Genomic DNA, 55,838 nt, shown 5'->3' with positions numbered 1-55,838 from the left:
GGCGGTGCCCAGACAGCAAATCAGGATTACGTCCGGAACGCAATGCGTACTTATGCAATTGCCTATGCTCTCGCCGATCCCGATGAGATTCGCGATACGTGCAGAGCAAATTTTCTCGTACTTGGAGTATTGGGAGGAATTGACGACCTAAAGATCAACGCGTTCTGCTCAAGTGCGACAGATATCACCTCGCAGTAGAACGGCAATTTGAGTTAACTGGCCGTCCGCGTTTGCCGCGCGACGGCGCCGTCGCAAGTTCTGTGGTGGCGCCGTCGCGCTCCTGCTTCTATAGGGCGTGTATTCCAATGCCCTACAAACTATGTTCCCTCACACCTACCGTTAGATACACACAGAAGAAGAGGAAGGGGGACCATCGTGATTGAGCAATTTGTTGTATCGAAGCAGGACTGTGAAAAGCTGAGGGTTTGGGCGGACATTACGGACGGACCGGCACTGCTAATACAGTTATCTCAGCATGGGGACATCGGTGAGGACGCATTGATTGCCAAGCTTGCCGCCTCAGTTTACGAAAAAAACGTTAGAAATGGGATTCATCGGGCGGATTCCCATCGAAGGCACTTTGCGCATAGAAATTTCCCATATGCAGGGAGCCCCTCCGATGTTGAGCGCTTCAGAGATGAGCTCGAGGATAGTGCAGAGATCACGAACGAATTCTATGGTGTCGATTGTATCGACCTCACCGGGTGGGTCGGAGCGGACCCCTCCAAGGGAGGTTGGGATACGTTGGTGCATCATGTCCAGGCGCACCCCCACGTAGACTTCGTGTTCACAGCTCGTTGCTCCGAGAAGCGCCTCGCAGACCGGCTCGCGAATCTTATTAGCGTGTCCAGCGGAATTCCGGTCGAAGTGATTGCCCTACTTCCACCAAAACCCGTAATGCTTACAGAGGTCATCTTTCGTGGAGAGGGTACAGGCCCCGGCTTCGATGTCTTTGTCTCTTGGTTTGAAAATCTAGATGCGAGCTCCTTGGAGGTTAGCTATGCCATCTCGCGCGGCATCGCATCAAAGGCCCGTATGCTCGGAACCGACATCAATGACCCGAAAAGCGTCGAGGAGCTTCTTGACGAGTACGGCAACGCCGTCGTGGGGCTGTACAAGACGAGCAAGTTCGGGTTCTAGCGAGGTGATTGAGTTGACCGGAAACAGATTCGCGTCCGAGGGAGACATCGCAAGGAACAGCGTTTGCTGCAACGTAAGTGATGCCATCGAGCTTCTTGAAAGGAAAGGAGGATATGCAAGCCTCGTTGAGAATGAGGCAGACAAGCGTAGACTCGAGGGTCTCTGTCCCGACGGAGGGCTCGTCGTTGGCTCTCGCGCAAACGGATCCGTGCAGGTTGCGTCCGGGGACAGCCACTCGCTCATTGTCGGCTGCAGCGGAAGGGGAAAGACCCGGAGGGGAATCATCCCCATGGTCGAGACAATGATCCTCGCGGGACACAACCTCGTCGTCAACGATATGAAGGGCGAAATCGTCGAAGCCCTAGCCGGACTCCTGAAACTCATGGACTACAGCGTCTTTGTTGTCGACCTGCGCCACCCAGCATGCTCTCCCGACAAGTACAACCCTCTTTCCGCAGCGTGGAAGTCCTGGAACTCCGGGGATCGAGACGCCGCATCTCGAATGATTCGGAACCTCGCCTTCACCATCTTCTCCAATTCGGCTGAAGCCCACGGAGTCGATCCTTTCTGGGAAAACTCTGCCCAAGATTACTTCACTTCACTCTCTCTTGGCATGCTTGAGGCGAAGTGCGATCTCGAGGAGTTCACTCTTGAATCCGTTGCGGCAATGGATCGCGACTCGATGGGGTATTCGAGGGGCAGGGGGCCTCTGGACAAGTTCTTCTCCCACATGAAGGGAACTATTGCGTCGGCGGCGGCGGCTGGCACCCTCGGCGCCCCGGAGGAAACGAAGGCATCCATCCTCTCAGTATGGCGCCAAGACATGAGCATCTACAGCTCCCAAGAGGGCCTCATGAGCGTACTCTCTTACTCGAACTTCGATGCTTCCGTTCTTGCTGAGAAGCGAACGGCAATATTCTTGATCTCCCCTGACGAGCATTCAGAAATTGCACCAATCGCGGTAGCGATTCTGGGCCAGCTTATGACTCAGGCGATCGCGCTTGCCGAGGCAAGTGACGAGGCTCGTCGGCAACCCGTCGACTTTGTCCTCGATGAGTTTGGCAATCTCTCCAAGCGCATACCGAGTTTTGGAGAGGTTATCTCTGCCTGCCGCAGTCGTGGGATTAAGCTGCACCTCTGCGTGCAATCGGACGCCCAGCTTGAACACGTTTACGGAAGGGAGCTCAAAGGCGTCATCGTCGGAAACATATACAACCAAATGTTTCTTGGAACAAGGGACCCGGAATACCTCAAGCAGTTCAGCGAGCAACTCGGCGAGTACGTCTCCCCAGGTGGTAAGACGATGCCCAGGATGACGCGCGGCCAGCTGCAGCGCCTGGAGAAGCGCGCCAACGAAACTGAGGCCGTTGTCCTCATGGAGAACCTTGTCCCTTTCGTTGCAACTCTTCCCGACTACGAGTCAATCTGTCCGCTTTCCTCAAAGGTCGGCTGTGAGACGAAAAACGCGAAGGCAAGCCGTCTCCCCCCGATCCCTCGGCGCGTGTTCGACATGAAGTCTCATGTCGAATCTTGGGAGAGCGAGAAGATGAAGCAGCTCGCGGAAACATGCATCCAAGAAAGGAAGGCCGCCAGGAACAGGGAGTCCGCGAAATCAGTCGAGGAGCTCCTTCAGTCCATTGGCATAGATTTGGACGACAGCAACGAAGAGTGAGCGGGAGGAACATCATGACACTCCAAAACGGCACCGCCATAGATGTAGCTAGCGCTTTCCTTCGGGAGCGAGTCATTTTTCTGGCAGGAGCAATCGACGACTCTCTCGCAAACAAGGTTGTTTCCCAGATTCTTCTGCTCGCAGCGGACTCGGACTCGGACATCACTGTTTACATCAATTCCCCCGGCGGTAGCGTCTCCGCAGGACTGGCGGTCTTCGACACGATTCAGCACGTGCCGTGTGACGTCAGGACCATCGGTATCGGCATGTGTGCCAGCATGGGGGCATTTCTTCTCTGCTCCGGCACTCCAGGGAAGCGAGCCGTCCTCCCGAACACCCAAGTCCTGATTCACCAGCCCATCGGAGGAGCGTCGGGACAGGCTACCGACATCGCGATAGCGGCCCAGCACATCCTCGAGGCCCGCGAACGCATCAACAGAATCATGGCGGAGAGGACGGGAAACTCGCAAGAGACGATCTCGAGAGACATGGAGCGCGACCACTGGATGTGGGGTGCCGAAGCGGTTGAATATGGAGTCGCGGATAGGGTAATCGAGCCGGATCGCCTATGCTGAGAGGCGAAATCAAAACAGTTCGTCCGCAATCGCCAATCCACAGTAAACACTTCTCCGACAAGATTCGAAAGGTGATGACATTATGGAATCGATTCATGAGGGAGCGACTGGATTCTCCGCGATTTCAGAAGACGGCGAAATCCTGCAGTGCACTCCCATGTTCCGCTGCGGCAAGCCCTGGACAAGCGGGGACGTCATAGTCTACACAGACGGATCGCTTGACGACGAGGGAAATACGAGGGTATTTGCATCGAAATTCAATCCCGACGAACTTGTGGGGGATGCCGAGTATGCCGCCCTCTCCCTAGAGCCCCTGGAGGAGCAGGACTGGGAGGCCGTTGAGCTTATCTTGGATTTGATGCAAAGTCTTACTCTCACCGGTATGGAGAAGGACGAGATGAGCGGCGTTATCGCTGGAATCATGAGTCGCGGACCAGAGTTCGTCAGGAAGACGATTCGCTCCTTATCAGATGATACGGATGACCGAGGCACTGTAGGATAAGAATCAGAGAAATGCACTTGTGACACGCCCGTACCCTGATCGAGACGTCAGGGTGCGGGCTTTCCTCTTGCCCGCCTTACTGGAAGGACGGGCAGATGGATGGCTTGCAGGACGAGACGAAGCAGGTCAACGAGGGCGCGGCGCAGCAGGCGCAGGGCGCGCCGGCGCAGGTGAGCGGGGACGATGGCGCCGCCGCGACCCCCAAGGTCGACGACGGCGCCGCCAAGGCGCGCGAGGACTACGAGGCGGCGCTCAAGGAGCGTGACGCGCGGATCGCGGAGCTCGAGGGCGAGATCGCGGAGGCCGCGAAGACCGCCGAGGGCGCGGAGGCCCTGCGCAAGGAGATGGACGAGCTCCGCCGCAGGGGCGACGAGGAGCGCGTCGGATTCGAGCTGCAGCTCGCGGGCGCGCGCAACGTCAAGGCCGCCCGCGCGCTTCTCGCCGACCACGACAACGACATCGAGAAGCTCAAGGCCGCGGAGCCCTGGCTCTTCTCGGCGCCCGCCGCCCCGGCGCCGGCCGGCGCGACGGGGCTGCCGAGCGCGGGCGCCGCCGGGGCCGACGAGTCCACGCAGATGAGCCGCTGGCGCAGGATCGCCGGCCTTCCCGAGAGCGAGGAGTAGCAGATGGCAAACAGCATCGCCTACACCAAGAACTACACCGCCGTCCTGGACGAGGTCTACAAGAGGGCCGCGTGCTCGACGTGCCTGAACTCTCCGCGTCGCATGGCGCGCGCCGGGCGCAACGCCAAGGAGATTATGGTCCCGAAGATCGAGGTCACGGGCTTCGGCGACTACACCCGCAACGTGGGGTACAAGACCGGCTCGATCGCCTGCGAGTCTGAGACCAAGACGTTCAACTACGAGCGCGGCATCAAGCTGCTTGCGGACGTGATGGACGTCGAGGAAGCGAGCATGCTCGACTGCTTCTCCTCCAACGCGGAGGATACACTTTCTTGTTGAGTTATCGCGGACGGCATAGTATGAATGTATCGACCATGCAGCAAGAGGGGACAGCATGACTTTCTCCGAGGTACAACAAGAGGCCTTGGCGTTTCGAGACGCCCGAGATTGGCTGCAGTTTCACAACCCCAAAGATCTCGCTCTTTCGATTTCTCTCGAGGCGGCGGAGCTCCTCGAGTGCTTCCAGTGGAGTGGGGACAATCTCAGCCCCGAGGGCTCTAGGGCTCGAGTGTGCGAAGAGCTTGCAGACGTGATGATGTACTGTATCTACCTTGCCGATGTCGAGGGGATTGACATACCTTCGGCACTCCACGACAAGATAAGGCGTAATGCCGAACACTATCCCGTCGAAAAGTCGGTAGGCTCACCTAAGAAGTACACCGAGCTTTAGGCTTCAAATTGAAAGTACTTCCTCAGTCGATTGCGCAGCACGGGATTCTTCACGTAGATGTGGGTGCCATAGATGCCGCGGGTTAGCAGTACGTAGTAGATGTTTTTGATGTACTGATCCAGCTCGCTATCCGATGCGGTATTCTTCCCATTTCGATCGTAGTAGCTGTTCTTGTTGGCTCCGATCTCTTTCGACTGAGAGTCATAGTAGAGGTCATCGCCGATGAGAACATAGGTATAGCTAAGATCGTATCCCTGGATCGAGTGGATGCAACCAACCTCGTGAGCGGCCGAATCATCCGTCATTCCTATGCCGACCCAATTGTCATAGGTGCGATTCCACCGGAGCCGCACTTCATCGATCTCGATGTCATATGCGTTGGCATCATTCTTAGAAAGCCACTTCCATGCATAGCCGGCGACCATTCGGCTGAGCTCGTGCTCGTGATATGTTGACTCAAAACTGCTGTAGAAGCTCTCAATCGTGTCGTGAAATACCAGCTCGTAGCCCTCAAACCGTGTTGGTGTGGGGTTGTGGTTCATAAGGATGTCCGCGATGTAGTCGAGATATGCCTTCCCGCCCTTGACGCGCATCTGCGTGTCCAGTCTTATGGGGTTCTTCATTGCTGGTCCCAAGGCGGCCCGTATGTCGTTCTCCAGAACGCAGGACGGCCCAACGGTCTGCAGAGGATCATAGAAGAAAATCGGCAGCTTAGTTACATTTAGCAGCCACTCCACTTGGTTTGTCTCTTTGGGAAGACCGAGAATCTGACTGGTTTTGTCGAAATTCCCGTATTGGGTTCCGAGGTTTACCCGGCGCTTCAGTCGATGGGCCTCGTCTACGAGCACGATGTCAAAGCTCTTCTCGCCGTTCGAAGAATAGCCGTACTTTGATTTTACGAGGTCAAGTGGTCCGACGACATCATCTTCCGAGAGCCCACTCACCGTTTTTAGGGCGCTCCGAAGCGTGTTTCTCAGAGATGTGACCGGCTCAAGGAGGCGGATGTTCATTCCCTTGTAATCGGGGTTGTCCTTGAGTTGCTTGAGGAGGTAGATTGCAAGAATGGTCTTTCCTGTGCCGGGCATGCCCTCCACCACTACGGGACGCGCGTTCTCAAGCCCTGCCTCGATTGCCATCTGAATCTCGTCAATTGCGACTCGCTGGTCTGGGGTCAGCCCCTTGAATGGCGAGTACTTGAAGACCTCTGACTCCTCAATCTCATCGATGGTGTGCTGCGCTAGTTCAACTTTTCGGAGCTCCTCCCAAAGGTCCTTGAACATCTCCGCGTATTGGGACTTGCAGAAGTAGTTCGTATCGGTCATTCCGTCGTTCTTGTTGGTGAGGCGGTACTTGCCATCTGCGTGCATGAGGCCAATGAGCCTGTGCTCGTAGTCGGTGATGACGGAGCTATTGAACTCAGCGTTGTAGATCAAGTTGATGGTCGTGAAGTCCTTCCGCTCCTCGTTTGCCCCGTGTTGGTTCATCCTGTTGGCGGCACTGGTTGTCTGCCCAACATAGGCGGTGGTCTCATTTGCCAAGATGTAGACGAGGGGCCAGTTGGTGATTACGCCTTCCTTGAAGTCAACATCGACAAGCTCTTGGTGTTGTCCGTAGACAAAGTCGGTGCTCGAGATGTAGAAGGGGGAACCTTTGGGCTTCTCTGCAGAGATATGAGTGGGAACTTCAATCATGTTGGTTCCGTCCCTTGCGGTTGTCCAACGGGCTGCTTGCGAGCTCAGTACAGCTATTCTATCCGTTACCCTAGAGGTATTGAATTCTCTACTGCATGCCTTATTCGCAACTTCGGGCCCATAGGTCTTCCCATGGACAAGCGGGAGGACCTCTACGCCAACTACTGGCGCAAGATCGAGGAGACGCTCGGGGCGGACAGCTACGACGAGGTCATGCACAACTGGCTCACGGTCGTCAATGCCCCTGCCAGCATCGCCGCTTGAGACGTTTATCCTCTCTTCAAGCGTAACATCGCGGACAACGGCTACGACAAGCCTAAACAGATGGCGGACCTTCTCAAGGAGCTCCACATTCAAGTGGGGCCTCTGCTTGCTTTCCACGCTCGAGAACAGCTGGCACGTGAAAGATCCGCTGGACTTCTCGGGCGGGACCTTCACCAATGCGCCCACCCTCTTCGTTGCCGGTCATCACACGTTTATCGCCAGCGGTCCGGGATATAGGCGTTTCGATTCTTCCAGAGGAGACTCGTGCGTTAGCATGCTGTGGAATGGGCGGGATTGCCTCGGCGGCAGATTGAGATAGTCCACCGCTTCGTGGCGTCTCCAACATTTTCCGGAATGCATGGAACGCGTTGATGCGCGACGAATAAAGGAGCCGGGTCATGATCAATCGAGCTCGTCTAAATGAAGTGCTCGTAGAGTACAAGAGGAACTTTGTTGCCCGCCAGTGGGGCGAGGAGAAGTACAAGTGGGAGGCCGTGAAGCACTTCCAGGACAACTGGGACGTGAATGCCGACGACTTCGCGGGCATGCTCGAGCGCTCCCTCGCAAAGACCTACAACCTTCTCGCTTCCATGAACAACTTTCCGGCAAGGATGCTCGTGTACTTTGCGAAAGCCGCTCCAGAGGAGGTTCGCTCCCTGTTCATCGCTCTGTTTGATGAGAGCGGTGACTACTACGGGCGCATCAATGCGTTCAAACAGGGCTTCGCAACTCTGCTCGAGAGGTACGGCAATGGTGCTGGCCAGCATTATCAGACTGAGAACGCTATCACCACATACCTCTGGTTGCGCTATCCAGATAGGTACTACATCTACAAGTTTGGCGAGGTGAAGAATGCGGCGGTAGAGCTTGAGGCAAGCTATAGCTTCAAGAAGGGTGCCTATGCAGATAACATTCGAAATCACCTGGCGTTTTACGATGAGGTGTGCGTTGAGCTCAAGAAGGACGATGAGCTCGTAAGGCTGCTGGGCTCCCAGATTACACCCGAATGCTACCCAGATCCCGAGCTGCGTACGCTCACTATCGACGTGTGCTTCTACATCAGCCGGTACATCTCCGGCAAGCAGGGGATTGCTGCAAGCGATTGGTTCCCCGCAATGGCCGAGTACGATCCAGGGCTATCCGCAGAAGACTGGCTGTCGCTGCTGGGGGACGAAACGGTCTTCACCGAGAGTAGTCTGGAGATAGTGAAGCGCCTCAAGGACTATGGTGGGGCCGCGACCTGCACCCAGCTTGCGGTGAAGTACGGAGGCACCAAGAACTTCTATAACTCAGGTTCCTCGGCGCTTGCAAAGAGGGTGGCGGAGAAAGCTGGTTGCCCAGTTATTGGGCGAGATGCGGGTAGCCCTATGTGGTGGCCTGTCCTCTACGTTGGTCGCCCGGCGGGCAAGGATGAAGACGGGTCCAATACATGGAAGCTGCGCGACGAGTTGTCGGATGCAATTGACCGCTTTGATATGTCTCACGTGGCGCTCTACGCGTCAGACTCTGATGGCGAGGACTCCCATGGCTACTGGTGGCTCAACGCCAACCCCAAGATCTGGAGCTTCTCCGACATTGCCGTCGGCGAGGTCCAGTCATACACCCTCTACAACGAGAACGGCAACAAGCGTCGCATTTTCCAGAACTTCCTTGACGCAAAAGCCGGAGACATGGTCATTGGCTACGAGTCAAACCCCGTGAAGCAGATCGTTGCCATTGCCAAGATAACCTCAGAACAAGACGGCGAGCGGCTCTGCTTCGAGAAGGTCGAGGGGCTTGCTACGCCCATTGACTACCAGACGCTGCGCGAATGCCCCGAACTCGAGAAGATGGAGTACTTTGTCAGCCCGCAGGGAAGCCTCTTCAAACTGACTCCTGGCGAGTATGACTTCATTCTCGACCTCATCCGAGAGGAGAATCCTCTTTCTGAGGAGAGGGCGGCTGAGCGCTACGGTCGGGAGGACTTCCTCAAGGACGTCTATATGACCGAGGAACGATACGACAGGCTCTCCTCGGTGCTTCGCAACAAGAAGAACGTCATCCTGCAGGGCGCCCCCGGCGTGGGGAAGACCTTTGCTGCCACCCGACTCGCCTGGTCGCTTATGGGCGAAAAGGACAATGGTCGCATCGAGTTCGTCCAGTTCCACCAGAACTACTCCTACGAGGACTTCATGATGGGCTATAAGCCCCAGGGTGATACCTTCGAGCTGAAGTACGGCGTGTTCTACCGCTTCTGCCAGAAGGCGGCCAATCAGCCCGACAAGGAGTTCCTCTTCATCATCGACGAGATCAATCGCGGCAATATGTCAAAGATATTCGGCGAGCTTTTGATGCTCATAGAACGGGACTATCGTGGACATAAGGTGACGCTCGCATACAACGGACTGCCTTTCAGCGTGCCTCCCAACCTCTATATCATTGGCATGATGAACACAGCCGATCGCTCGCTGGCGATGATTGATTATGCCCTTCGCCGTAGGTTCAGCTTCTTCGAGATGGAACCGGGATTCGACTCTAGGGGCTTCATTGCGTATCAAAAGTCGCTCAAGAGCGACACGCTCGATGAGCTAGTGGCGAAGGTCAAGGAGCTGAACGCTGAGATAGCCCGCGATAAGTCGCTCGGACGAGGCTTCTGCATCGGGCACAGCTATTTCTGCGGGCGCGATAGCGCTTCTGACGAGTGGCTTCGCGAGGTTGTTGACTATGACATCCTCCCGATGCTATCCGAGTACTGGTTCGATGACGAGGCCAAGGTTACGCGCTGGGAGAACGTCCTCCACGGGGTATTCCAGCAATGATCAAGGACAAGAGCATTTTCATCAAGAACATCTACTACATGCTCTCCTATGCGTTCCAGGATCTACGCCCCGATCGCGAGGATGACGTTGCGGGCGAAGACTTCGAGCGGATCCACGACCTGTTCTCCTCGATATTAGCGAAGGGCATCGCACGCCAGCTCAAGCAGGGCTTGCATCGCGAGTACCTGAGCCGGACTGAGGACCTCATGGCGCTGCGGGGGAAGATTGACCTGCCGGGTACGATGAGGAGCCGCCTCGCTCGCAGGCAGGCCGTCTCGTGTGAGTATGACGAGCTGTCCGAAGACAACCTGATGAACCGAGTCCTCAAGACGACGGCAATGATGCTGTTGCGTCACGGGGATGTGAGCACGGCTCATCGTGACGAGCTGAAAAGACCCATGCCGTTCCTTGCCGGCGTGGAGGAGATTGATCCTGCCGATATTCGATGGTCGTCCATTCGCTATACGCGTAATACGCAGAGCTATCGCATGTTGATGTCGGTGTGTCAGCTGGTACTCCAAGGAATGCTGCTCACGAACGAGCGCGGCGAGATGCGGCTTATGACCTATATCAAGCCCGAGTATATGGAACGGCTCTACGAGAAGTTCATTCTTGAGTATTACGCCGCCGAGTGTCGCGTAGCCAAGGCCAGCTCTCCGCAGATTAAATGGGCGTTGGACGATGGCTTTGGAACGATGCTTCCTGTGATGCAAAGCGACATCGTGCTTAGCCGGGATAGCCGTGTCCTCATCATCGATGCAAAGTACTACACGCACTCGATGCATGTAAACTGGGATGTTCGTCGCATCCATTCGGGCAATTTGTATCAGATCTTCACCTACGTGAAGAACAAGGAGGCAGAGCTTGCCCGCACGGGGGCGTCGCATAAGGTCTCCGGGATGCTGCTCTATGCCAAGACCGACGAGGATATCCAGCCTGACGGAACTTACCAGATGAGCGGAAACCAGATAAGCGTGAAGACGCTTGACCTCAATCAGCCGTTCGATGTCATTCGGGCCCAGCTCGACGCTATTGCCGAAGAGCATTTCCTCTAGGGGGTGTATCGGACCATGGATAAGATGCGTGAGCTGACAGCCATCATCAACGAGCTCTACGCGCTGACGGCCAGGCTCGAGAAGATGTATCCTGGCAGGCACTTCACGCCGGACGGTCATTTGGTGGGGAGTATCGGTGAGGTGTTTGCCGCCGAACGATACGGCATCAGTCTGTTTACCGCTGGGTGCGAGACTCATGACGGCAAAGCTCCCGATGGCCGCCTTGTGCAGATAAAGGCGACTCAGCGGCGTTCGGTTGGGATCTACGAGGAGCCTGAGTATCTTCTAGTGTTCAGCATCGATGCCGAGGGATGCCTGAGTGAGGTCTACAACGGTCCTGGAAAGCCGGTCTGGCAGCTCTTTGCCGGCAAGAAGCGTTCGAAGACCGGACAGTATCAAGTTTCTCTTGCTAGGTTGAGGGAGCTCAACGAGAGGGTGTCGCCCAGGAACAGGATTCCAATCCTATAGAGCTTGCACTCGCATCATTCCATAGGGAGATTTGGGCTGGTGAGAGCTTGAGAGCATAGGGCATGGAGAGGTTCATCCATCAGCTTGAGAATTCGAATGGAGCGGATGGCTTTCTGGCGTTGTGACATTGCACGTGGAGTAGGAGGCGGCGAGTGAAGATGCGGCGGCTGTCTCCGCTTATACTGCGGAACAGCCGCCGCGCTTGTCAGTCGTGCGACCTGGCTACTTCGTCAGATATGCCAGCGTCACTGCGTTCTCGGCGGAGGTGTAGCTGAAGGCGCCCTTGCCTACCTTCTGCGGGTCATAGTCGGACTGTTGAATGACGCCGCAGTACTGGACGACGGCAGACTTGAACGCGTCGGTCTCGATGAAGCAATACGGATCGGTCTTCCAAACTACCTCGTCGGTCTTCTCGTCAACTTCGATGAGGGCCCTGAGTCCGTAGATAAGCGGGTAGATGAAGCCATCGGGTACGGGCTTGTCAGCCTTGCGACCGAAGAACGGGGTCTTGTAGTCGTTGTTCTTGTTCATGAGGCTCTTGACGGCGCTGATCTTCCCGAAGGATCCGATGGTGTTGTAGCAGTCGGGGAAGATCTGGTAGATGCGGTCGAAAAGGGCGGGCAGATCCGTTGCCACTCTGAGAGCGCTGGCGACCTGGGAATCCCTCAGCTCGCGCTTCTGACCAAAAGACCTTGAGATCTTGTCGTTCCTGAGAAGCGTGAGGTACTTCTCCAGGCACTTCTCCTTGCCACTGTAGGTGAGAACTGCAGAGGGGGCGTCCAGAATCTTGTCGGGGCCATCCTGCACATATGTGGTCTTTGAGAGTGCGATCCAGGCAAGGGCAACGAGGCTACGGCTCTGGATGCTTCCGCCATCGTTGGTCTTCCAGCTGATCTGGCTCGCGAACTCCGGGTTCTTCTCGGCGAACAGCGCCTTGAAGGAGTCGAAGAGGCCCTCCTGGTTACCTTTCGTTCCCTGCGTGAGCTGTGCGTTGTTGTTTCGCGCGTCGCAAATCTCAAGGAGGGAGGAGCGGAAGCTGTCGACGCAAAGCTCGTCGTTGGGATTTGCCGGAAGGATGAGCTCGACGGGGATGAGGAAGTCGAGGAGGCCGACGCCCTGCTCGGCGAGCCCGTCCGCATCGTCGTGGATCGCCTTGATGTAGGACTCGATCTCATCACGACGATCCACCCAGACGTGCTTGAAGTCGTCCCAGATTGCCATGTCGCGTCGAGAGGGTGCTGGCGTTCCCGCAAACTTGGCCGCCTGGGAAAGGATGTACGCCCCGATGGCAAGCGTGTTGTGACCGCCGTCGAGGATGCCCTCGGTGCTGCGGTCGACGAACTCTAGGCGATAGCGGTTCCTGTCGAGCGCCTCGTACCACGAGGCTGCGACGAGGATACCCTTGGACTTGATGGGGAAGAGCTTGGACTTCTTTCCGACGCCCTCGTCCTTCTCGATGGACTCCTGGATGGCGCTCGTGACGCTCCCGAGACGGGAGTTCCTGGGGTTGGCGTCGAGGTCGAGCTGGTCGATCAGTCCGACGAGAAACTTGGGTGACATGAGCCCGATGACACGGGTGATGAGGCCGATTTGCTGCTCGAAACTCTGGGAAAGCCTGATGATGGTCGTGTTGCCGCTCTTCATGATGAACCCTTTCTGCGTTTGACTATCCAGCAAACGGTGCGAGGGTTGGAGAACTTCCCCGAGAGAAGAGAAAAGCCGGTCTCCCGGCCTCAGACAAATGGAATATACCTCACTCATGGCGTATTCTCGCTATGTCTGAGGATCTCCGATCCTCCACGCTCCGGCCACCCGTCCGGGTAGGCGAGGCTAGGATCTCTCGAAGTCGGGAGAAGATCAAGATCTGTCATAGAATTCACGGCGAACGATCCATGAGTGGAGTCGTCTTGTCCGCGAGCGTGTATAGCTACCCTTCTTGCGTGTCATGACTGTCCGTTGGTCGTATATGACAATTACGGCATGCCTTCGACCTCACGCCGCATTTTCTACCTCATCTCGAGACTATCGCGCTAGTCTAGCTTGCAAATGAACTGCAGATTAGCCAACTGAATTGAGTGCTCAAAGAGGAGTCCACATGGGAATCTTTGATGATTTCGTCAGAAATGCGGCTGAGGTAGCCAACAGCGCTGCTGGAGCGATAAGCCATGCCGCCGATGATGCCGGCAAAGCGCTTAAGGAGAAGGCGGACGAGGTCGGTGGGGCAGTCTCCGATGCCGCAAACGCGGCAGGAGAGGCGATTGGTGCTGCGGCGAACGATGCGGGAAACGCCGTGGCGGACTATGCTGGCGTCGCACAAGAGGCGGTGTTGGCAACGGCAGGCTCAGCCGCAGCGGCCGTCTCGGAAGCCGCGGGCGCCGCCGTCTCGATGGGCGCCGGGGCAGCGGGCGCTGTTGCGGACACCGTGGGTGCGGCAGCGACGATTGTTGGTAGCGCAGTATCGGGTGCCGCGTCTGCGGTCGAGACGTCTATGCGCGAGATGAGGGAGAAGGAAATCGCCTCCTATCATCAAAAAGTTCTGTCTGAGCTGGGCATGGGGGCTTCGCATTGGATGCTCGCCTTGGAGAAGGCGTTCGGCCCCTCCCCGACGGAGCTTACGGATTCTACGGCCGCTCAGGCAAAAGAGGCCTTCCCAATACCTCGGGAACAGCACGTGCTCTGGCTCGATGCAGAGTTTGACCTGCGGCCGAGCGGCATTGCGCTTACCGAATGCGGGGTCTTTATCAGGTCTGATGTCGACCCCCTCCAACTCGATGCGCTTGTTGGAGGGAAACAGCCTGAGGTTGCATCTCTGAGGTATGTGCGGTGGGAATACTTTGATCCTCGAGAGTTCTCATCAGAGACTGAGGACAGCATCGTTCTTCGCGTTGCGGAGGGGCATTTCGAGGCGTTTGTCCGTGCTTGCGACGAGCTTTCGGATGGTCAGGGCTATGCCGAAGGAGAGTCAGGAAATATAACTACCTTCATAGCAGGGGATGCATCTGCACCTGTGGTGGATGCCGGAATCGCTCTTGCCGAGCGACTCTCTGCTGACGAAGCGGTCCTTCTGGAGAAGAAGGCTGCTGTCAACCTTGAGGCAGGCCACGGGGAGATGGCGGAGAAGGCGAATCATGTTGCCGACCTTCTCCACGGGAAGCGAGCTGAGTGGTGCGGTCCAAAAAACGAAAAGAATGGTCCGGACCGAGTAATTCACCAGAAGGGTGGCGACGTCCTAATTCAGACGAAGTACTACAGCAAATGGAGAGGGGCGCTCGAGTCCGGGTTCGACCCCAAGACGGGCCAGTACCGCTACATGCATGACGGAGCTCCGATGCAGCTCGAAGTTCCCAGCGATCAGTACGATCAGGTGCTGGAGGGGTTTCGCATCAAGATTCGCCAGGGTAAGGTGCCCGGAGTCTCCGACCCAAACGATGCTGAGAAGATCGTGCGAAAGGGCCGTCTTACGTATGCCCAGGCGAAGAATCTCACGAAAGCAGGCAACATCGATTCGCTCAAGTACGATGCCTCGACGGGCGTCATCACCTGCTCTTGCGCAATGGGCATCACCTTTGTGACAACTGCCTTCCTTACGTGGAGCCAGACGAAGGATGTGGGGCGCGCGGTTCAGTCAGGCGTGGCGGCTGGTGTCCAGGTCTTCGGACTTGCCTTTGCCCAGCATATGCTCATCTCTCAGATTGCGCGGACAAGCTTTGCCAAGTCCCTTGCCGCTCCGAGCGAGCAACTGGTCGGGAGACTCAGCTCGTCAGCAACGCGGACCATCGCCAATGGGCTTCGGGCGATTTCAGGTCAGAGTACGCAAATTGCCGGCGCTGCTGCCACGAAGAGTTTGGCGCGCATGGCGAGGAGCAACGCACTTTCTGCGGCAGTTACCATGGCGGTCTTCTCGGTCCCCGAGACGTACAGGCTTGTTTCTCGGAAGATTTCTGGTGCACAGTACACAAAGAACATCGCCTCCTTGGCGGGATCAGTTGCGGGAGGAATCGGAGGGACCGTTGCCGCCGGCGTGGCCGCAGCAAAGGTGGGCGGAGCCATTGGTACGCCGGTTGCACCGGGAGTGGGGACTGCTGTCGGCATAGTTGGCGGGTTTGTGGGTGGTGCCGTAGGATCCCTTGCCGTTGGAACGGTGGGCGGGATTCTTCACGAGGACGATGCGGAGACCATGGGTCGTCTGCTTAATGCCGTTGTTTCCTGCTTGGCGGTGGAGTATATGCTGAGCGAGTCTGAGATTGACCTGCTGGTGGAGAAGCTCAACGAGGTTCCTCAGGACGACCTGAAGACGGTGTTTGAGGACGCGATGGGTGCTGACCAACAGGAGGACGTACTCCGCGCGTTCCTCGGTCCGATCTTTGATGAGATAGTGGCAAAGCGACCGTGTTTCATTCTTCCTTCGTACGAGGAGATTTTCAAGACCTTGGCTGTTGTCTCTGCTTCGGAGGACGGAAATGACGGAGACGCCGTAATGATGACCTCGTGATGACTTGCTGAAAGGCGACGAGCAATGGGGGAAGGACGCGCGCATACGAATCAGCGCCCAGCGCAGATCGTCGAGCCGACCGACGACGAGAAGGCTGCTGCAATTGCCGCCCGGACGTTCTGGCGCTGCTTCTCCAAGGACAGCACTGCTCTCGGGGCTCGAATGCCTCCCATTTCTTGGACACGGAAATAGAAGCCCGAGAGATGGGAGGCCTTCCATGTCCATCGACCTGCGATGCAGGCACGACCGATCACTCAGGGGGGCTGGCCGCCTGGATGTTCGACGCGGGCCGGGGGGCGGACCGCTGCTCTCCGAGGTCAGGGCGGGGTGCCTGGCCAAGGTGGAGAATCCCGACCTGAGGTCGCTCTTCTGGGACGGGTTCTACGAGTACTGCGGCGAGCGGCAGGACTTTGTAAACGCGTATTCCGATCCGTCGAACAGGGCTGAGAACAGAAGCTGGTATGCGACGTTTGGCCTGGGCATTCGAGATGTCCACTCCACGGCGTACTTCGCCCAGCGAGATGGTTGGGTTGGGGTGAACCTTTGGATCACCGACGTGGCGCTGTATGAGGGGCTGCTTGCGCGCCGCGATAAGGTCGAGGCGATGCTCGGCAGTCTTGGCGGCTCAATTCTCTGGCGAGAGCCGAGCGAGAAGAACCGTGAGCTTGTGGTACGGCTGGACACCGATCTTGCGTCGGAGCACTGGGACGAGCTATACGCGTGGCTCGTGGCGGGGCTGCTGAGGATGCGTGCGGTGGCGGGGCTGCTACGGGATTCCGGAAGCCTCTGAGCACAAGAAAGGCCCGACTCATCGGGCCGCTCAGCGCTCCGGCTCCGACGCGAGCGCGATGTTGCTGCGGTCCGCGAGTCCGGCGAACCCCGGTCCCAGCCAGGCGCCCGACTCCCCGGGTCCGAGCACGAGCGGCATGCGGTTGTGCACCAGAGCGACGCTGGCGTTGGGCGCGGTGGTGACGACGGAGAACCGGTCGCCTTCGTGTACGGCGGCGAGCAGAAACGCCCTGGCGCCGGGGAGGCGGAACAGGTACTGCCGCTTCACGGGCCTGCCGGTCTTCTCGCTGGTGACCTTCTCCGTGGCGTGCGACTCGTGGAACGCCCGGATGGGCACGAGGCAGCGACCCTCCGCTATCGCCTTTGTCCACATGCCGCGCCCGTTCGGGCGCAGCTGCTCCAGGGCGGACTCGATGCGCGTATTGAAGACAGCGTTCGGCTTGCCATTGAGCTCGAAGCCCCACGTGAGCTGTGCGACGGCGAGGCCGCCGTCCTTTGGGATGTACACGGGCACGAGGCTGCCGGGCCGGGCGTCGAGCGTGGGGTCCGGGCGATCGACATAGCGAATGGCGTGGGTACCGGGAGTCGCGCGGGCGTCCAGCACGGCCTGCGCCTCCTCGGCGGTGAGCGGGCACATCCTCACGCACATCTCGGCCTCCCTTTGTCTTCGTTTTTCTCAGCATATCCACAGCGGGGGCGTTTTGTGCACTCCTTGTAGTGACAATACTTGCTTAACGGTGATAATATTAGCACTGTTAAGCTCAGCGAATAGGGAGGCCGCATGGTCTACGTCTGGGAGTTTGAGTTCTTTCCTGATGAGAGCGGAAATGGCATCAACGCATTTCCCTGTGGGGACTTTGGTTATGGGGCAACGTGTGGTGATGACCTTGTTGATGCGGTCGAGTACGCGGCCGATTTCCTAGGCTGCGCGGTTGAGGATCATCTCATCAGGGGCATTGAGCTGCCTCCGATGGAGTTCGGTCACAAGCCCGAGCACGGCGGGCAGATCATCGCGATCGCGGTGGAGCGTACCCTCGAGGACATCCCTGCCATGACGGCGGCTGACGCAGCGCGGGAGCTGGGCGTCTCTCGAGCGCGCGTTGCCCAGCTCTGCAAGGCGGGGCTGCTTGAGTCCTGGATGAGCGGGACTAATCGCATGGTTACGAGGGCCTCGGTCAATGCGCGACTGGTAGATGGGATTGCGAATCAGGTTGCCAAGATGCTCGGAGACGACGCCAAGAGCTACTACCTGCACGAGATTGCCGACGTTCTCTTCTCTAGGGGTATTCGCGATGTTTCCGATGCTGATTCCGACGAGGTCTGGACCGTCACCCAAGAGAACGTTGTGGGGGAGTGACGGGCGTTTGTGGCTTGGACGAGACGTTCTTCTCGGCAAGAAGCGAGGTGAGCCGTCTGACATAGTGGCACCATATCCTGTACAGGATTGGAGGACCGCATACAGGGCGTCTCCTACAGTGCGTTTCGCCGCGATCTGAGGGCGCATCTCGACAAGACCCGAGATGACACCGAGCCCGTCATGGTGACGAGCAAAGATCCGGACGCCAACGTCGTGGTCTTGAACGCTCGAGACTACGACAACCTCATCGAGAACCTCTACATCGCGCAGAACCGCTACCTCAGCGACAAGCTCATGAAGAGCCGTGATCAGTTCGCGTGCGGCGGCGTCTCCGTGCACGAGCTGATCGATGACGGGCAGGACGATGATTAAGGCCTGGTCGGAGCTTGCCTAAGAGGACTACCTCTGGTGGCAGGCCCATGACCGGAAGATGTTCAAACGCATCAACCAGCTCGTCAGGGACATCGAGCAAGACCCGTTCTCTGGCATCGGCAAGCCCGAGCCGCTTCGAGGGAATCTCTCCGGCATGTGGTCGAGGCGAATCGATCATACAAACCGCCTCGTCTACGAGGTTTCGGGTGATACGCTGATGCTTCACTCGGCAAAGGACCACTACGAGTGAGCGGTGCCTTCGGGCTACGTCCGAGCGCGAATTAAGGAGTCCCACCATGCCAACACTTCGCGACTGCGTTTACGGCCAGGCGGCGGCCGACGCGTTGGGCGTGCCGTACGAGTTTCGTCCGCGGGGCTCATTATGCTGCACGGACATGGTCGGCCACGGTAGCCACGACCAGCCGGCGGGCACGTGGAGTGACGACACGTCGATGGCGCTCGCAATCTGCGACAGCTACCGTGAGCTGGGGCGCATTGATGTCGACGACATCCGCGAGCGCTTCGTGCGGTGGTATCGCGAGGGTGCTTACACGGTCGACGGGCTCTTCGACATCGGCAACGCCACGCGCGAGGCGCTCGAGCGCGGGTGCGGCCTTGCGGGGGAGTGGGACAACGGCAACGGCTCGCTCATGCGCACGGTCCCGCTCGCGTTCACCGACGCCACCGACGACGAGGTGCGCGCCGTCTCCGCGATCACGCACGCGCACCCGACCTCGACGGAGGCGTGCGTCGCCATGGTGCATATCGCGCGGGACCTCATCGCCGGCGCGAGCCCGGCGGACGTGGCGGGCGACGTCGCCTGGCGTCCCGTGGACGAGATCGGCTCCGGCGGCTTCGTGCGCGACACGTTCGACGCCGCGCTCTGGTGCCTCGCCACCACGTCGAGCTACGCCGAGTGCGCGCTCGCCGCGGTGAACCTCGGGGACGACACGGACACCACGGCCGCCGTCGCCGGCGCGCTCGCCGGCATCGTCTACGGCATCGAGGGGATCCCGGCCGAGTGGCTCGATACGCTACGGGGCACAGACGTCATCGAGGGCTGCCTGTTCTGAGGCGGAGCTTTAGAGGCTCACGTCGGGCGCCTCAAGCCGCAGCGTCCTTCTCGCCGCGCACGGGTACACTTTTCTCATCGCGGTCGCGTTGTCTCGTCGTGCGAAAGGTCTGCCATGGGCTGTCTGAGCGTGCTGTTCAACCTCATCTGGATCCTCACGGGCGGCTGGGTGACGGCGCTCGGCTTTCTCATCGTCGGCGTGATCTGCCACGTCACGATCGTGGGCATCCCCATCGGGCGGCAGGCGTTCAAGATGGCGAGCCTCACCCTGGCGCCGTTTGGCAAGGAGATCGTCTACGGCGGAGGCGCGCCCTCGGTGGCGGCCAACGTCGTCTGGCTGCTCCTGGGCGGCTGGTGGTCAGCCCTGTGCTACCTCATCGAGGGCGCTATCTACTGCGTGACCGTCATCGGCATCCCATTTGGCCTGCAGCTCTTCAAGATGGCCAAGCTCACGCTGTGGCCGTTTGGCGCCGAGGTGCGGTAGGGCGAGGCCGGGGCGCAGCCCTGCATCCCGCGCTCGCCGAGTGACGTCGCGCCCTACGCCGAGCGACGCCAAGCCCCCGCGTTCTTCTCGCCCTGTGCTGGGTAGGGTAGGGGCAACCCATATTCGTATCAGCACAGAAGGGAACGCCATGCTGCTCAAGGGAAAGACCGCCGTCGTCACCGGAGGCTCGCGCGGGATCGGCCTCGCCATCGTCAAGCGCTTCCTGGAGGAGGGTGCCAACGTGGCACTCTGCGGGAGCCGCGAGGAGACCGCGCAGAAGGCCCTCGACGGAATCCTTGCCGAGAACCCGGACGCCCCCGTGATGGCCATCTGGCCGAGCGTCGCCGACGAGGCGGAGCTCGAGGCCGCCTTCCGCCAGGTGGCGGAGCGCTTTGGAGGGCTCGACGTCGTGTGCAACAACGCCGGCATCTCCCAGTCCACGCCGCTCGACGCCTACACGCCCGAGGAGTTCGACAAGATCATCGACATCAACGTCAAGGGCGTGCTCAACGGCTGCCAGGCGGCGTCGCGCGTGCTCGGCGAGGGCGGCGTCATCATCAACACGAGCTCCATGGTGAGCAAGATGGGCCAGCCCTCCGGCGTGGCCTATCCCATGTCCAAGTTCGCGGTGAACGGCATCACGATCTCGCTCGCGCGCGAGCTGGGGCCGCGCGGCATCCGCGTGAACGCCGTCGCGCCGGGCGTCACGGCCACGGACATGGTGGCGAGCCTGCCCGAGGAGATGATCGCCCCGATTGCAGCCGGCATCCCGCTGCGTCGCGTGGGCCAGCCCGAGGACGTGGCCAACGCCTTCGTCTACCTGGCGAGCGACCTCGCGTCCTACGTGACGGGCGAGGTCCTGGCCGTCGATGGTGGCATGACGGTGTAGGCGCCGGCCGACAGGGCGCGCTGGCCTCGGGGGCTCGGGGCCGGCGCGCCACGGCCTACTCGTACATCTCCTCCAGCCCGATAAGCACTGTCCGCTTGTCGCCGACCGACTCAAACCCAGAGCGCGAGAAGAACCCGTACCGGTGGCACAGAAGCCCCGTCCGCTGCACCTGCTTGATCTCCTCGTCGATCATTCGCTGAGTGACGGGTGTGGAGCGGAACTTCGCCTCGTAGAACGTGTAGCCCATCGGGTCTCTGGTGACCACGACGAACTCTCCGTTTGTCCTCGTTGCCGGGTCGTCGTAGGAGTACGTGCCAATCAGGTCGAAGGGCGGCTCGATGTTGCCCGCACGGTTCTGCCTCACGAGGTGCTGGCGGCACACCTCCTCGAAGGCATGCGGGACAAACTGCTGCTCAAAGTCATCGTTCACGTAGCGGTCGTAGAAGGTTCCGGGGTCGAGCACGCTGCGCTGCGAGAGATACCGGAAGACGTAGCGATAGTAGAACCTCGTGAGCCCGTCGCAAATGACGTAGGATGTTCGCTTCTTGTTCGTTGGGTCGTTGATGGGCGCGCGCCGGTCGACGAGCTGCATCTCAATCAGCTTGTTGAGCACGTTCACGAGCGTGGCGCCGCTTGAGATGTGGGACTGGCTGAGGATGTCCTTGTAGCGCGTGTGTCCATCTGCAAGGGCGAGAAAGACCTCGTGCGCGTTGCTGATCTTGGAGACCTCGGAGAGCAGGTAGGCGGGAACCTCGTCCTCGAGGCGCGCGTCTGGCTGGAGAACGAGGTTGATGAGGTTCTCGCGCACGGATCTGCCGCGCTCGATGAGGCGGTTGTAGTACGGAATCCCTCCGAACACGCTGTACAGCCGCACTTTGTCCGCGCACGGGCTCTCGGGGTAGAACTGCGAAGACTCTAGGTAGTCCATCGGTTGAAGGTTGATCTTGAGGTCGACGCGCCCATAGAGGGGGTTATCCTGCTCGAGCAGGGACTTCATGACCTCGACGCATGAGCCGCAGAGCACGAGGGAGAGTTTCGAGCGGTCTCGATACTCATCGAGAAGAACCTGCAGGATGCTATCCATCCCCCTCACGACGTCGTGCAGGTAGGGGTACTCGTCGATGGCGAGTACGATCTTCTCGCTAAGCGCGCGTTCGAGGACGAACCGAAGCGCCGCCTCTATGCTGGCGAAGGCGAGCGGGGGCATGTCGAAGGTGCTGCCGATGACCTCGGACAGACTGCTCGCGTTGTTCTCTGCCGTGGTCTGGCGGCACTCGTAATAGATGGTTCGCGTGCCAGCGGTCTGAGCCTGGCGCATCGTGTGGAGGATGAGCTCGCTCTTGCCGACGCGGCGCCTGCCGTAGATGAGCGTTGCGTTTTGGGCGGGGGAGGAGAACTGCTTGATGAGCTTTGCCTGCTCGCGCTCGCGTCCGATGAACTCCATTTCGCTCACCTCATTTTACTCAAAAAAGTTGAGTCAAAAAAACTGAGTAAAGTGTAGCAGTTTGGGGAGCGCAAGAGGTGATCCGAATGCGTTTAGGTGTACTGGCTCATGGGGACCAGCGTATGTCGCACCCTACACGGGGTGCGTGGGCGAGGTCGGCAATGAGCGCGTGAAGCCAACACAGCCGAGGGGCTCTTCCTGGTGAGTGGGGCGGCGATCGATGGCCTTGGCCTCCATTTGCAATCATCCAACATGTCGAGGGTGGACATGTCACTGCTCCTGTCGAAAGCCGCATCTTCCCGTTCTTCTCGACGTGTTTGCGGGAGGTTGAGGCAGGAGAGGTGCAGCGCCATATCGCGGCGAGCTGGCCTGCCTCACGCCACGCCCGCCCCGCCGACGCCGCGCAGGTCCTTGAGCGCCGGCCCGCATACGAAGGCGTCCAGCTCCCGCCAGCGATCCCGTGCCTCGTCCGAGAGCGCAAGGTCGCCAAAGCCGATGAGCCTCCGCAAGTGCCCGTGTGCCCGCGCCAGCGCGTAGTCGCGCGCCTTGTAGCTCACGTTGCCGCTGCGCAGGACCTGGCATGCCTGTCCGATGACCGCGGCGGCCTCGGCCGATCCCCTCGATGCCGGCTCCCGTGCGATCGCCTCCTCGAACCCAGCCATCAACTCGCACGCGCGCATGCTCTTGCAGCGGTCCATGTTCCCTCCTCGTTTCGATTGAGGTGAGTATGCCCGCTCGTCTCAGCTCGCATGTGGCTGTGACGGTTCTGTAAGTCACTTCCGACAAACCCTGCACCCGCGCGTTCTTCTCGCCCGCGCATCACCATGCTTCCCCGGACAAAGCCCGCCCCTCATCATGGCGCCACTTTGTCCGGGGAAACACGGTGAACACGGCCGAAGCCGTGTCCCGCGCCCGCGCTTCTCGCTACAATGGCTGGGCCGAATACGAAAACAGATGCGAAGGGGCACCCCTTCGAATCACCGCACGACACGAAAGAAGACCCATGCCCAGCGCCAGCCTTGCCGAACAGATCGCCTCGCGCCGCACGTTTGCCATCATCTCGCACCCGGACGCGGGCAAGACCACGCTCACCGAGAAGCTCCTGCTCTACACCGGCACCATCCAGAGCGCCGGCTCGGTCAAGGGCAAGTCGAGCGCCAAGCACGCGGTCTCCGACTGGATGGACATCGAGAAGGCGCGCGGCATCTCCGTCACCTCCTCGGTCCTGCAGTTCACCTACGGCGGCTGCTGCGTGAACATCCTCGACACCCCCGGTCACCAGGACTTCTCCGAGGACACCTACCGCACGCTCATGGCGGCCGACTCCGCGGTCATGGTCATCGACGGCGCCAAGGGCGTCGAGGCCCAGACCGTCAAGCTCTTCAAGGTCTGCGCGCTGCGCGGCATCCCCATCTTCACCTTCGTGAACAAGCTCGACCACGAGACGCGCGACCCCTTTGACCTCATGGAGGAGATCGAGAGCGTGCTCGGCATCGGCACCTACCCCATGAACTGGCCCATCGGCAACGGCCGCACGTTCCGCGGCGTCTTCGACCGTGCGAGCCGACACGTCCTCGCCTTCGAGGGAGACGGCCGCGCCAACGCCACCAAGCGCGTGAACGAGGTCGAGGCCGAGCTCGGCGACGCCGCCCTCGACGAGCTCATCGGCGAGGAGAACCACCGCAACCTCATGGACGACATCGAGCTGCTCGACGGCGCGGACCACGAGTTCGACCTCGAGGCCGTGCGCACGGGCAAGCTCAGCCCCGTCTTCTTTGGCTCGGCGCTCACCAACTTTGGCGTGGAGCCGTTCCTGCGCGACTTCCTGCGCCTGGCGCCTGCGCCGTCGGCCCACGTCGACGCCGAGACGGGCGAGCCGGTGGAGGCCGCGGACCCGGACTTCTCCGGCTTCGTCTTTAAGATCCAGGCCAACATGGACAAGAACCACCGCGACCGCATCGCCTTCCTGCGCATCTGCTCGGGAAAGTTCGAGCGCGGGATGGACGCCTGGCACGTCCAGGGTGGCCGCAAGATCAAGCTCGCCACCGGCACGGCGATGATGGCCGACGACCGCGCCACCGTGGACGAGGCGTATGCCGGCGACATCGTGGGCCTCTTCGACCCGGGCATCTTCTCCATCGGCGACACGCTGTGCAAGGTGGGCGGTCACGTCCGCTACGCCGGAATCCCCACCTTCGCGCCCGAGCACTTCGCGCGCATCGAGCAGGTTGACACGCTCAAGCGCAAGCAGTTCGTCAAGGGCATGGAGGAGCTCGCGCAGGAGGGCGCCATCCAGATCTTCCGCGAGTATGGAGCCGGCATGGAGCGCGTGATCGTGGGCGTGGTCGGCGTGCTGCAGTTCGAGGTGCTCGAGCAGCGCCTCAAGAGCGAGTACCACGTCGAGGTCTACCGCTCGCCGCTGCCCTACAGCCTGATTCGTTGGATCGACGAGTCTGAAGGCGAGGTGGACATTCGCTCGCTCAACCTCACGAGGGAGACGCTTCGCGTGGAGGACATGCGCGGGGGCAAGCTGCTGCTCTTCACGAGCCAGTGGAACCTCGACTGGGCGATTGAGCACAACCCCGACCTGCGTCTCTCCGAGTTTGGCAACGTGACCTTCTAGGGACGGGCGTTCGGCGGGCGGCGCGGCCGGCAACAATTGAGGAATCGCCTTGTCGGGCGCCCCTATGGGGCGCCCGACCGTGCAAAAACGCCCTTCGATCCATTTTGCCGGGCTCCAGAAAACAAAAGTCGCCTTCAATCCATGCGATTTTTGGCCAGCGACGATGGTCTGCTTTAGAAAACTTAAATAAATACAATCAATAGTGAATCCATTCGAGAGAGTCGAAGCAAATACAGCTCATTTCGCATGGATCGAAGGCGACTTTTGTTCGTGGGAGCCGCGAAAAATGGATCGAAGGGCCAAATTGCAGAGCGAAGGCTTCTCCGGCACCCGATTTCGCGTGCGGATTGCACTCGCACACCATTCCGAAGTTACATCAGCTGGCCCGCGTTTGGCCGTGTGCTGGTTGTGAAGTGGCACGCACGGCCGACACCGCTCGCCGATGCAAACGCGACGCTCACCGCGCAGAAAAAAATCCCCTTGCAACACCCTTGAAATGTGGGAATATATGGGCTAACAAACTTTCTGTTTGGTAAGCAGACAAAAAGTTGGCACGCACGCAGGCGAAGCAAGGAGGAAGCGTGAGCGAGAAGATCAAGTGGGTTGTCAACAAGATGCCCAAGAGCGACGATGCGCACCTGGGCATCATGTCCCTTGAGAACGTGGAGGCAGCCCGAAGCTTCCACCGGAGCTTCCCGCAGTACGACGTCACGCCCCTCGCCAAGCTCGACGCGCTGGCGGGGGAGCTTGGCCTCGCGAACCTCGCCGTCAAGGACGAGTCCTGCCGCTTTGGCCTCAACGCCTTCAAGGTGCTCGGCGGCTCCTTCGCCATGGCCAACTACATCGCCCAGAAGATCGGCCGCCCGGTCTCCGAGATGACCTACGACTACCTCACGAGCGACGAGCTCGCCCGCGACTTCGGCCAGGCCACCTTCTTCACCGCCACGGACGGCAACCACGGCCGCGGCGTGGCCTGGGCCGCCAACAAGCTCGGCCAGAAGGCCGTCGTGCACATGCCCAAGGGCAGCGTGAAGAGCCGCTTTGACAACATCGCCGCCGAGGGCGCCGAGGTCACAATCGAGGACGTCAACTACGACGAGTGCGTCCGCATGGCCGCCGCCGAGGCCGAGGCCTGCGAGAACGGCGTCATCGTGCAGGACACCGCCTGGGAGGGCTACGAGGAGATTCCGTCCTGGATCATGGAGGGCTACGGCACCATGGCCTCCGAGGCGGCCGAGCAGCTGCGCGCTGCCGGCGTCGAGCGCCCGACGCACGTCTTCGTTCAGGCCGGCGTGGGCTCCCTTGCCGGCGGCGTCGTGGGCTACTTCACCAACCTCTTCCCGGAGAACCCGCCCATCTTCGTGGTGATGGAGGCCGACACCGCGGCCTGCCTCTACAAGGGCGCCCTGGCCGGCGACGGCGAGCCTCGCATCGTGGACGGCGACATGCCCACGATCATGGCGGGCCTCGCGTGCGGCGAGCCCAACACCCTGGGCTGGGACATCCTGCGCAACCACGTGAGCGTCTTCGTGAGCTGCCCCAACTGGGTCGCCGCCAAGGGCATGCGCGTCCTCGGCGCCCCCAAGAAGGGCGATCCGCGCGTCATCTCCGGCGAGTCCGGCGCCGTGGGCGCGGGCCTGATCACCACGCTCATGGAGTCCGACGAGTACGCCGAGCTCCGCGATGCCATCGGCCTGGACGAGAAGAGCTCCGTGCTCATGTTCTCGACCGAGGGAGACACCGATCCCGTGAACTACCGCAAGGTCGTCTGGGAGGGCGCGTACCCCGCCGAGTAGGGGAGAGCGAGAAGAACGGGTTCTTCTCGGCACAAGACACAACGGAAGCGTCAGAAAGGACGTAAGCAAAATGGCCAAGGAACTGAACTTCGACGAGATCAAGAGCGCCGCGGAGGCCTACGGCAAGGACATGACCGCCTTCCTGCGCGCGATGATTTCCCACCCCTCCGAGTCCTGCGAGGAGGGCGAGGTCGTGGCCTGCATCAAGGCCGAGATGGAGAAGCTCGGCTTTGACAAGGTCGAGGTCGACGGCCTGGGCAACGTCATCGGCTGGATGGGCGAGGGCGACAAGATCATCGCCATCGACTCCCACATCGACACCGTGGGCATCGGCAACCGCGACAACTGGGAGGCCGACCCCTACGAGGGCTACGAGACCGACGAGCTCATCTACGGCCGCGGCGGCTCCGACCAGGAGGGCGGCATGGCGTCCGCTACGTACGCCGCGAAGATGATGAAGGACCTGGGACTGATCCCCGAGGGCTACAAGATCATGGTCGTCGGTTCCGTCCAGGAGGAGGACTGCGACGGCATGTGCTGGCAGTACATCGTCAACAAGTACTTCGACGGCCCCGAGGACGCGTGCGAGAAGATTGACTTTGTGATCTCCACCGAGCCCACCGACGGCGGCATCTACCGTGGCCACCGCGGCCGCATGGAGATTCGCGTCGACGTCCACGGCGTCTCCTGCCACGGCTCCGCGCCCGACCGCGGCGACAACGCCATCTACAAGATGGCCGACATCATCGCCGACGTCCGCGCCCTCAACAACAACGGCTGCGACGAGTCCACCGACATCAAGGGCCTCGTCAAGATGCTCGACCCCAAGTACAACCCCGAGCACTTCGAGGATGCGCGCTTCCTCGGTCGCGGCACCTGCACCGTCTCCCAGATCTTCTACACCTCCCCGAGCCGCTGCGCCGTCGCCGACTCCTGCGCGATCTCCATCGACCGCCGCATGACCGCCGGCGAGACCTGGGACTCCTGCCTCCAGGAGATCCGCGACCTTCCGTCCGTCAAGAAGTACGGCGACGACGTCAAGGTCTCCATGTACATGTACGATCGCCCGAGCTGGAAGGGCACCGTCTACGAGACCGAGGCCTACTTCCCCACGTGGATCAACGCCGAGAGCGCGGCCCACGTCCAGGCCCTCGTTGACGCGCACCACGCCCTCTACGGCGACGAGCGCATCGGCTGCGAGGCCTCCATGGACAAGCGCGCCGGCCGCCCGCTCACGGACAAGTGGACCTTCTCGACCAACTGCGTCTCCATCCAGGGTCGCTACGGCATCCCCTGCGTGGGCTTTGGCCCCGGCGCCGAGAGCCAGGCGCACGCGCCCAACGAGGTCACCTACAAGCAGGACCTCGTGACCTGCGCCGCGCTCTACACAGCCGCGCTCAACCTCTACGACCCGTCCAAGAAGACCGGCGACGTCACCGTCTTCCGCGCCGGCGCCACTGACAACGACATCAAGTAACGTTCTCGACGCTGCGCACCGTTGTGACGGGCATCTTGCCCCTCACTCGTCGGGCGCCGCACTCCAGGCGTGCGCCCTCCTCCTTCGGGGCAATCTGCTCCGTCACAACGGCGCTCGCTGACTTAGGACTGACCCGTACGTCTCGCGTATTCGATTGAAAGGAAACCACAATGGCCAAGGACTTCTCCGCGCTTCTCGACGAGCTCAAGGGCTACGACTTCTCTGGCATGTACAACGCCGACTTCCTGCACACCTGGGACAAGACCACCGACGAGCTGCGCGCCCTCTACGCCGTGGCCGCGGCCCTGCGCAACCTCCGCGAGCGCAACATCTCCTCGCGCATCTTTGACTCCGGCCTCGCGGTGTCGCTGTTCCGTGACAACTCCACCCGCACGCGCTTCTCGTTCTCCAAGGCCACGAACCTCCTGGGCCTCCAGCTCCAGGACCTCGACGAGGGCAAGTCTCAGATCGCCCACGGCGAGACCGTCCGCGAGACCGCCACGATGATCTCCTTCATGGCCGACGTCATCGGCATCCGCGACGACATGTACATCGGCAAGGGCGACGCCTACATGGCCGAGGTCGCCGAGTCCGTTGACGAGGCCTACAAGGACGGCGTGCTCGACCACCGCCCGACCCTCATCTCCCTGCAGTCCGACTCCGACCACCCGACCCAGTCCTCCGCCGACATGCTCTACCTCATCGAGGAGTTTGGCGGCCTGGAGAACCTCCGCGGCAAGAAGGTGGCCGTGACCTGGGCCTACTCCCCGAGCTACGGCAAGCCGCTCTCCTGCCCGCAGTCGCTCATCTCGCTGCTCCCGCGCTTTGGCATGGACGTCACGCTGGCCCACCCCGAGGGCTACGACCTCATGGGCGATCGCGTGGAGGCCGCCAAGGCCTACGCCGCCGAGTCCGGCTGCACCTTCAAGCAGGTGAACACCATGGCCGAGGCCTTCGAGGGCGCCGACATCGTCATCCCCAAGAGCTGGGCCCCCTACGCCGCCATGGAGAAGCGCACCAACCTCTACGCCGAGGGCGACGACGCCGGCATCAAGGCGCTGGAGAAGGAGCTTCTCGCCCAGAACGCCACCCACATGGACTGGTGCTCCACGCGCGAGCTCATGGCCAAGACCGCTCACGGCGACGACACGATTTACATGCACCCGCTGCCCGCTGACATCTCCGGCGTCTCCTGCGAGCACGGCGAGGTCATGGCCGACGTCTTTGACATGCACCGCGTGGGCATGTACAAGGAGGCCAGCTACAAGCCGTACGCCATCGCGGCCATGATCTTCCTGCAGAAGGTCAAGGACCCCGTGGCCACGCTCGCGGCGCTCGAGGCCGCGGCCAAGCCCCGCTGGAACCAGGCGTAGTAACAATCGCTCGTCCGGGTGAGGGCCGCCCATAAGTCGTTCGCTCGCTGCGCCTCGCGCAGAAGTCGCTCACTGACTTATGGGCGGCCCCGTCCTTACGTTGAGAGGGCATCAAATGTCTAAGCGTATCGTCATCGCTCTGGGTGGCAACGCCCTGGGCAACAACCTGCCCGAGCAGATGGAGGCGGTCAAGCACACGGCGCGCGCGATCGTGGACCTCATCGAGCAGGGCAACGAGGTCGTGGTGGCGCACGGCAACGGCCCGCAGGTGGGCATGATCCAGGAGGCAATGACCCAGCTCACGCGCTCCGACCCCGAGAAGTACATCCCGTGCCCGCTCTCGGTCTGCGTGGCCATGAGCCAGGGCTACATTGGCTACGACCTGCAGAACGCCCTGCGCGAGGAGATGCTCGACCGCGGGATCGACGTGGGCGCGGCCACCGTGCTCACGCAGGTCGAGGTCGACCCCGCCGACCCGGCCTTCGCCAACCCCACCAAACCGATCGGCGCCTTCATGACGCGCGAGGAGGCCGACCGCATGATCGCGGAGCGCGGCTACAACGTGGTCGAGGATGCGGGCCGCGGCTACCGTCGCGTGGTGGCCTCGCCCAAGCCGGTGGGCATCGTGGAGCTGGACACCATCCGCTCGCTCGTGGAGACCAACCACGTGGTCGTGGCCTGCGGTGGCGGCGGCATCCCCGTGTTCAAGACCGAGGGCAACCACCTCAAGGGCGCCGCGGCGGTCATCGACAAGGACTTCGCGGCGGCCAAGCTCGCCGAGCAGCTCGACGCCGACTTCCTCGTGATCCTGACAGCGGTGGAGAAGGTCGCCGTGAACTTTGGCAAGCCCGATCAGCGCTGGCTCGACGAGCTCACGCCCGCCGACGTGGAGCGCTACGTGGGCGAGGGCCAGTTCGCGCCTGGCTCGATGCTGCCCAAGGTCCAGGCGGCGCTCGCGTTCGCGCAGTCCGGCGCGGGCCGCTCGTCGCTGATCACGCTCCTCGAGAAGGCAAGCGACGGCATCGCCGGCAAGACGGGTACCATCGTACGTGGGTAGTCTGCAGGTTGGGGACAGTCCCCAATTTACAGAAAAGTTTTATGTGATTTGGGGACTGTCCCCAATTGACAGAAGAACGGGGGAGCGCGGGGCATGAGACCCGACCTCAGGGCATATCTTCTGGGCGACGACGGGCGCCGGGTCTTTGGGCCCGGCCCCGTCGACCTGCTGGAGCGCGTGGGCGAGCTGGGAAGCCTGCGCGCCGCCGCCATCGACATGGGCATGGCCTACACCAAGGCCACGCGGCTCGTGCGCGACGCGGAGCTCGCCTTTGGCTTCCCGCTGACGGAGCGCACGGTCGGCGGCACGGGCGGCGGCGGGTCGAGGCTCACCGCGCAGGCGCTCGACCTCATCGAGCGCTACCGAGCCTTCGAGCGCACGAGCCGCTGGGCGCTCGCCGCCGCCTACGAGACGTGCTTCTCGGGCTTTGCCGACGTGGCGCGCCTGGGATGCGTGGTCATGGCGTCCGGGGAGGGGACGCGATTTGGCGGTGTCGCGGGCGAGAAGCTCGTGGCGCCGCTGGCCGGCACGCCCGTGCTCGAGCGCACGCTCGCAGCGCTGCCCGCCGACCTGCTCGACGTGGTGGTCGTGACGCGCTGGGACGCGGTCGAGGACCTCTGCGGGCGGCTCGGGGTGCGCTGCGTGCGCGCCACGGGTCCGCGCAAGAGCGACACCATGCGCGCGGGCCTGGAGGCGCTGGGGCGTCGCGCGGGCTGTCTGTTCGTGACCGGCGACCAGCCGCTCCTTACCGAGAAGAGCGTGCGCTCCATGGTCGCCGCGCTCACGCGCGAGCCCACGGCCATCGTGCGCCTGGCGTGGCGCGGTCAGCCGGCAAATCCGGTGCTCTGGCCGGCGGACATGCTCGACGCACTCGCGCGGATGGACAATGACACCGGGGGGCGCGCACTTCTCGCCGGCCATGCCGAGCTCGCGGACCGGGTACGCCTGGTGGAGGCGGCTGACGAGCGGGAGCTCGACGACGTGGACACGCGGGAGGACCTGGCGCGCCTTGAGGACGCGCTGACGGAGAGAGGTATTTGACAGTGGCGGAAGGCTTGACAGTGGCGTCAGGTTATATTGTCAAATCGGAATGATTTGACAATATAACCTGACGCCACTGTCAAGCCTTCCGCCACTGTCAAATACGAGAGGAGGGGAGAGCCGATGAGAAGGATTCTCGCAAACGGCACGCTGGTCACGCCTGATGGCCTTCGCCGCGGCGACCTCGCGCTGGAAGGCGACAAGATCGTGGGCCTGGCGGCCCGCATCGAGCCCGCGCCCGGCGACGAGGTCGAGGACGTGGCGGGTTGCTGGGTGTTCCCCGGCTTCATCGACGCGCACACGCACCTGCAGTGCTGGACCGGCATGGACTGGACGGCCGACAGCTTCGAGACCGGCACGCGCGCCGCGGCCTGCGGTGGCACCACCTGCATCGTGGACTACGCCACGGCCGATCGCGGCGTCACGATGGACGAGGCGCTGGCCGAGTGGCAGGCGCGCGCGGCGTCGGGCGCGGGCTGCACGGCCAACTACGGCTTTCACATGGCGATCGCCGAGTGGGGCGAGGACTCGCCGGCTCAGATGCGCCGCATGCGCGAGGCGGGAGTGAGCAGCTTCAAGACCTACCTCGCCTACGACCACCTGCGGCTCACGGACGCCGAGACGCTGCGCTGCCTGGAGGTTGTCCGCGACTTGGACGCCGTGCTCTGCGTTCACTGCGAGAACGGCGACGTGGTGAACGAGTTGCAGCGTCGGGTGCTCGCCGAGGGCATCACAGGACCGGAGGGGCATCCGCTCTCCCGTCCGGCCGAGGCCGAGGCGGACGCGGTCTCCCGCCTGCTCTACCTGGCCCGCATTGCCGGCGCGCGCGTGAACGTGGTGCACCTCTCCACGGAGCTCGGTCTTCTCGCCGTGCGTGCCGCCCGCAACCGCGGCCAGGGGGGCATTTACGTGGAGACCTGCCCGCAGTACCTCACGCTCGACGACACGCGCTACCTCGAGGCGGGCGACGACGGCTTCGCGGGCGCCAAGTACGTGATGAGCCCGCCGCTGCGCAAGCCGGCCGACGTGCGGGCCCTCCGCGAGGCGGTGCTCTCCGGCGAGGTCGACTCCATCGCGACGGACCACTGCTCGTTCAACCTGCGCGGCCAGAAGGACCGCGGCCGCGGCGACTTCACCAAGATCCCCAACGGAGGTCCCGGCATCGAGCACCGGCCGGCCGTGATGGCCACGACCTTTGAGGGCCAGCTCGGCCCCGAGGGACTCTGCCGCCTGCTGGCGGAGGGCCCGGCGCGCACCTTCGGCCTGTGGCCGGAGCGCGGTCGGCTCGCCGTGGGCGCGGCCGCCGACGTCTGCGTGTGGGATCCGTCGGCCCGCTGGGTGATTTCGGCCGCGACCCAGCACCAGGCCGTGGACTACACGCCGTGGGAGGGCTTCGAGGCGCACGGCCGCGCGCACCTCGTCTACGTGGGCGGCGAGCTCGTGGCCCGCGACGGCGAGCCCTGTGGCGCCACCCCCGGCCGCTACGTGGCAAGATAGTCAACAGTCAGTCGTAAAGTGGGGGACGTCCCCCTCAAGCAGAAGGAGAAGAACATGGCAATCGAGGCAATCGTCACCGACAAGGCGCCCGCGGCGCTCGGCCCCTACTCCGCGGCGGTGGCCGCTCCCGCGACCCGTGCGATCCACGTGTCCGGCCAGCTGCCGATCGACCCGGCCACCGGCGAGTTCGCCGGCGAGGACATCCAGGCCCAGACCCGTCAGAGCCTGACCAACATCAAGAACATCCTCGAGGCCGCCGGCGCCTCCATGGCCGACGTCGCCGAGGTCACCGTCCTTCTCGACGACATCGCGGACTTCGCGGCGATGAACGAGGTCTACGGCGAGTTCTTCACGGCGCCGTATCCCAGCCGCGCCGCCTTCGAGGTGGCCGCGCTGCCCAAGGCCGCCAAGGTCGAGATCAAGGCCGTGGCCTACCTGTAGGCAGAGCCTCACCGATGGGGACGCCCGCCGACTTCCACGCAGGAGCGCTCTTCGAGAAACTCCCGCTTAGGAAGTCGGCGGGCGTCGCCGTTTCGGTCCTCAGAAAGCAACCGAGAATAATGAGCCTGCCGAGAGGTGGGGCGGGCCGCTGGGGGCGGGCGTTAGGGCAGGGTGATTGTTCCGGCGCGGACGCTGCCCACATAGGCCGGGGTAGCGAGAAGGGCGGCGAGATCGCGGGCCGCCTCCGGAGCGGCATCAGCCTGGTTGACGAGGGCGACGTCGGCGAGGGCCTCGGCATTTGCGGCGCGCGCCACGAGCTCCGGGGTGGCGGAGTCGTCAGGCGCGCAGCCGACGAGTTCGCAGAAGAGCTCCGGGCGATGGACGACGTCGCGGACGGGATGGCCGAGGCCGGACGCGCCGAATACGATGACCGTGCGTCCCGAGCACGCGGGGATGACGGGCTCCCAGGGGGCGTGCGCCTTGAGGGGGAGCCGCCGCGAGCCGTCGGCCTCCACGAGGACGTGGTCCGCGAGCTCGGCGAGGACGTCCATGCCCAGCTTGGGAGTCACGAGCTTGCCGTCCTTCTCGGCCTGCGAGCCCACGCAGACGACGCGCGACTCCGCGAGCGCCGCGCGCACGTCGTCGGCGTCGGCTGAGGTCACGAGCGGCACGCCCGCGAACGGCAGGATGTGCGTCGTGGTGGTGAGCACGACCGTGCCCGGCAGCTCGCGCGCGAGCGCCGCCAGAAGCGACGTCTTGCCACCGCTGCCTATGACCGACGTCACGCCCGTGCTCACGCCCAACACCTCCGCAAGTGTCACGCGCACCTCCTCGACGATGTTCCTCGAAGCTATCCTACCGCTCACAGTCATTGTAGTTTCCAAACTACAACGCTGTATTACTCTTTGTTTGGATACCAAACACTTTTTTGACCAGACCCGGGGAGGGCCCATGACCGACGCTGCCACCATCGAGCTGCCGCGCACCTTCGAGGAGTTCAACGAGCAGCGCCGTCAGAGCTTCCTCAAGGTAAAGGACTTCAAGCAGGCGGGCGGTCGTCTGGTGGGCTATCTCTGCAGCTACACGCCGCTTGAGGTGATAGACGCGGCCGGCGCCTCGGGCGTGGGGCTCTGCGGCACCTCCGACGAGGTCATCCCCGTGGCCGAGGAGGTCCTGCCGGCCAACCTCTGCCCGCTGATCAAGTCAACCTACGGTTTCGCGTACTCGCAGAAGTGCCCGTTCACGCACTTCTCCGACCTCATCGTGGGCGAGACGACCTGTGACGGCAAGAAGAAGATGTACGAGCTGCTGAACGAGCTCAAGCCCATCTACGTGCTGCACCTGCCGCAGGGCCGTTCCCGCGCGCATGAGCGCGAGGGCTGGTACCAGGAGGTCGTTGGCCTCAAGGAGGCGCTCGAGCGGCTCTACGGCATCCAGATTACCGACGACGCACTGCGCGAGGCCGCGCGTCTGCGCAACCGTTTGCGTCGCGCGATCCTGGCCCTCTACGACCTGCAGCGGAGCGTGCCGCCCGCGATGAGCGGCGTGGAGCTCATGAGCACGATGTTCGCCGGGACGTTCAACTTTGACGTGCGCGCCTACGTGGAGAGCCTCGAGCGCCTCTGCGAGCAGCGCCGCGCGGAGGCCGCCGAGGTCGGCAGTCCCATCGGCGCGGGAGCCAAGCGCATCCTCATCACGGGCTGCCCCGTCGGCGGCGTCATCAACAAGGTGGGCGCCACCATCGAGCGCAACGGCGGCGTGGTGGTCTGCGAGGACGACTGCTCCGGCGAGCGCACCAACCGCTTCATGGTGGACGAGGACGCGCCGGACATCCTGCGCGCCATCGCCGAGCGCTACCTCAAGATCAACTGCTCCGTCATGACGCCCAACGACGACCGCTTTGCCGCGACGCTCGAGATGGCCGAGAAGTACCAGGTGGACGGCGTGATCGAGTGCGTGCTCACGGCGTGCCATACCTTCAACGTCGAGTCCGCACGGGTGGAGCGCGCCGTCGAGGGGGCGGGGATCCCTTACATGAAAGTGGAAACCGATTACTCCGCCGGCGACCTCGGCCAGCTGGAGACGCGCATCGCCGCGTTCATCGAGACGCTGTAGAGGGGCGAGAAGTACGTGTCTGCCGGGCGTTTGGGCATAGGCGTTGACATCGGCTCCACGGCGACCAAGGTGGCCGTGGTGGACGCCGACGGCTCGCTTGTGCATGCCGAGCTCATGCCCACGGGCTTCTCCAGCGTGGACGCCGCCGAGCGGGCGCGTGCGACGCTCGAGGCGGCGGGGTTCTCGCTCTGTGCCGGCGATGCGCGCTTGGTCGCCACCGGCTACGGGCGCGTGGCCGTTCCGTACGCGGACAAGGTCGTGACCGAGATCACGTGTCACGGCCTCGGGGCGGCGCGACTCTTTGGGGATGAAGGCACCGTGATCGACGTGGGTGGTCAGGACACCAAGGTCATCCGTCTGCGCGCCGGTCGTGTGATTAAGTTCGTGATGAACGACAAGTGCGCGGCGGGAACCGGTCGGTTTCTGGAGATCATGGCGGACCGGCTGGGGGCGGGGCACGACGAGCTCTCCGCGCTGGCTCGTTCAGGCGAGCCGACGCAGATCACGAGCATGTGTACCGTGTTTGCGGAAAGTGAGGTCATCAGCCTCGTGGGCCGCGGGGAGCCGCGGGAGAACATCGCCCGCGGCGTGATCGAGAGCGTTGTTTGCCGCGTGGCGACGCTCGTGGGGTCTGCGGGCGGCGCGACGCCGTACTATCTCACAGGTGGGCTTTGTGACAACGAGCTTGTGGTCGAGCTCTTGGGCGAGAAGCTCGGCGCACCCGTGGCGACGTGCCCGGAGGCGCGCTACGCCGGGGCGCTGGGCGCGGCGCTCATGGCGCTGGAGCTGGAGTAGGGAGGGGTCGGGAAAAACACGCATTCGATGTGGGTCACGTCGTGTTTGGCTGGGACGATGGCCGATGGTTCTCATCCAATGCGTGTTTTTTTGACCCTTGGAGTAGGAGACTAGGTGCGGGTGCCCCGTTAGCCCGCCGGCAAGGCCCGGACGGGCCGAGAGGAGACAACATGGCAGACACGGTGCTCACGATCGACGCGCGCGGGGACGCGTGCCCGATTCCGGTGGTGAAGACGCTGAAGGCGCTGGGCGCGCTGGCTGGCCCGGGCTCGGTCGAGACCCTCGTGGACAACGAGATCGCGGTGCAGAACCTCACGCGCATGGGCGAGGGCAAGGGCTGCACGGTGACGAGCGAGCGCCTGGGCGAGAAGGAGTGGCGCGTGACCGTGGCGGCCTCGGCGGCGCTCGCGGTGAGCGACGTGGAGGCCGAGTCGGCGACGTGCGAGGTGCCGACGCCGGGCGCGCCGTCCGCGGCCGCGCCTGCGGCGCGCAAGGTCGTGGTGGCGATCACCTCCGAGTGCATGGGCACCGGCGACGACGTCCTGGGGCGCAAGCTCATGGGGAGCTTCGTCTACTCGCTCACTCAGCTCGACGAGCTGCCGGCGACCGTGCTGCTCTACAACGGCGGCGCGCACCTCAGCTGCGAGGGCTCGGCGGCGCTCGAGGACCTGCGCGGCCTTGCGGCCTCCGGCGTGGAGGTGCTCACCTGCGGCACCTGCCTCGATCACTACGGCATCGCGGACCGGCTCGCCGTGGGCGAGGTTACCAACATGTACGTGATCGCGCAGCGTCTCACGGGCGCAAGCCTCGTGGTGAGGCCTTAGGGCCGGGCGCGGGCGATGGCACGCGTGCGGGTGCCGTCATTGGTGGTGACGTTTCCCACCACGGAGGCGGCGATGTCATGCGAGGAGTGCTGCCGGCGGCGGGGCCTCCCCGGGCGGATGATCCCGGTGCCCGGCGAGGTTGCGGCCGGCTGCGGCCTGGCGTGGAAGACGGCGCCGGAGGCTCGCGAGGAGCTCGCGGCGGCGCTGGCGGCCGACGGCGTGCCCGTGGAGGCCATGGCCGTGATCGAGCTCCTGGAGTTCTGTTAGTTGGGGACAGTCCCCATCTAACAGACGGGCGAGAAGGACGTGGGGTCGATGATCTACCTGGACAACGCGGCGACGACGATGCGCAAGCCGCAGGAGGTCGTGGACGCCGTCGTGGCGGCGATGGGGTCGCTCGGCAACGCGGGGCGCGGCGCGTCGGCCGGAGCGCTCGACGCCGGCCGCACGGTCTGGCGCTGCCGCGAGGCGGTTGCGGCGCTTCTGGGCTGCCCGCGCGCCGACCACGTGTGTTTCTCGGCCAACTCGACCGCGGCGCTCAACGCCGCGCTCTCCGGCCTGGTGGGGCCAGGCGACCGCGTGGTCACCACGGTGCTGGAGCACAACTCCGTGCTGCGCCCGCTCGCGCGGCTGGCAGACGAGCGAGGCGTCGAGGTTGTCTACGTTGGCTGCGACGAGCGCGGATACCTTTGCATGCACGAGCTCGAGCGCCTGGTCACGCCCGGCACGCGCCTCGTGGCGGTGACGCACGGCTCCAACGTGACGGGAAACCTCGTTGACGTGGCGCGCGCGGCGCAGATAGCGCACGCGGCCGGGGCGCTCTGCCTGGTGGACGCGTCGCAGACGGCGGGCTCCGTGCCGCTGGACATGGCTGCGATGGGGCTCGACGTGGTCTGCTTCACCGGCCACAAGGGCCTCATGGGACCGCAGGGCACGGGCGGGATGGCCGTGGCAGAGGGCATCGACGTGCGGCCCTGGGCCGAGGGCGGCTCCGGCGTGCACTCCTTCGAGCGGCGACACCCGCAGGAGTGGCCCACGCGCCTGGAGGCGGGGACGTTGAACGCGCACGGCCTGGCGGGCCTTGCGGCGGGCATCGCGTTTATCGAGAAGAACGGCGGGCCCGCGGCGGTGGGCGCGCGCGAGCACGCGCTCGCGCGGAGGCTCTACGAGGGCGTGGCCGGCGTGCCGGGCGTGACGGTGTACGGCGGCTGGCCGGAGGCGCCCGAGCGCTGCGGATCCATCGTGGCGGTGGGCGTGGCCGGGCTCGACTCGGCGGAGGTGGCCGACGCGCTGTCCTCGGGGTGGGGGATCGCGTGCCGCGCCGGCGCCCACTGCGCGCCGCTCATGCACCGCGCGTTGGGGACCGAGCGCCAGGGCATCGTGCGCCTGAGCTGCGGCTGGTTCAACACCGAGGAGGAGGTTGACGTCGCGGCCGCCGCCGTGCGCGAGATTGCCGCAAGCTGAGGTCCTGCTCGCCCGTGGAGGGGCGTGGTCCGTGTTGGACTCAGTTGCCTACTGGTCTATCAGTAGGCAACTGGCATCGTCTGGGGCATTTTGGCGAGTTGACCTCTCTTACCTACTGATTTTCCAGTAGGTAATACTTTCACCGACAAGAACTGATTGCTCGGGGTCTAAGAGGGACGTGCCGTCCGGGGGCGTTCGCCTGCCGCTCGCTGCTTCGACGCGGTCTATGGGCAGCCCAAACTATTTGTAAGCTATACTTACTTGTTGGAATCCAAAGCCTGACGTAGAGCGTTATATTTCCAAAAGTATAACGCTGACGAGGGGGAATGATAGAGATGCTGGTCGTGATTCGCGGAGCGGGCGACATCGCCTCGGGTATCGCGCTGCGCCTGCACCGCGCTGGCATGCGGGTCGTGATGTGCGATCTCGCGGTGCCCACGTCCATCCGGCGCACCGTGTGCTTCTCGGAGGCCATTCGCCTGGGCGAGACGCTCGTGGAGGACGTGCGCGGCATGCTCTGCGGGAACGTCGAGGCGGCCCGCGCGGCCGTGGCGGCCGGCGACGTGGCGGTGCTCGTGGATCCCAAGGCCGCCTGCGTGCGCGACCTCGCCCCGGATGCGCTTGTCGACGCGATTCTCGCCAAGCGCAACCTCGGCACCACGCGCGACATGGCCCCCGTCGTCATCGGGGTGGGGCCCGGCTTCACCGCGCGCCAGGACTGCGACGCCGCCGTGGAGACCATGCGCGGCCACTACCTGGGCCGCGTTTACTACGAGGGCTCGCCGATCCCCAACACCGCGGTACCCGGGCTCATTGGCGGCTACGCGGGGGAGCGCGTGATGCGAGCTCCCGCAGACGGCGTCTTCGAGCCCTGCGTGGAGATCGGCGCGCAGGTCAAGGCCGGTGACGTCTGCGCCACGGTGGCAGGCGAGCCCATGTGCGCCACCATCGACGGCGTGGTGCGGGGCCTCCTGCAGGCGGGCGTGCCCGTGCGGGCGGGCATGAAGTCCGGAGACGTGGACCCGCGCTGCCACCCGGAGTACATCGAGAGCTCCTCGGACAAGGCGCTCGCGGTGGGCGGCGGCGTGCTCGAGGCAATCCTTTCTCTCTCCGGTGCGTTGGGCGAGAAGAACGTGCGAGTTCCGGACGATTTTGCCGAGAAAACCGTCCAGACGGCGCCCCTCAACGGCTCGCTCTCGGACGCGGGCTTCGTCTCCGCGATCGCAGACGAGCTCGCTGCCGGCCGGCGCGTGGGGTTTGCGAGCCTGCTCGCCACCCGCGGCTCGATGCCGCGCCACGAGGGCGCGCGCCTCGCCGTGACCGAGAAGGACCGGCTGCTCGGGACCGTCGGCGGCGGCGCAATCGAGCGGCTCGCGATCGAGCGGGCGCGCGCGGCCCGCGACGGCGGCTCGCCGAGCCTCGCGTGGTACCGCACCGGCGACGAGATGGCCTGCGGGGGAGACGCGCTGCTCGCCGTGCGGTCGCTTACGGCCGACGACCTGCCCGTCCTTCTCGCCCTACGCGACGCGCTCGAGCACGACGAGTCCGCCTCCGTGACGGAGCGCTGGTCCGACCCCGCCGCGCCCACGCTCGAGCTTGCCCCGGCCGCGCGCCTAGCCGGCCCGACCTGGGACGACGCGCGCGCCACCTACCGCGAGCCCGTCGCCGCGCCGAGCCGCCTGCACGTCTTTGGCGCCGGGCACGTGGGCGCGGCGCTCGTTGCCATGGCGTCGGCCGTGGGCTTCGAGTGCCATGTCTACGACGATCGCCCCGAGCTCGCCACGTCGGCAAACCTGCCCGCCGCGACGTCGGTGACCTGCGGCGCATTCGATGAGCTCGCCGCCGGCGCCGTCATCGGCCCGCGCGACTCCGTCGTCGTGCTCACGCACGGGCACGCCCACGACGAGACGGTCCTTCTCGCCGTGCTGTCCCGTGACGTCCAGCCCGCCTACGTGGGCTGCATCGGCAGCGCCCGCAAGGCCGCCCTCGCGCGCGAGCACCTCGTCGCCGCCGGCGTCCCGCAAGAGCGCGTTGACGCCGTGGCCATGCCCATCGGACTTGCCATCGGTGCCGTCACGCCGGCGGAAATCGCCCTCGCCATCGTCGCGCAGCTCGTCCGCCGTCGCGTCGAGCGTCGCGGCGCAGGTCCGGGGAAGGGCGAGCGCGCATGAGCGCCGCCCTGCGCAGACACCCCGGCCGCATCATCGCCCTTCTCGTCGCGCTGCTCGTGGCCGTCGTGCTCGTGTCGTTGGCGCTCGGACGCTATCCCATCGGCCCGGCCGACGCACTCGAGCTCCTGGCCTCACGCGTGGCGCCCGGCCTCGGAGACTTCTCCGCGCAGCAGGAGACGCTCTTCTTCAACGTCCGCCTGCCGCGCATCCTGCTCGTGATCCTCGTGGGCGCGAGCCTCTCGGCCGCGGGCGCCGCCTTCCAGGGCATCTTCCAGAACCCGCTCGTCTCGCCGGACTTCCTCGGCGCGTCGCAGGGAGCGGCCTTCGGCGCGTGCTGGGCCATCCTCGCGGGGGCTGGCTCGCTCGCGATCTCCGGCTCGGCCTTCGCGGTCTCGCTCGCCGCGGTGGGCATCGTGCTGCTGGTGAGCAGTCGGGCGCGCGGCAACCGAATCCTGGTGACCGTGCTCGCCGGCATCATGGTGAAGTCGCTCTTCGAGGCCGGCGTCTCTTATACCAAGCTCGTGGCCGACCCGTCCAACCAACTGCAGGCCATCACCTTCTGGCTGCTCGGCTCGTTCAACGGCGCCAAGGTGGCCGACCTCGCGCTGGCCGTCGGCCCCATCGCCATCGGCCTCGCGGGCCTCATGGCCATGCGCTGGCGCCTCAACGTCCTCACGATGTCAGACGACGAGGCGCTCTCCATGGGCGTCAACGCCCCGCGCGTGCGCGCCGTGGCCGTGCTCTTCTCGGCGCTCGTGACCGCGGCGAGCGTTGCGGTCTCAGGGCTCATCGGCTGGGTGGGCCTGGTGGTGCCGCATCTCACGCGCGGTCTGGTGGGCAGCGACTACCGGCACCTGCTGCCCGCCAGCATGCTCGCGGGCGCTACGTTTCTGCTGGTGGTGGACGACATCGCGCGCCTGGCGCTCACGGCGGAGATCCCCATCGGCATCCTCACGTCCGTGGTGGGCGCGCCGTTTTTCCTGTGGCTCATCGTGAAGAGGGGGCGCGGCTGATGCGGGCGAGAAGAACCTGGCGTCCCGGCCCCGCGGCGGCCGAGAGGGGGCGCGGCTGACATGAGCTTCGAGATCTCCGGTCTCAGCTTCTCCTACGGCGACCACGCGGTCCTCGAGGGCGTGGACCTCACCGTCGCGGACGGCGAACTCGCGTGCGTGCTCGGGCCCAACGGCGTGGGCAAGACGACGCTCTTTCGCTGCATCCTTGGCCTCGAGCGGCCCCGCGCGGGCGCCATCCTCGTGAACGGCCGGCCGCTCGACGAGCTCTCCGTTGCCGAGCGTGCCCGGGAGATGGCCTTCGTCCCGCAGAGCCATGCGCAGGTCTTTGACTACGAGGTGCTCGACGTGGTGCTCATGAGCGCGGCGTCGCGTCTGGGACCGCTGCGCGCGCCCGCCACCGCCGACCGCGTCCGTGCCGAGGAGGCGCTCGAGCGCGTGGGCGTGGTGCACCTCGCGCATCGGAGCTTCATGCAGGTCTCGGGCGGCGAGCGACAGCTCGTCCTCATCGCCCGCGCCATCGCGCAGGACGCGCGCTCGATCGTGATGGACGAGCCCACGAGCGCGCTCGACTTTGGCAACACGGCGCGCGTGATGGCGGTGGTGCGGCGGCTCGCAAGCGAGGGGCTCTCGGTCATCGCGTCCACGCACGCGCCCGACCTGGCCTACCTCTACGCGGACACGGTGCTCGCGCTCGACGGCGGGCACGTCCGCGCGTGCGGCGTCCCGGCAGACGTCATCACCGGGCCGCTCCTGAGCGAGCTCTACGGCCTGCCCGTGGAGGTCAGCTCGCTTTACGATGACAAGGCGCGCGCCTGCGTGCCCGCCTGCGAGTTGGGGACAGTCCCCGATTCACACAAAAGTTTTATGTGAATCGGGGACTGTCCCCAATTCACAGGACGAAGGGAGAAGAAGTGAGGAGAAGAACGTTCTTGTCGGCAGTTGCGGCACTTGCGATGGCGGTGTCGCTCGGGGCGTGCAACGGCGCGCCGGCCGACCAGCAGCCCGCCGCGGAGCAGGCCGCCATGCGCGTGGTCACGGACTCGGTCGGGCGCGAGGTTGAGATTCCGGCCGAGGTCGAGCGCATCGCCGCCTCCGGCCCCGTGGCGCAGCAGGTCCTGCTCACGGTGGCGCCCGGGAAGATGGTCGGCCTCTCAGGCGAGCTCACGGACGAGCAGCTCGCCTATCTCGGCGAGGACCTTGCTGACCTGCCCGTCTTTGGTCAGATCTACGGCGGCAAGGGCGACTTCAATAAGGAGGCCGTCGCCGCGGCGGACCCGCAGCTGATTATCGACGTCGGCGAGGCCAAGGACTCGCTCGCCGAGGAGCTCGACGCGCTGCAGGACCAGATCGGGATCCCGTGCGTGCACATCGACTCGACCGACCTCCACAGCTACGCCGACCTCTACGACCAGCTTGCGGAGATCCTGGACTCCGAGAAGGCCGCCGAGCTCGCGGACTACTGCCGCGACGCCGTGGCCGAGGTCGAGGCCGTCGTGGCGGAGGTACCGGACGACGAGCGCCCACGTGCGGCGTACCTGCTCGGCGACACGGGGACCAACGCGATGGCGCGCGGCGGCTTCCAGTCCGGCATCATCGACCTGTGCTCCGAGAACGTCGTCGTGGTGGACGACCCGTCGTCCAGCGGCAAGGGCAACGAGATCGGCCTCGAGCAGATCGCGCTCTGGGACCCCGAGCTCATCGTCTTCGAGGGGGCGAGCATCTACGACACCGTGGGCGACGAGCCGGCCTGGGCCGAGCTCAGCGCCGTCAAGTCCGGCAACTACTTCCGCGCGCCGAGCGAGCCCTACAACTGGATTTCCATGCCCGCCTCCGTCAACCAGATCATCGGACTGCAGTGGTACGCGCGCCTGTGCTACCCGGACCGCTTCGACGACGACCTGCGCGACGTGGTGGGGGAGTACTACCAGCTCTTCTACGGCCACGACCTCACGGACGAGGAGTATGACGCGCTGATGCGCGGCGCCGTGCGAGAGTAGAGCAAGGGCCCAAAAAATAACGGACATTGGATGGCCAAAATTGGCCCTTTGCGCGACGTTTGCCCAGTTGGCAAGATTCTTTCAGTTAACCAAATGCCGTTATTTTCTGGGGTGCCCGGGTAGACCGCCGGGAAGGACCTCGCGAAAGCGCCTCGCGCCCGTCTCGTCCGGGCGGACGAGCTCGACGAATCCCCAGGCGGGGCGCAGTCGCGCGGCGGCCTCCTCTGCCAGCGTGGCGCGCACGACCGCGAGCGCGTGCGGCCAGGCGGGCGCGGGGCCGCCGTCGAGCAGCGCGAGCGCCGCGGTGAGCCCGCCGCCGCGGCGCAGCTCGAGCGGGCCTATCTCGTCGATGACGAGCGGCCCGGGGCCCGCGTCCTTCTCGCCCACCGCCGCGGCAAGCCCGGTGAGGTGCGCGTTCACGCGGGCAAGCGCCGTCGCATCAAAGTTCCAACCGCACCTGTCAATTGGGGGCTGTCCCCAATTGACAGGTTTGGCGAGGAGGACGCGCTCGCGCGAGGGCAGCAGCACGTTCTCGATCCCGACCTTCTCGCCGTCGCGCCACACGCCGGGTGCGAGCACCCCGCGAACGGGTACGCCCGCGGTCTCGAGCTCGTGCACGCGCGCCTCGAGCCACGTGGTCTTGCCCGTCCGGATGTCTCCGGTGAGAATGAACAGCATGAAGCCTCCCGACCGCCCAAGCCGCAATGACCCATCCCGGAGGAAATGATGACAGATGCGTGGTCGCTCTACGACCGAATGATCTCCCAGGTTCCCGAGGACGCGCTCGTGCGGCGCGTGTTCATGGGCGCCCACCACTGCCTCGTCGAGGCCGAGTGCGGCGCGGGCGTGGCGGCGCTCCACCGCGGGGGCGTGCGCCTGCGCCTGGAGCGCGGCTGGGCGGGCCGTCCGCTGCGGGAGCTCGCCGCCTGCGCGAAGTCATGGGACTTTGAGGTGGCGTCGGCGGGCGTCGCGGCGCTCAACGCCTGGCACAACCAGCCCGAGCGGTTGGGCGCGCTGGGCCTTGTCGCGGACGCGGGGAGCACGGACCCGTTCGTGTTCCTGGCTCCGGTGGCCGCGCGCATCGCTGCCGAGAAGAACGACGGCTCGCGGCCCCGCGCCGTGGTGGTCGGCCACTTCCCGCACCTCGCGGCTATCGCGGAGCACGCTGACGTTGCCGTGCTGGAGCGCTCCGCCCGCGCGGACACGGACCTGCCGGACACCGCCTGCGAGTACCTGCTGCCGGGTGCGGACCTCGTCGTCATGACGGGCATGACGCTCGCCAACAAGACGATGCCGCGTCTGCTCGCTCTTGCGCGCGACGCGCTCACCTGCGTGGTGGGCCCGTCGGCCACGATCTGCGCGGCGGTCCAGGAGGCGGGCGCGGACCTCGTCGCCGGCAGCGTGGTCGCCGACGCTGCGCTCGCGCGCGAAGTTGTGACCTGCGGCGTGCCGCTCCACGGCTCCGGCGCCCTCGAGCACGTGCTCGTGGCGACGCCCCGCGGCCGTGCGGCGCTCTTCTCCGGTAGACTCGATCGGGTCAGTTTCCGGACGGAGGGGGTGCGCGCATGATCCGCGCGGCGTTCTTTGACATCGACGGCACGCTCGTGAGCATGCGCACGCACGAGATTCCCGCTTCGGCGGTGCGCGCGCTCGAGGAGCTACGCGCCGCCGGCATCCTGCTCTTCATTGCCACGGGGCGCTCGAACGCCGACATGCCGCGTCCCATCCGCGAGCTTGACGCGCGTCTGCCTTTTGACGGCTTTCTCACCTTCAACGGCCAGTACTGCTACGACGCGGCGGGCGAGGTCTTCCGCGACGCGCCGATCGGCCCGTCTGACGTCGGGCGCATCGTTGACCTGGCGGCGGACGGCGTCATCGACATCGCGGTCATGCAGCGCTCTCGCATGTTCGTGAGCCGCCACACGCCGCGCGTGGTCGCCGCGGAGGCGGCCGTGGACAACGTGACGCCGGTGGGCGACCTCGCGCTCGCGTTCTCGGAGCCCACGTACCAGTTCTGCGCCTACATCGGGCCGGGGGGAGGAGCACCTGTTCATGGACGTGTGCGAGCACGTGGAGCACACGCGCTGGAGCCCCAACTTCTGCGACGTCATCCCCGCGGGCGGCGGCAAGCCGGCCGGCATCGCGGCCACGCTCGAGCGCTGGGGTCTGGCGCCGGAAGAGTGCGTGGCCTTCGGCGACGGCGGCAACGACGTGCCGATGTTCGACTGCGTGGGCGTCTCCGTGGCCATGGGCAACGCGGCGGATGACGTCAAGGCCGCCGCGACGATGGCGGCCCCGGACGTCGACGACGACGGGCTGCTCGTGGCATGCAGGGAGCTGGGGCTCGCGTAGGCGAGCTCTTCTCGGCCGGCGACCGGGCGCCTAGCTTCGCAGGACCTTCTCCAACGCCTTGCCGCGCGCGAGCTCGTCGACGAGCTTGTCCAGGTAGCGGGCATTGCGCTCCACCGGGTCCTCGATGGCGGCCACGTCCACGCCGCAGACCTTGCCGGTGATGAGCGTCCGGTCGGGGTTCAGCGCCGGGGCCTCGTCGAAGAGCTCCCGGTAGGTGACGCCGCGCTCGAGCTGCCGAGCGAGGCCCTCCGCGTCGTAGCCGGTGAGCCAGCAGCATGCAGCGTCCACCTCCGCGCGCGTGCGCCCCTTGCGCTCCGCCTTCTGCACGAGCAGGGGATAGACCTGCGAGAACGACATCTCTGCGATCGACTTGCGCGCCATGTGGCCTCCAATGACACGAGGGGTCGGTCCCTTTGCATCCTTTGTATCATTCCTTTTCGGGGTCGTGGTGCGCGAGCTGAACGAGAGCCAGGCACGCGACGCCGATGCCCAGAAGCCCGAGCGCGTTTCTCGGCTCCACCTCGTCCATGGCGACGAGCGCCGTGACGCCCACGCCCATGGCGAGCGCGACCGCCTTGAGGACGAGCTCCACGAGTGCGGGCACCTTGGGTCCCGAAGGCTCCTCCTGCGCCGCCGTCTTCACCTCGAGCAGCTCGTCCACCGAGGTGCCGAGAACCTCGGCAAGCTTGGGCAGCGACGCCACGTCCGGGAAGGAGAGATTTCGCTCCCACTTGCTTACCGCCTTGTCCGTCACCCCCATCTGCCGGGCGAGCTCGAGCTGCGTCATGCCCCTCTCCTTGCGCAGGGCGGAGATGGTGGCGCCGAAGGTCTGCTTGGTCATGAGGGTCCTTTCGCTGGGGTCGTCGGGCACGGCCATCGTCGCGCGGCGCCGCCTCGCGCTCAACCGACCGCCAGTTGAGTCGGCTCGACCGTTGGTAGAGCCCCAGTTTACGGCAGGTGAGCTGGGAGTGCTGATGCCGCTCGCGGCACCGCTTCATCCCGGAGCTTCTTGTTGTGTACGCTCGCTGGCGTTGTGCGCACTCCCTAGCGTTGTGTACACGGGCCCAGATGCCCTTCTCGGAAGATGCGCAGGTAGACGGGCTGGCGCGAAGTGCGCACGACGGCGAGAAGTGCGCACGACGGCGAGAAGTGCGCACAACGCCCAAAGGAACACCCCCAGATTACGCCACGACCACGCTCTTCTCGCCGCGCGGGACGGCGCGGCCGATGACGGCGGCGGGGAGGCCCTCGGCGCGTAGGGCGTCGGCCAGGCGCTCCGCGTCCTTCTCGCCCAGCGCCAGAAGCAGGCCGCCGGAGGTCTGCGGGTCAAAGAGCACGTCGGTGAGGTCGAGCGGCAGCGCATCACTCAGCGCCACGCGCGGGCCGAAGAAGTCGCGGTTGCGATAGGCACCGGCGGGAATGAGGCCCATGGCGGCCATCTCGCGGGCGCGCGCCATGAGCGGCACGGCGGCGGCGTCGACCTCGAGCGTGACGCCGGAGGCCTCGGCCATCTCGCAGGCGTGCCCCATGAGCGAGAAGCCCGTGACGTCGGTGGCCGCGTGCGGCCAGAAGCCCAGCTCGCGCGACAGGCGGATCGGCGCCTCGTTCAAGGTGGCCATGGAGTCGGTGGCAACGCGCACGCCGGCGTCGTCCAGAAGGCCACCCTTGTGCGCGGTGGTGAGGATGCCCGTGCCGAGCGCCTTGGTGAGCACGAGCGCGTCGCCCGCGCGGGCCCCGCCGTTTTCCAGCCGCTCGTCCAGCTGCACGAAGCCCGTCACCGCGAGGCCGTACTTGGGCTCGTGGTCGTTGATCGAGTGGCCGCCCGCCACGACGCACCCGGCACGGCGGCACGCGTCGGCCCCGCCGGCGAGAATCTGGCCCGCGACCTCGATGCCCAGGCAGTTGGGGAAGCACAGGAGGTTGAGCGCGAGCGCGGGCCGGCCGCCCATGGCGTAGACGTCGGAGAGGGCGTTGGTGGCCGCGACCTGGCCAAAGAGGAACGGGTCGTCCACCATGGGCGGGAAGAAGTCCGTCGTCGCGATGAGGCCGCGGCCGTCGCCGAGGTCCCACACGCACGCGTCGTCGGAGGCGTCGAAGCCCACCACGAGCTCCGGCGCGTCCAGGCGCGGCAGGCCGGACAGCACGCCCGCAAGCTCGCCCGGCGCGATCTTGGCCGCGCAGCCCGCCGCCTCCACGAGCTCCGTGAGGCGCACCCCGGTCATGTCCATGCTCGCTCCAATCCGTCGGGAGAAAACCTGTCCCAAAGTGTCTGCACGAAATAACACGTCCCCAATGAGCAGAGAACGTGTCCCAAAGTAGCAGACGCCCCCGGGACGCGAGGTCTCGGGGGCGTGCCGAGTCAACGTTCTATTTCCTGCCGCGAGCCGCTAGTTCTCGTCTGCGGCGAGGGAGGAGTCGCACTCCGCGCGAGTGCGCTCGATACGTCTGAGCAGGGACTCCTTGAGCTCATAGGTGTGCGAGCGCGCAATGTCGCCGGCCTCGTGCGTGATGAAGCGGAAGAAGTAGTGGCCGTCGAAGTCCTCGTAGATGCGGAACTTGGGCGTGGACTCGCGATCGAAGGCGTCGATCGTGCTGTCCTCGATCTCGGCGTCGGCCGCGGAGGCGCGCACGCACTCGATGCCGTGCAGGCACTCGTCCTTGGACGGGAAAATGATCGAAGACATGAGGATGTGCCCGTTGGACGCGCACAGGTTAAAGCAGTAGCGGCCCTCGTTCTCAACCACGACGTACTGTCCCATACAAATCACCACCAAACTCGTTTTACCTACCGATTACAAAAGGTTAGCCCGCGCCGCGCCATGCGGGGGCGGGAACTGTGCGGGCGGTCGGATTTGGTCGGGGAGACGACGGCGCGACGGGCGAGAAGAACCGGCGCTCGTCAAGCGGCCTCGTATGGGAGCGATTTCGCACCCACGCTTGGGCTGCGACAAAATGGGGTATAGTGTTTTTACATCCCCCGAACAGACGGGTTGGCGTGGTCGGGGGACGCGCCAACCCACCAGACGAGAAGGGCCCCGGTCGCAGCACGTGCGACCGGGGCCACGTCGTTTGCGGGGCGTCGGAGTCAGGCGACCCGGACCGTCAGCGTGCGGCTCCGCGCAGGGCCGCGTCGCGGCCGGCGTCGAAGGCGGCGAGGTTGGCCTCGACCGTCGCCGCGGGCACGCAGGCGCGCACGGCGTCGCGCCAGAGCTCGACGTCGAAGGGCAGCGCCGTGGAGAGCGCGCCCACGAGCACCACGTTGGTGGAGCGGGGCGTGCCCAGGCCGCGCGCGATGACGCCGGCGTCGAGCAGGTGGGCCCCCAGCTCGCGCAGGCGCTCGTCCACGCGCTCGGGCATCTGGAAGTTGCCGATGTTCACGGAGACGGGCGTGATCTCTTCGTCGTTGACGAACATCGTGCCGCCCTCCGCGAGGTAGTGCTGCGCGCGCAGGGCCTCGACGGCCTCGAAGGCCACCACCACGTCGGCGCAGCCGTCGTCGCAGACCATGGTGGAGACGTGCTCGCCCAGGCGGATGACGGTGCTCACGGACCCGCCGCGCTGGCTCATGCCGTGGATCTCGGAGACCTTGACGTCGAGTCCTGCCTCGGCCGCCACCGTGGCGAGGAGCTTGCCCGCGAGGATGGTACCCTGGCCGCCCACGCCCACGAGGAGGATGGTCTTGGTGCCGTCCACGACCGCACCGCTCTTCTCGGTATCTGCCATTGCTTACTCCTTCGTGATGCAGCCGAACGGGCAGGACTGGACGCACTGGTCGCACCCGATGCACTGCGTGGGGTCGATGGCCGCGGTGCCGTCCTTGGCGCGCCCGAGCGCGGGGCAGCCGATCTTGATGCACTGGCCGCACGCGCGGCAGTTGCGGATGGTGGGCTGCTTGCCGCGGCTGCGGTCGATCAGGCGGCACGGCGCCTTGAAGACGATGACGGAGAGACGGTCCGTTGCGGACGTGGCGGCCTTGAGCGCGGAGCGCACGGCCATGAGGTCCTGGGCGTCCACCTCGACCACGTCCTCCACGCCCATCGCGCGCACGAGGGCGAGAAGGTCGAGCGCCTTGCCCGTGGGGTTGTCCAGCGGCCCGATCTTGTGCGAGCTGTCCGTGAGCGTGACGCCGTTCACGGGGTTGCCCTGCGTGCCGGTCATGGCCGTGGTGCGGTTGTCCAGGATGCAGAGCGTGCCGGCGCCGCCGTTGTAGATGGTGCCGAGCATGCTCGTGATGCCGGAGTGTGCGAAGGTGGAGTCGCCGATGACGCCCACGACGGGACGGCCGGTGCGCTCAGGCGCGCCGGCGAGCTCCATTCCGTGCGCCATCGAGAGGGAGGCGCCCATGTCGATGACCGTGTGGCACGCGCCGTAGGGCGCGACGGCGCCGAGCGTGTAGCAGCCGATGTCGCCGGTGACGATGGCCTTGAGCCGGCGCAGCTCGCAGAAGACGAGGCGGTGCGGGCAGCCCGGGCAAAACGCCGGCGGGCGCGGCGGGAGGTCGGTGGCAGCGGCGAGGTGCGCGGGCTGCTCGACGCCAAAGGCGGCGCGGATGAGCTCGGGCTTGAGCTCGCCGGCGACGGGAAGCGGCGCGGCGGGCGGCTCGGCGAGCTCGATGCCGAGGGCGCGGACGCGCGAGGAGAAGTAGTCGCTGGCCTCCTCGACGACGTAGCAGGCGTCCACGGACGCGGCGAAGTTGGCGAGCGCTCGGGCGGGAAGCGGCCAGGCGAGGCCCAGCTTGAACGTGGAGGCCTCGGGCAGCGCCTCGCGGACGTGCTGGTAGACGGCGCCGGCGCAGATGACGCCGACCTTCTCGCCGCGGCGCTCGACGCGGTTGAACGGGCAGGTCTCGGCGTAGGCCTCGAGCTCGGCCTGGCGCTCGTCCACCACGAGACGGCGCTTGACGGCGTTGGCCGGCATCATGACGTACTTGGGGATGTCGTCGACGTAGTCGCGCGACGCCACGGCCTCGCGCTCGCCGGACGTCTTGACCAGCGTGCGGGTGTGGGCGATGCGCATGGTCTCGTGCAGCATGACCGGCGTGTCAAAGCGCTCGGAGAGCTCGAAGGCGGCACGGGTCATCTCGTAGCAGTCCTGCGAGTCGGCCACGTCGAGGCACGGGATGCGGCCGAAGGCGGCGTAGAAGCGCGAGTCCTGCTCGTTCTGGGACGAGTAGCACGACGGGTCGTCCGCGGCGAGAAGGACGAGGCCGGCGTTGACGCCGGTTGAGGCGGCGGCCATGAAGGGGTCGGCCGCCACGTTGACACCGACGTGCTTCATCGTGACGAGCGAGCGCGCGCCGGCGATGGCAGCTCCCAGGCCCACCTCGAAGGCGACCTTCTCGTTGGGGGACCACTCGCAGTAGACGTCGTCCTTGCACACGAGCGACTCGAGCGTCTCGGTGGACGGCGTGCCGGGGTAGCCGACGCCAACGGCGACGCCCGCCTCCCAGGCGCCCTGCGCGATGGCCTCGTTTCCGGACATGAGGCTCTTGTCCATGTCTCTCCTCTCCTGGGGTGATGGGTCAATTGGGGACAGGCCCCAAACGACCCATCCATTCCTAGTGACGCGTCTCGCGCGCGACGATGGCGTCGGCGCCGTACTTGGCGCGCAGCGCCGGCTTCTCGATCTTGCCCGTGGGGTTTCTCGGCACGGGCGCGAAGATGACGCGCCGCGGCCGCTTGTAGCGCGGCAGCCTCTTGCAGAACTGCATGACGTCGTCCTCGGTGAGCGGCGCGGCCTCGGGCTTGAGCTCGATGATCGCCGCGGGGATCTCGCCGAGGCGCTCGTCGGGAAGTCCGATCACGGCCACATCCTTGATCGAGGGGTGCCCCATGAGGAAGCTCTCGACCTCCACGGGGTAGATGTTCTCGCCTCCCATGATGACGACGTCCTTCTTGCGGTCCACCAACCAGTAGAAGCCGTCCTCGTCCTGGCGGGCCATGTCGCCGGTGTGCAGCCACCCCGCCACGAGCGTCTCGGCCGTGGCCTCGGGGTCCTTGTAGTAGCACTCCATGAGGCCGGGGCCCTTCACGCAGAGCTCGCCGACCTCGCCGGGCTCCACCACGTGGCCGAGCTCGTCCACGATCTTGCACTCCCAGCGATACCCCGGCACGCCGATGGCGCCCACGTGGTCGATGTTCTCGAGCCCCAGGTGGACGCAGCCCGGGCCCATGGACTCGGACAGGCCGTAGTTGGTGTCGTAGTCGTGGTGCGGGAAGACCGCGCGCCAGCGGCGGATGAGGCTCTCCGGGACCGGCTGGGCGCCGATGTGCATGAGACGCCACTGGTCCAGGTGGTAGTTCTCCAGCCGCACCGTGCCCTCCTCCAGGGCCACGAGGATGTCCTGGGCCCAGGGCACGAGCAGCCAGACGATGGTGCAGCCCTCGTTGGAGACGGTCTCGAGCACGGTCTTGGGCGACACGCCGCGCAAAAGCACGCCGCGCCCGCCCGCGAGCAGGCTCCCCAGCCAGTGCATGCACGCGCCCGTGTGGTAGAGCGGCGGGATGCACAGGAACACGTCGTCGTGGGTCTGGTGGTGATGGACCTGCTCCATCTCGGCTGCCTGCGTGAGGCTCTCGTGGTGGTGCAGGATCGCCTTGGGAAAGCCCGTGGTGCCGCTGGAGAAGTAGATCGCGGCGTCCTCGTCCTCCGAGAGCGGGACACGCGGGTCGGCCGAGGAGCACAGGCTCGCCAGCTCGCGGTAGCTCTCCGCCCACGTGGGGCAGTCGTCGCCCACGTAAAAGAGCAGGCGCCCAGCCTGGATGCGCTCCGCGATCTCCTCGACGCGGCCGATGAACTCCGGGCCAAAGACGAGGATGTCCACGTCCGCCTTGTCGAGGCAGTACGCGATCTCGTCCGCGGAGTAGCGGAAGTTGAGCGGCACCACCGTGGCGCCGGACTTGAGGACGCCAAAGTAGAGCGGCAGCCACTCGATGCAGTTGTAGAGCAGGATGGCGACCTTGTCGTCCTTGCGGACGCCGCGGGAGAGCAGCAGGTTGGCAAAGCGGTTGGCCTTCTCGTCAAAGACCGACCAGGTCATCTCGCGGCGGAAGGGCTCGTCGTCGGTGGTCTCCACCAGGTCGTAGTCGCGCCAGGTGATGTGGCGGTTCTCGCGCCGCTCGGGGTTGACCTCCACGAGGGCGACCTCGCTCGGGTACTTCTCGGCGTTGGCGCGCAGCATGTCGACGATGGTCATCTCGGGCCTTTCGTTTGTCACACAGTCTGTTCATCATAGTCCGGCGGCGGGCCAGAAGAACGGGCGGGCCACAAGCGGTAACAGGCGTGTGACGTGTGCGGCGCGGCCTGCGTCCGGCGAGGGGGCGCGGGACGCGGCGCCCCGGCCGTGTGCTACCCTTGCCTGCAACCGCGGAACGGGAGGTGCCCATGCGACGGCTTTTGGTGGTGGAGGACGACGCGCGCCTGCGCGACGAGCTCTGCGTGCTGCTCGAGCGCAACGGCTACGAGGCCGTGGCGCTCACGGGCTTCGACGACACGGCGGGCCAGGTCCTCGCCGCGGCTCCCGATTTGGTGCTGCTGGACCTCAACCTGCCCGGGGTGGACGGCCAGTTCGTCTGCCGCGAGGTGCGCCGTCGCTCCGATGTGCCCATCATCGTGGTGACCTCCCGCGACAACGACATGGACGAGCTGCTCACGCTCTCGCTCGGCGCGGACGACTTCGTGCCCAAGCCCTACAACGACCAGGTCCTGCTCGCCCACGTGGCGACGGTCCTCAAGCGCAGCTACGGCGAGGGCGCCGCGGCGGCGGAGATCTCCCACGGCGGCGTGGTGCTGGACACCGCGCGCTGCCGCGTGAGCTCTCAGGGCCGCACGGCCGAGCTCACCAAAAACGAGCTGCGCATCCTCGCACTGCTCATGCGCAACGCCGGCGCGGTGGTGAGCCGACAGCGCATTCAGGAGGAGCTCTGGGCGTCCGACGAGTTCGTGGACGACAACACGCTCACCGTGAACGTCTCCCACCTGCGCTCCACGCTCGCCAAGATCGGGGTGGAGGACTACGTGCTCACCAAGCGCGGCATGGGATATCTGGTGGAGTAGCGTCGGTGACAGTTGGCGACGCGCTGGGGAGGACGCATGAGCTTTGGTGCCTACATCGCAGACCGCCTGGTGCCGCTCGTCGTGGGCGCGGTCGCGCTCGCGTTCTGCGCGCTGGTCATGACGGTCTATGGGCTCGACCTCGCGGCGACGGGGTTTGTGTGCGGGGTGCTCGTGCTCGCCGCCGCGGTCGCGCTGCTGCTCGACTGGCTCCACCGACGCGCGTTCTACCAGCGAATCTCTGACATGCTGGACTCCCTCGACGAGACGTATCTCACCACCGAGCTCGTGGGTCGTCCGGGCTTTCTCGAGGGGGAGCTCTTCTACGACGCGCTCGACCGCGAGTCCAAGGCCATGCGCGACCGCATCGCCGCGGCGCGCCGGCGCTCTCGCGAGTACCGCGAGTACGTCGAGACCTGGGTGCACGAGATCAAGACGCCCATCGCCGCCGCGCGCCTGATCGCCAAGAACAACCCCTCGCCGGTCGTGGACTCCATCGACGCCGAGGTCGACGCCATAGAGGGCTACGTCGAGCAGGCGCTCTACTACTCGCGCGGCACCTCGCTCGAGCGTGACTTCCAGATCCGCGAGGTCGACCTCGGCGAGGTCGTCCGCGACGCGTTGCGCCACAAGGCGCGCACGCTCATCGGGGCGCGGGTGGCGCCCGAGCTCGGGGAGCTCTCGTTCACGGTGCACGCCGACCCCAAATGGCTCGCCTTCGTCGTTGGCCAGGCGCTCGTGAACAGCGCCAAGTACCGGGGCGAGGGCGACGGGAGGGGGCGCGTCCGCATCTTCGCCGAGCGCCGCGAGACCGGCCTCGACGCATGGGAGACCGTGCTCGCCCTGGAAGACGACGGGGTGGGGATACCGGCGGCGGACGTGGGGCGCGTCTTTGACAAGGGCTTCACCGGTGAGAACGGACGGCGCTTCGCCCGCTCGACCGGCATGGGGCTCTACCTCGTGCGCGAGCTCTGCGAGAAGATGGGCGTCAGGACGTGGCTCGAGTCCGTTGAGGGCAAGGGAACCACGGTCTACCTGGGATTTCCTGACATGGCCGAGCGAGCGTGACGCCCGACGCGACTGACGCCTCGGGGAGGGCGGCCTGCACTTTCGCCCTTCAATCCATTTTTCCCTGCCGCCGCGAACAAAATCGCCCTTCGATCCATGGAAAAATGGCCTCGATGAGCCCGTCCTTGCGGCGGCGTCCGACGTTTTCCCAGTTGGCTGGATCGCGTGCCAAACGTTGGTGTCAGAGCACCCCTGAAAAGGGGTGTGGCCACCGCCTAGAATCTTCAGTTACCACGCTGACAGAGACTTGGGAGATGACCACATG

The 55,838-nt window shown here is 64.6% G+C and carries 54 protein-coding genes and 2 pseudogenes (1 of these 56 running past the window's edge); 42 read left to right on the top strand and 14 right to left on the bottom strand.

The genetic code is table 11. The features are described 5' to 3' along the window. The 8 genes from B5F85_RS10590 to B5F85_RS09360 form a co-directional block, all read left to right on the top strand. Positions 1–198: the final stretch of a hypothetical protein gene (locus tag B5F85_RS10590; protein ID WP_143786170.1), read on the top strand. It extends 909 nt beyond the left edge of the window; only the last 198 of its 1,107 coding nucleotides appear in the window; the start codon falls outside the window, past its left edge; it ends in the stop codon at positions 196–198. Between the two features lie 177 nt (positions 199–375). Further along, on the top strand, positions 376–1,140 hold the full coding sequence (locus B5F85_RS10715; protein WP_158094597.1) for a hypothetical protein: 765 nt from the start codon (positions 376–378) through the stop codon (positions 1,138–1,140). 13 nt (positions 1,141–1,153) lie between these two features. Continuing rightward, on the top strand, positions 1,154–2,812 hold the full coding sequence (locus B5F85_RS09385; RefSeq protein ID WP_158094596.1) for a type IV secretory system conjugative DNA transfer family protein: 1,659 nt from the start codon (positions 1,154–1,156) through the stop codon (positions 2,810–2,812). Between the two features lie 14 nt (positions 2,813–2,826). Continuing rightward, the gene (locus tag B5F85_RS09380) at positions 2,827–3,387 is read left to right on the top strand and encodes an ATP-dependent Clp protease proteolytic subunit (protein WP_087316633.1); all 561 of its coding nucleotides are present in this window, start codon (positions 2,827–2,829) and stop codon (positions 3,385–3,387) included. An 82-nt stretch (positions 3,388–3,469) separates the two neighbouring features. Then, positions 3,470–3,889: a hypothetical protein gene (locus B5F85_RS09375; RefSeq protein ID WP_087316631.1), complete on the top strand. Its 420-nt coding sequence runs from the start codon at positions 3,470–3,472 to the stop codon at positions 3,887–3,889. A gap of 95 nt (positions 3,890–3,984) precedes the next feature. Beyond that, positions 3,985–4,512 (top strand): hypothetical protein, encoded by a 528-nt coding sequence (locus B5F85_RS09370; protein WP_087316629.1) that lies wholly within the window; start codon positions 3,985–3,987, stop codon positions 4,510–4,512. Between the two features lie 3 nt (positions 4,513–4,515). Continuing rightward, positions 4,516–4,851 carry a hypothetical protein gene (locus tag B5F85_RS09365; RefSeq protein ID WP_087316628.1) on the top strand — a complete coding sequence of 112 codons (336 nt, stop codon included), beginning with the start codon at positions 4,516–4,518 and terminating at the stop codon, positions 4,849–4,851. Positions 4,852–4,906: 55 nt separating this feature from the next. Then, positions 4,907–5,242, top strand: a complete 336-nt coding sequence (locus B5F85_RS09360; RefSeq protein ID WP_087316626.1) for a nucleotide pyrophosphohydrolase — start codon at positions 4,907–4,909, stop codon at positions 5,240–5,242. Here the strand turns inward: B5F85_RS09360 and B5F85_RS09355 are convergent. After that, complete coding sequence (locus B5F85_RS09355) at positions 5,239–6,933, bottom strand: DUF2075 domain-containing protein (protein ID WP_087316624.1); 1,695 nt, start codon at positions 6,931–6,933, stop codon at positions 5,239–5,241. The two genes, B5F85_RS09360 and B5F85_RS09355, sit on opposite strands and share 4 nt — an antisense overlap. Positions 6,934–7,065: 132 nt before the next feature. On the opposite strand from B5F85_RS09355, the gene B5F85_RS10935 reads away from it, so the two are divergent. From B5F85_RS10935 to B5F85_RS09340, 4 genes are all read left to right on the top strand, one after another. Continuing rightward, positions 7,066–7,197: a hypothetical protein gene (locus tag B5F85_RS10935; protein WP_255373663.1), complete on the top strand. Its 132-nt coding sequence runs from the start codon at positions 7,066–7,068 to the stop codon at positions 7,195–7,197. Positions 7,198–7,595: 398 nt separating this feature from the next. After that, on the top strand, positions 7,596–9,995 hold the full coding sequence (locus B5F85_RS09350) for an AAA family ATPase (protein ID WP_087316621.1): 2,400 nt from the start codon (positions 7,596–7,598) through the stop codon (positions 9,993–9,995). Continuing rightward, complete coding sequence (gene mcrC, locus B5F85_RS09345) at positions 9,992–11,050, top strand: 5-methylcytosine-specific restriction endonuclease system specificity protein McrC (RefSeq protein ID WP_087316619.1); 1,059 nt, start codon at positions 9,992–9,994, stop codon at positions 11,048–11,050. The genes B5F85_RS09350 and mcrC overlap by 4 nt, the downstream gene beginning before the upstream one ends. A gap of 15 nt (positions 11,051–11,065) precedes the next feature. Further along, positions 11,066–11,518, top strand: a complete 453-nt coding sequence (locus B5F85_RS09340) for a hypothetical protein (RefSeq protein ID WP_087316617.1) — start codon at positions 11,066–11,068, stop codon at positions 11,516–11,518. Between the two features lie 222 nt (positions 11,519–11,740). Here the strand turns inward: B5F85_RS09340 and B5F85_RS09335 are convergent, their stop codons facing one another. After that, positions 11,741–13,162, bottom strand: a complete 1,422-nt coding sequence (locus tag B5F85_RS09335; protein ID WP_087316616.1) for a hypothetical protein — start codon at positions 13,160–13,162, stop codon at positions 11,741–11,743. Positions 13,163–13,613: 451 nt separating this feature from the next. Between B5F85_RS09335 and B5F85_RS09330 the strand changes: the two genes are divergently transcribed. Next, on the top strand, positions 13,614–16,010 hold the full coding sequence (locus tag B5F85_RS09330) for a hypothetical protein (RefSeq protein WP_087316614.1): 2,397 nt from the start codon (positions 13,614–13,616) through the stop codon (positions 16,008–16,010). A gap of 217 nt (positions 16,011–16,227) precedes the next feature. Beyond that, the gene (locus tag B5F85_RS09325) at positions 16,228–16,800 is read left to right on the top strand and encodes a DUF4268 domain-containing protein (protein ID WP_087316612.1); all 573 of its coding nucleotides are present in this window, start codon (positions 16,228–16,230) and stop codon (positions 16,798–16,800) included. Between the two features lie 30 nt (positions 16,801–16,830). Here the strand turns inward: B5F85_RS09325 and B5F85_RS09320 are convergent, their stop codons facing one another. Then, complete coding sequence (locus tag B5F85_RS09320; RefSeq protein WP_087316610.1) at positions 16,831–17,448, bottom strand: SOS response-associated peptidase family protein; 618 nt, start codon at positions 17,446–17,448, stop codon at positions 16,831–16,833. Positions 17,449–17,580: 132 nt separating this feature from the next. Between B5F85_RS09320 and B5F85_RS09315 the strand changes: the two genes are divergently transcribed. The 6 genes and pseudogenes from B5F85_RS09315 to B5F85_RS09290 all read left to right on the top strand — a co-directional run bounded on the left by B5F85_RS09315 (position 17,581) and on the right by B5F85_RS09290 (position 20,973). Then, positions 17,581–18,156: a helix-turn-helix domain-containing protein gene (locus B5F85_RS09315; protein WP_087316608.1), complete on the top strand. Its 576-nt coding sequence runs from the start codon at positions 17,581–17,583 to the stop codon at positions 18,154–18,156. An 87-nt stretch (positions 18,157–18,243) separates the two neighbouring features. Next, positions 18,244–18,528 carry a type II toxin-antitoxin system prevent-host-death family antitoxin gene (locus tag B5F85_RS09310; protein WP_158094595.1) on the top strand — a complete coding sequence of 95 codons (285 nt, stop codon included), beginning with the start codon at positions 18,244–18,246 and terminating at the stop codon, positions 18,526–18,528. A 34-nt stretch (positions 18,529–18,562) separates the two neighbouring features. Then, positions 18,563–18,778 (top strand): annotated as a pseudogene (locus B5F85_RS09305) (Txe/YoeB family addiction module toxin); the annotation flags it as partial. A 46-nt stretch (positions 18,779–18,824) separates the two neighbouring features. Then, complete coding sequence (locus B5F85_RS09300) at positions 18,825–19,601, top strand: ADP-ribosylglycohydrolase family protein (protein ID WP_087316604.1); 777 nt, start codon at positions 18,825–18,827, stop codon at positions 19,599–19,601. A 114-nt stretch (positions 19,602–19,715) separates the two neighbouring features. After that, positions 19,716–20,084, top strand: coding sequence for a YccF domain-containing protein (locus B5F85_RS09295; RefSeq protein ID WP_239386841.1), 369 nt, complete (start codon positions 19,716–19,718; stop codon positions 20,082–20,084). Between the two features lie 148 nt (positions 20,085–20,232). Further along, a complete protein-coding gene (locus B5F85_RS09290; protein WP_204204733.1) occupies positions 20,233–20,973 on the top strand; it encodes a 3-oxoacyl-ACP reductase family protein in 741 nt (246 codons plus the stop codon). Between the two features lie 55 nt (positions 20,974–21,028). On the opposite strand, the gene B5F85_RS09285 is transcribed toward B5F85_RS09290, so the two are convergent. Beyond that, on the bottom strand, positions 21,029–22,417 hold the full coding sequence (locus tag B5F85_RS09285) for an ATP-binding protein (RefSeq protein WP_087316602.1): 1,389 nt from the start codon (positions 22,415–22,417) through the stop codon (positions 21,029–21,031). Positions 22,418–22,791: 374 nt separating this feature from the next. Further along, positions 22,792–23,115 (bottom strand): hypothetical protein, encoded by a 324-nt coding sequence (locus tag B5F85_RS09280; RefSeq protein ID WP_087316600.1) that lies wholly within the window; start codon positions 23,113–23,115, stop codon positions 22,792–22,794. 305 nt (positions 23,116–23,420) lie between these two features. Between B5F85_RS09280 and B5F85_RS09275 the strand changes: the two genes are divergently transcribed. The 8 genes from B5F85_RS09275 (at position 23,421) to B5F85_RS09240 (ending at position 33,722) form a co-directional block, all read left to right on the top strand. Then, the gene (locus B5F85_RS09275; protein ID WP_087316599.1) at positions 23,421–25,040 is read left to right on the top strand and encodes a peptide chain release factor 3; all 1,620 of its coding nucleotides are present in this window, start codon (positions 23,421–23,423) and stop codon (positions 25,038–25,040) included. Between the two features lie 581 nt (positions 25,041–25,621). After that, positions 25,622–26,836, top strand: a complete 1,215-nt coding sequence (gene dpaL / locus B5F85_RS09270; protein ID WP_087316597.1) for a diaminopropionate ammonia-lyase — start codon at positions 25,622–25,624, stop codon at positions 26,834–26,836. A gap of 70 nt (positions 26,837–26,906) precedes the next feature. After that, the gene (locus tag B5F85_RS09265) at positions 26,907–28,313 is read left to right on the top strand and encodes a YgeY family selenium metabolism-linked hydrolase (protein ID WP_204204732.1); all 1,407 of its coding nucleotides are present in this window, start codon (positions 26,907–26,909) and stop codon (positions 28,311–28,313) included. Positions 28,314–28,483: 170 nt separating this feature from the next. Then, positions 28,484–29,686 carry a knotted carbamoyltransferase YgeW gene (gene ygeW, locus B5F85_RS09260; RefSeq protein WP_087316595.1) on the top strand — a complete coding sequence of 401 codons (1,203 nt, stop codon included), beginning with the start codon at positions 28,484–28,486 and terminating at the stop codon, positions 29,684–29,686. Positions 29,687–29,801: 115 nt separating this feature from the next. Continuing rightward, positions 29,802–30,743 carry a carbamate kinase gene (gene arcC / locus B5F85_RS09255; protein WP_087316594.1) on the top strand — a complete coding sequence of 314 codons (942 nt, stop codon included), beginning with the start codon at positions 29,802–29,804 and terminating at the stop codon, positions 30,741–30,743. 93 nt (positions 30,744–30,836) lie between these two features. Then, positions 30,837–31,784 (top strand): NTP transferase domain-containing protein, encoded by a 948-nt coding sequence (locus B5F85_RS09250; RefSeq protein ID WP_087316592.1) that lies wholly within the window; start codon positions 30,837–30,839, stop codon positions 31,782–31,784. 123 nt (positions 31,785–31,907) lie between these two features. Further along, positions 31,908–33,281 carry a dihydropyrimidinase gene (gene hydA, locus B5F85_RS09245; RefSeq protein WP_087316590.1) on the top strand — a complete coding sequence of 458 codons (1,374 nt, stop codon included), beginning with the start codon at positions 31,908–31,910 and terminating at the stop codon, positions 33,279–33,281. A gap of 54 nt (positions 33,282–33,335) precedes the next feature. Continuing rightward, positions 33,336–33,722, top strand: a complete 387-nt coding sequence (locus B5F85_RS09240) for a Rid family detoxifying hydrolase (protein ID WP_087316588.1) — start codon at positions 33,336–33,338, stop codon at positions 33,720–33,722. 161 nt (positions 33,723–33,883) lie between these two features. Here the strand turns inward: B5F85_RS09240 and yqeC are convergent, their stop codons facing one another. Continuing rightward, on the bottom strand, positions 33,884–34,543 hold the full coding sequence (gene yqeC, locus B5F85_RS09235) for a selenium cofactor biosynthesis protein YqeC (protein WP_204204730.1): 660 nt from the start codon (positions 34,541–34,543) through the stop codon (positions 33,884–33,886). Between the two features lie 130 nt (positions 34,544–34,673). Between yqeC and B5F85_RS09230 the strand changes: the two genes are divergently transcribed. The 9 genes from B5F85_RS09230 to B5F85_RS09190 all read left to right on the top strand — a co-directional run bounded on the left by B5F85_RS09230 (position 34,674) and on the right by B5F85_RS09190 (position 44,101). After that, on the top strand, positions 34,674–35,837 hold the full coding sequence (locus B5F85_RS09230) for a double-cubane-cluster-containing anaerobic reductase (protein ID WP_087316584.1): 1,164 nt from the start codon (positions 34,674–34,676) through the stop codon (positions 35,835–35,837). Positions 35,838–35,852: 15 nt separating this feature from the next. Next, positions 35,853–36,632: an acyl-CoA dehydratase activase gene (locus B5F85_RS09225; RefSeq protein ID WP_239386839.1), complete on the top strand. Its 780-nt coding sequence runs from the start codon at positions 35,853–35,855 to the stop codon at positions 36,630–36,632. Between the two features lie 170 nt (positions 36,633–36,802). Next, positions 36,803–37,456, top strand: a complete 654-nt coding sequence (yedF, locus tag B5F85_RS09220) for a sulfurtransferase-like selenium metabolism protein YedF (protein ID WP_204204727.1) — start codon at positions 36,803–36,805, stop codon at positions 37,454–37,456. A gap of 15 nt (positions 37,457–37,471) precedes the next feature. Further along, the gene (locus B5F85_RS09215; RefSeq protein ID WP_087316580.1) at positions 37,472–37,723 is read left to right on the top strand and encodes a DUF3343 domain-containing protein; all 252 of its coding nucleotides are present in this window, start codon (positions 37,472–37,474) and stop codon (positions 37,721–37,723) included. A 48-nt stretch (positions 37,724–37,771) separates the two neighbouring features. Then, positions 37,772–38,920 carry an aminotransferase class V-fold PLP-dependent enzyme gene (locus B5F85_RS09210; protein WP_087316578.1) on the top strand — a complete coding sequence of 383 codons (1,149 nt, stop codon included), beginning with the start codon at positions 37,772–37,774 and terminating at the stop codon, positions 38,918–38,920. 326 nt (positions 38,921–39,246) lie between these two features. Next, the gene (yqeB, locus tag B5F85_RS10915) at positions 39,247–41,091 is read left to right on the top strand and encodes a selenium-dependent molybdenum cofactor biosynthesis protein YqeB (RefSeq protein ID WP_087316577.1); all 1,845 of its coding nucleotides are present in this window, start codon (positions 39,247–39,249) and stop codon (positions 41,089–41,091) included. Beyond that, positions 41,088–42,104, top strand: a complete 1,017-nt coding sequence (locus tag B5F85_RS09200) for an iron ABC transporter permease (RefSeq protein WP_087316575.1) — start codon at positions 41,088–41,090, stop codon at positions 42,102–42,104. The genes yqeB and B5F85_RS09200 overlap by 4 nt, the downstream gene beginning before the upstream one ends. Positions 42,105–42,164: 60 nt before the next feature. Continuing rightward, a complete protein-coding gene (locus B5F85_RS09195) occupies positions 42,165–42,974 on the top strand; it encodes an ABC transporter ATP-binding protein (protein WP_087316573.1) in 810 nt (269 codons plus the stop codon). A gap of 59 nt (positions 42,975–43,033) precedes the next feature. Next, on the top strand, positions 43,034–44,101 hold the full coding sequence (locus tag B5F85_RS09190) for an ABC transporter substrate-binding protein (RefSeq protein WP_239386837.1): 1,068 nt from the start codon (positions 43,034–43,036) through the stop codon (positions 44,099–44,101). Positions 44,102–44,200: 99 nt separating this feature from the next. Here the strand turns inward: B5F85_RS09190 and B5F85_RS09185 are convergent, their stop codons facing one another. Next, the gene (locus B5F85_RS09185) at positions 44,201–44,779 is read right to left on the bottom strand and encodes a nucleoside-triphosphatase (RefSeq protein ID WP_087316570.1); all 579 of its coding nucleotides are present in this window, start codon (positions 44,777–44,779) and stop codon (positions 44,201–44,203) included. Positions 44,780–44,827: 48 nt separating this feature from the next. On the opposite strand from B5F85_RS09185, the gene B5F85_RS09180 reads away from it, so the two are divergent. The 3 genes and pseudogenes from B5F85_RS09180 (at position 44,828) to B5F85_RS10905 (ending at position 46,453) form a co-directional block, all read left to right on the top strand. Then, positions 44,828–45,670 (top strand): DUF364 domain-containing protein, encoded by an 843-nt coding sequence (locus B5F85_RS09180; protein ID WP_158094594.1) that lies wholly within the window; start codon positions 44,828–44,830, stop codon positions 45,668–45,670. Next, positions 45,667–45,963: pseudogene (locus B5F85_RS10910) on the top strand (HAD hydrolase family protein); the annotation flags it as partial. The gene B5F85_RS09180 and the pseudogene B5F85_RS10910, both read left to right, overlap by 4 nt. Positions 45,964–46,153: 190 nt before the next feature. Further along, entirely contained in the window at positions 46,154–46,453 is a 300-nt protein-coding gene (locus B5F85_RS10905) for an HAD hydrolase family protein (RefSeq protein WP_239386835.1), read from the top strand. Positions 46,454–46,483: 30 nt separating this feature from the next. Here B5F85_RS10905 and B5F85_RS09170 read toward each other — a convergent pair whose 3' ends face one another. From B5F85_RS09170 to B5F85_RS09140, 7 genes are all read right to left on the bottom strand, one after another. Continuing rightward, the gene (locus tag B5F85_RS09170; protein WP_087316566.1) at positions 46,484–46,834 is read right to left on the bottom strand and encodes a DUF2200 domain-containing protein; all 351 of its coding nucleotides are present in this window, start codon (positions 46,832–46,834) and stop codon (positions 46,484–46,486) included. Positions 46,835–46,880: 46 nt separating this feature from the next. After that, the gene (locus B5F85_RS09165) at positions 46,881–47,294 is read right to left on the bottom strand and encodes a helix-turn-helix transcriptional regulator (RefSeq protein ID WP_087316564.1); all 414 of its coding nucleotides are present in this window, start codon (positions 47,292–47,294) and stop codon (positions 46,881–46,883) included. A gap of 340 nt (positions 47,295–47,634) precedes the next feature. Continuing rightward, positions 47,635–48,675, bottom strand: a complete 1,041-nt coding sequence (gene selD, locus B5F85_RS09160; protein ID WP_087316643.1) for a selenide, water dikinase SelD — start codon at positions 48,673–48,675, stop codon at positions 47,635–47,637. Positions 48,676–48,840: 165 nt separating this feature from the next. Beyond that, a complete protein-coding gene (locus tag B5F85_RS09155) occupies positions 48,841–49,212 on the bottom strand; it encodes a DUF1508 domain-containing protein (protein WP_087316562.1) in 372 nt (123 codons plus the stop codon). A 343-nt stretch (positions 49,213–49,555) separates the two neighbouring features. Then, positions 49,556–50,176, bottom strand: coding sequence for an indolepyruvate oxidoreductase subunit beta (locus B5F85_RS09150; RefSeq protein ID WP_087316561.1), 621 nt, complete (start codon positions 50,174–50,176; stop codon positions 49,556–49,558). 3 nt (positions 50,177–50,179) lie between these two features. Continuing rightward, entirely contained in the window at positions 50,180–51,949 is a 1,770-nt protein-coding gene (locus tag B5F85_RS09145) for a thiamine pyrophosphate-dependent enzyme (RefSeq protein ID WP_087316559.1), read from the bottom strand. Between the two features lie 61 nt (positions 51,950–52,010). After that, positions 52,011–53,648, bottom strand: coding sequence for a class I adenylate-forming enzyme family protein (locus tag B5F85_RS09140; protein ID WP_087316557.1), 1,638 nt, complete (start codon positions 53,646–53,648; stop codon positions 52,011–52,013). 188 nt (positions 53,649–53,836) lie between these two features. On the opposite strand from B5F85_RS09140, the gene B5F85_RS09135 reads away from it, so the two are divergent. Next, positions 53,837–54,508, top strand: coding sequence for a response regulator transcription factor (locus B5F85_RS09135; RefSeq protein ID WP_087316555.1), 672 nt, complete (start codon positions 53,837–53,839; stop codon positions 54,506–54,508). 36 nt (positions 54,509–54,544) lie between these two features. Next, a complete protein-coding gene (locus tag B5F85_RS09130) occupies positions 54,545–55,573 on the top strand; it encodes an ATP-binding protein (RefSeq protein WP_087316553.1) in 1,029 nt (342 codons plus the stop codon). Positions 55,574–55,838: the final 265 nt, after the last annotated feature.

Origin of the sequence: Olsenella sp. An293 (genome assembly GCF_002159495.1) — a bacterium.
Taxonomy (GTDB): domain Bacteria; phylum Actinomycetota; class Coriobacteriia; order Coriobacteriales; family Atopobiaceae; genus Thermophilibacter.
Note: the sequence above shows the minus strand (reverse complement) of the source record. Positions and strands in the feature narration are given on the sequence as shown.

Bases quoted from the DNA above. Each gene is read 5' to 3' on its own strand.
- B5F85_RS09380 (WP_087316633.1), top strand. From the start codon at position 2,827: ATGACACTCCAAAACGGCACCGCCATAGATGTAGCTAGCGCTTTCCTT.
- B5F85_RS09375 (WP_087316631.1), top strand. From the start codon at position 3,470: ATGGAATCGATTCATGAGGGAGCGACTGGATTCTCCGCGATTTCAGAA.
- B5F85_RS09370 (WP_087316629.1), top strand. From the start codon at position 3,985: ATGGATGGCTTGCAGGACGAGACGAAGCAGGTCAACGAGGGCGCGGCG.
- B5F85_RS09365 (WP_087316628.1), top strand. From the start codon at position 4,516: ATGGCAAACAGCATCGCCTACACCAAGAACTACACCGCCGTCCTGGAC.
- B5F85_RS09360 (WP_087316626.1), top strand. From the start codon at position 4,907: ATGACTTTCTCCGAGGTACAACAAGAGGCCTTGGCGTTTCGAGACGCC.
- B5F85_RS09355 (WP_087316624.1), bottom strand. From the start codon at position 6,933: ATGATTGAAGTTCCCACTCATATCTCTGCAGAGAAGCCCAAAGGTTCC.
- B5F85_RS10935 (WP_255373663.1), top strand. From the start codon at position 7,066: ATGGACAAGCGGGAGGACCTCTACGCCAACTACTGGCGCAAGATCGAG.
- B5F85_RS09350 (WP_087316621.1), top strand. From the start codon at position 7,596: ATGATCAATCGAGCTCGTCTAAATGAAGTGCTCGTAGAGTACAAGAGG.
- mcrC (WP_087316619.1), top strand. From the start codon at position 9,992: ATGATCAAGGACAAGAGCATTTTCATCAAGAACATCTACTACATGCTC.
- B5F85_RS09340 (WP_087316617.1), top strand. From the start codon at position 11,066: ATGGATAAGATGCGTGAGCTGACAGCCATCATCAACGAGCTCTACGCG.
- B5F85_RS09335 (WP_087316616.1), bottom strand. From the start codon at position 13,162: ATGAAGAGCGGCAACACGACCATCATCAGGCTTTCCCAGAGTTTCGAG.
- B5F85_RS09330 (WP_087316614.1), top strand. From the start codon at position 13,614: ATGGGAATCTTTGATGATTTCGTCAGAAATGCGGCTGAGGTAGCCAAC.
- B5F85_RS09325 (WP_087316612.1), top strand. From the start codon at position 16,228: ATGTCCATCGACCTGCGATGCAGGCACGACCGATCACTCAGGGGGGCT.
- B5F85_RS09320 (WP_087316610.1), bottom strand. From the start codon at position 17,448: ATGTGCGTGAGGATGTGCCCGCTCACCGCCGAGGAGGCGCAGGCCGTG.
- B5F85_RS09315 (WP_087316608.1), top strand. From the start codon at position 17,581: ATGGTCTACGTCTGGGAGTTTGAGTTCTTTCCTGATGAGAGCGGAAAT.
- B5F85_RS09300 (WP_087316604.1), top strand. From the start codon at position 18,825: ATGCCAACACTTCGCGACTGCGTTTACGGCCAGGCGGCGGCCGACGCG.
- B5F85_RS09295 (WP_239386841.1), top strand. From the start codon at position 19,716: ATGGGCTGTCTGAGCGTGCTGTTCAACCTCATCTGGATCCTCACGGGC.
- B5F85_RS09290 (WP_204204733.1), top strand. From the start codon at position 20,233: ATGCTGCTCAAGGGAAAGACCGCCGTCGTCACCGGAGGCTCGCGCGGG.
- B5F85_RS09285 (WP_087316602.1), bottom strand. From the start codon at position 22,417: ATGGAGTTCATCGGACGCGAGCGCGAGCAGGCAAAGCTCATCAAGCAG.
- B5F85_RS09280 (WP_087316600.1), bottom strand. From the start codon at position 23,115: ATGGACCGCTGCAAGAGCATGCGCGCGTGCGAGTTGATGGCTGGGTTC.
- B5F85_RS09275 (WP_087316599.1), top strand. From the start codon at position 23,421: ATGCCCAGCGCCAGCCTTGCCGAACAGATCGCCTCGCGCCGCACGTTT.
- B5F85_RS09265 (WP_204204732.1), top strand. From the start codon at position 26,907: ATGGCCAAGGAACTGAACTTCGACGAGATCAAGAGCGCCGCGGAGGCC.
- ygeW (WP_087316595.1), top strand. From the start codon at position 28,484: ATGGCCAAGGACTTCTCCGCGCTTCTCGACGAGCTCAAGGGCTACGAC.
- arcC (WP_087316594.1), top strand. From the start codon at position 29,802: ATGTCTAAGCGTATCGTCATCGCTCTGGGTGGCAACGCCCTGGGCAAC.
- B5F85_RS09250 (WP_087316592.1), top strand. From the start codon at position 30,837: ATGAGACCCGACCTCAGGGCATATCTTCTGGGCGACGACGGGCGCCGG.
- hydA (WP_087316590.1), top strand. From the start codon at position 31,908: ATGAGAAGGATTCTCGCAAACGGCACGCTGGTCACGCCTGATGGCCTT.
- B5F85_RS09240 (WP_087316588.1), top strand. From the start codon at position 33,336: ATGGCAATCGAGGCAATCGTCACCGACAAGGCGCCCGCGGCGCTCGGC.
- B5F85_RS09230 (WP_087316584.1), top strand. From the start codon at position 34,674: ATGACCGACGCTGCCACCATCGAGCTGCCGCGCACCTTCGAGGAGTTC.
- yedF (WP_204204727.1), top strand. From the start codon at position 36,803: ATGGCAGACACGGTGCTCACGATCGACGCGCGCGGGGACGCGTGCCCG.
- B5F85_RS09215 (WP_087316580.1), top strand. From the start codon at position 37,472: ATGGCACGCGTGCGGGTGCCGTCATTGGTGGTGACGTTTCCCACCACG.
- B5F85_RS09210 (WP_087316578.1), top strand. From the start codon at position 37,772: ATGATCTACCTGGACAACGCGGCGACGACGATGCGCAAGCCGCAGGAG.
- yqeB (WP_087316577.1), top strand. From the start codon at position 39,247: ATGATAGAGATGCTGGTCGTGATTCGCGGAGCGGGCGACATCGCCTCG.
- B5F85_RS09200 (WP_087316575.1), top strand. From the start codon at position 41,088: ATGAGCGCCGCCCTGCGCAGACACCCCGGCCGCATCATCGCCCTTCTC.
- B5F85_RS09195 (WP_087316573.1), top strand. From the start codon at position 42,165: ATGAGCTTCGAGATCTCCGGTCTCAGCTTCTCCTACGGCGACCACGCG.
- B5F85_RS09185 (WP_087316570.1), bottom strand. From the start codon at position 44,779: ATGCTGTTCATTCTCACCGGAGACATCCGGACGGGCAAGACCACGTGG.
- B5F85_RS09180 (WP_158094594.1), top strand. From the start codon at position 44,828: ATGACAGATGCGTGGTCGCTCTACGACCGAATGATCTCCCAGGTTCCC.
- B5F85_RS10905 (WP_239386835.1), top strand. From the start codon at position 46,154: ATGGACGTGTGCGAGCACGTGGAGCACACGCGCTGGAGCCCCAACTTC.
- B5F85_RS09170 (WP_087316566.1), bottom strand. From the start codon at position 46,834: ATGGCGCGCAAGTCGATCGCAGAGATGTCGTTCTCGCAGGTCTATCCC.
- B5F85_RS09165 (WP_087316564.1), bottom strand. From the start codon at position 47,294: ATGACCAAGCAGACCTTCGGCGCCACCATCTCCGCCCTGCGCAAGGAG.
- selD (WP_087316643.1), bottom strand. From the start codon at position 48,675: ATGACCGGGGTGCGCCTCACGGAGCTCGTGGAGGCGGCGGGCTGCGCG.
- B5F85_RS09155 (WP_087316562.1), bottom strand. From the start codon at position 49,212: ATGGGACAGTACGTCGTGGTTGAGAACGAGGGCCGCTACTGCTTTAAC.
- B5F85_RS09150 (WP_087316561.1), bottom strand. From the start codon at position 50,176: ATGGCAGATACCGAGAAGAGCGGTGCGGTCGTGGACGGCACCAAGACC.
- B5F85_RS09145 (WP_087316559.1), bottom strand. From the start codon at position 51,949: ATGGACAAGAGCCTCATGTCCGGAAACGAGGCCATCGCGCAGGGCGCC.
- B5F85_RS09140 (WP_087316557.1), bottom strand. From the start codon at position 53,648: ATGACCATCGTCGACATGCTGCGCGCCAACGCCGAGAAGTACCCGAGC.
- B5F85_RS09135 (WP_087316555.1), top strand. From the start codon at position 53,837: ATGCGACGGCTTTTGGTGGTGGAGGACGACGCGCGCCTGCGCGACGAG.
- B5F85_RS09130 (WP_087316553.1), top strand. From the start codon at position 54,545: ATGAGCTTTGGTGCCTACATCGCAGACCGCCTGGTGCCGCTCGTCGTG.